General features: G+C 72.9%; 50 protein-coding genes and 1 pseudogene (1 of these 51 cut by a window edge). 25 read left to right on the forward strand and 26 right to left on the reverse strand.

The window, feature by feature from the left end:
- The first annotated feature begins 30 nt into the window (after positions 1-30).
- Complete coding sequence (locus tag OTB16_RS15545; protein WP_267720769.1) at positions 31-1,620, forward strand: amidohydrolase; 1,590 nt, start codon at positions 31-33, stop codon at positions 1,618-1,620.
- Positions 1,621-1,645: 25 nt separating this feature from the next.
- On the opposite strand, the gene OTB16_RS15550 is transcribed toward OTB16_RS15545, so the two are convergent.
- From OTB16_RS15550 to OTB16_RS15560, 3 genes are all read right to left on the reverse strand, one after another.
- Positions 1,646-2,536: a phosphatase PAP2 family protein gene (locus tag OTB16_RS15550; RefSeq protein WP_267720770.1), complete on the reverse strand. Its 891-nt coding sequence runs from the start codon at positions 2,534-2,536 to the stop codon at positions 1,646-1,648.
- A 91-nt stretch (positions 2,537-2,627) separates the two neighbouring features.
- A complete protein-coding gene (locus tag OTB16_RS15555) occupies positions 2,628-3,659 on the reverse strand; it encodes a LacI family DNA-binding transcriptional regulator (RefSeq protein WP_267720771.1) in 1,032 nt (343 codons plus the stop codon).
- Between the two features lie 25 nt (positions 3,660-3,684).
- Positions 3,685-5,364, reverse strand: coding sequence for a glycoside hydrolase family 13 protein (locus OTB16_RS15560; protein ID WP_267720772.1), 1,680 nt, complete (start codon positions 5,362-5,364; stop codon positions 3,685-3,687).
- Between the two features lie 222 nt (positions 5,365-5,586).
- Between OTB16_RS15560 and OTB16_RS15565 the strand changes: the two genes are divergently transcribed.
- The 5 genes from OTB16_RS15565 to OTB16_RS15585 are packed head-to-tail and all read left to right on the forward strand — an operon-like array spanning position 5,587 to position 11,511.
- Complete coding sequence (locus OTB16_RS15565; protein WP_267720773.1) at positions 5,587-6,867, forward strand: extracellular solute-binding protein; 1,281 nt, start codon at positions 5,587-5,589, stop codon at positions 6,865-6,867.
- A 6-nt stretch (positions 6,868-6,873) separates the two neighbouring features.
- The gene (locus OTB16_RS15570) at positions 6,874-7,929 is read left to right on the forward strand and encodes a carbohydrate ABC transporter permease (protein WP_267720774.1); all 1,056 of its coding nucleotides are present in this window, start codon (positions 6,874-6,876) and stop codon (positions 7,927-7,929) included.
- Positions 7,930-7,931: 2 nt separating this feature from the next.
- A complete protein-coding gene (locus tag OTB16_RS15575; protein WP_267720775.1) occupies positions 7,932-8,771 on the forward strand; it encodes a sugar ABC transporter permease in 840 nt (279 codons plus the stop codon).
- A gap of 47 nt (positions 8,772-8,818) precedes the next feature.
- Positions 8,819-10,420, forward strand: a complete 1,602-nt coding sequence (locus OTB16_RS15580) for a glycoside hydrolase family 13 protein (RefSeq protein ID WP_267720776.1) — start codon at positions 8,819-8,821, stop codon at positions 10,418-10,420.
- A complete protein-coding gene (locus OTB16_RS15585; protein ID WP_267720777.1) occupies positions 10,408-11,511 on the forward strand; it encodes a LacI family DNA-binding transcriptional regulator in 1,104 nt (367 codons plus the stop codon). Before OTB16_RS15580 ends, OTB16_RS15585 begins: the two co-directional genes overlap by 13 nt.
- Here the strand turns inward: OTB16_RS15585 and OTB16_RS15590 are convergent.
- Complete coding sequence (locus OTB16_RS15590) at positions 11,460-11,915, reverse strand: VOC family protein (RefSeq protein WP_267720778.1); 456 nt, start codon at positions 11,913-11,915, stop codon at positions 11,460-11,462. The genes OTB16_RS15585 and OTB16_RS15590 overlap by 52 nt on opposite strands.
- Before the next feature lie 194 nt (positions 11,916-12,109).
- Between OTB16_RS15590 and OTB16_RS15595 the strand changes: the two genes are divergently transcribed.
- The gene (locus OTB16_RS15595) at positions 12,110-13,837 is read left to right on the forward strand and encodes a carbohydrate-binding module family 20 domain-containing protein (protein ID WP_267720779.1); all 1,728 of its coding nucleotides are present in this window, start codon (positions 12,110-12,112) and stop codon (positions 13,835-13,837) included.
- Positions 13,838-13,925: 88 nt separating this feature from the next.
- Positions 13,926-19,283, forward strand: a complete 5,358-nt coding sequence (pulA, locus tag OTB16_RS15600; RefSeq protein WP_267720780.1) for a pullulanase-type alpha-1,6-glucosidase — start codon at positions 13,926-13,928, stop codon at positions 19,281-19,283.
- Between the two features lie 40 nt (positions 19,284-19,323).
- On the opposite strand, the gene OTB16_RS15605 is transcribed toward pulA, so the two are convergent.
- From OTB16_RS15605 to OTB16_RS15635, 7 genes are all read right to left on the reverse strand, one after another.
- On the reverse strand, positions 19,324-19,860 hold the full coding sequence (locus tag OTB16_RS15605) for a GNAT family N-acetyltransferase (RefSeq protein WP_267720781.1): 537 nt from the start codon (positions 19,858-19,860) through the stop codon (positions 19,324-19,326).
- A 147-nt stretch (positions 19,861-20,007) separates the two neighbouring features.
- Entirely contained in the window at positions 20,008-20,787 is a 780-nt protein-coding gene (locus OTB16_RS15610; protein ID WP_267720782.1) for a TetR/AcrR family transcriptional regulator, read from the reverse strand.
- Between the two features lie 83 nt (positions 20,788-20,870).
- Positions 20,871-21,917 carry a PDR/VanB family oxidoreductase gene (locus OTB16_RS15615; RefSeq protein WP_267720783.1) on the reverse strand — a complete coding sequence of 349 codons (1,047 nt, stop codon included), beginning with the start codon at positions 21,915-21,917 and terminating at the stop codon, positions 20,871-20,873.
- On the reverse strand, positions 21,914-22,810 hold the full coding sequence (locus OTB16_RS15620; RefSeq protein WP_267720784.1) for a metal-dependent hydrolase: 897 nt from the start codon (positions 22,808-22,810) through the stop codon (positions 21,914-21,916). The genes OTB16_RS15615 and OTB16_RS15620 overlap by 4 nt, the downstream gene beginning before the upstream one ends.
- A 135-nt stretch (positions 22,811-22,945) precedes the next feature.
- The gene (locus tag OTB16_RS15625) at positions 22,946-24,859 is read right to left on the reverse strand and encodes a hypothetical protein (protein ID WP_420717706.1); all 1,914 of its coding nucleotides are present in this window, start codon (positions 24,857-24,859) and stop codon (positions 22,946-22,948) included.
- Between the two features lie 200 nt (positions 24,860-25,059).
- Positions 25,060-25,854 (reverse strand): tyrosine-protein phosphatase, encoded by a 795-nt coding sequence (locus OTB16_RS15630; RefSeq protein WP_267720785.1) that lies wholly within the window; start codon positions 25,852-25,854, stop codon positions 25,060-25,062.
- A gap of 134 nt (positions 25,855-25,988) precedes the next feature.
- Positions 25,989-26,588 carry a rhomboid-like protein gene (locus OTB16_RS15635; RefSeq protein WP_267720786.1) on the reverse strand — a complete coding sequence of 200 codons (600 nt, stop codon included), beginning with the start codon at positions 26,586-26,588 and terminating at the stop codon, positions 25,989-25,991.
- A gap of 65 nt (positions 26,589-26,653) precedes the next feature.
- Between OTB16_RS15635 and OTB16_RS15640 the strand changes: the two genes are divergently transcribed.
- Both OTB16_RS15640 and OTB16_RS15645 read left to right on the forward strand, forming a co-directional pair.
- On the forward strand, positions 26,654-27,490 hold the full coding sequence (locus tag OTB16_RS15640; protein WP_267720787.1) for a hypothetical protein: 837 nt from the start codon (positions 26,654-26,656) through the stop codon (positions 27,488-27,490).
- 84 nt (positions 27,491-27,574) lie between these two features.
- The gene (locus OTB16_RS15645; RefSeq protein WP_267720788.1) at positions 27,575-29,152 is read left to right on the forward strand and encodes a PepSY-associated TM helix domain-containing protein; all 1,578 of its coding nucleotides are present in this window, start codon (positions 27,575-27,577) and stop codon (positions 29,150-29,152) included.
- A gap of 116 nt (positions 29,153-29,268) precedes the next feature.
- On the opposite strand, the gene OTB16_RS15650 is transcribed toward OTB16_RS15645, so the two are convergent.
- Together OTB16_RS15650 and glnII are read right to left on the reverse strand one after the other, a co-directional pair.
- Positions 29,269-29,856: a winged helix-turn-helix domain-containing protein gene (locus tag OTB16_RS15650; RefSeq protein WP_267720789.1), complete on the reverse strand. Its 588-nt coding sequence runs from the start codon at positions 29,854-29,856 to the stop codon at positions 29,269-29,271.
- A gap of 577 nt (positions 29,857-30,433) precedes the next feature.
- Positions 30,434-31,453 (reverse strand): glutamine synthetase, encoded by a 1,020-nt coding sequence (glnII, locus tag OTB16_RS15655; protein WP_267720790.1) that lies wholly within the window; start codon positions 31,451-31,453, stop codon positions 30,434-30,436.
- Between the two features lie 297 nt (positions 31,454-31,750).
- On the opposite strand from glnII, the gene OTB16_RS15660 reads away from it, so the two are divergent.
- The gene (locus OTB16_RS15660; RefSeq protein ID WP_267721008.1) at positions 31,751-32,623 is read left to right on the forward strand and encodes a Gfo/Idh/MocA family protein; all 873 of its coding nucleotides are present in this window, start codon (positions 31,751-31,753) and stop codon (positions 32,621-32,623) included.
- A gap of 73 nt (positions 32,624-32,696) precedes the next feature.
- On the opposite strand, the gene OTB16_RS15665 is transcribed toward OTB16_RS15660, so the two are convergent.
- From OTB16_RS15665 to OTB16_RS15680, 4 genes are all read right to left on the reverse strand, one after another.
- On the reverse strand, positions 32,697-33,230 hold the full coding sequence (locus OTB16_RS15665; RefSeq protein WP_267720791.1) for a hypothetical protein: 534 nt from the start codon (positions 33,228-33,230) through the stop codon (positions 32,697-32,699).
- Positions 33,231-33,341: 111 nt separating this feature from the next.
- Positions 33,342-34,850, reverse strand: coding sequence for a MocR-like pyridoxine biosynthesis transcription factor PdxR (gene pdxR / locus OTB16_RS15670; RefSeq protein WP_267720792.1), 1,509 nt, complete (start codon positions 34,848-34,850; stop codon positions 33,342-33,344).
- Positions 34,847-35,311: a MarR family transcriptional regulator gene (locus tag OTB16_RS15675; RefSeq protein ID WP_267720793.1), complete on the reverse strand. Its 465-nt coding sequence runs from the start codon at positions 35,309-35,311 to the stop codon at positions 34,847-34,849. Before OTB16_RS15675 ends, pdxR begins: the two co-directional genes overlap by 4 nt.
- A gap of 136 nt (positions 35,312-35,447) precedes the next feature.
- Positions 35,448-35,819 carry an ArsC/Spx/MgsR family protein gene (locus OTB16_RS15680; protein WP_267720794.1) on the reverse strand — a complete coding sequence of 124 codons (372 nt, stop codon included), beginning with the start codon at positions 35,817-35,819 and terminating at the stop codon, positions 35,448-35,450.
- Positions 35,820-35,926: 107 nt separating this feature from the next.
- Between OTB16_RS15680 and OTB16_RS15685 the strand changes: the two genes are divergently transcribed.
- Positions 35,927-36,178: a hypothetical protein gene (locus OTB16_RS15685; protein ID WP_267720795.1), complete on the forward strand. Its 252-nt coding sequence runs from the start codon at positions 35,927-35,929 to the stop codon at positions 36,176-36,178.
- A gap of 127 nt (positions 36,179-36,305) precedes the next feature.
- On the opposite strand, the gene OTB16_RS15690 is transcribed toward OTB16_RS15685, so the two are convergent.
- The gene (locus OTB16_RS15690; RefSeq protein WP_267720796.1) at positions 36,306-36,563 is read right to left on the reverse strand and encodes a hypothetical protein; all 258 of its coding nucleotides are present in this window, start codon (positions 36,561-36,563) and stop codon (positions 36,306-36,308) included.
- 228 nt (positions 36,564-36,791) lie between these two features.
- Positions 36,792-37,904, reverse strand: a complete 1,113-nt coding sequence (locus tag OTB16_RS15695) for a PP2C family protein-serine/threonine phosphatase (RefSeq protein WP_267720797.1) — start codon at positions 37,902-37,904, stop codon at positions 36,792-36,794.
- Between the two features lie 124 nt (positions 37,905-38,028).
- On the opposite strand from OTB16_RS15695, the gene OTB16_RS15700 reads away from it, so the two are divergent.
- From OTB16_RS15700 to OTB16_RS15710, 3 genes are all read left to right on the forward strand, one after another.
- Complete coding sequence (locus tag OTB16_RS15700; RefSeq protein WP_420717707.1) at positions 38,029-38,799, forward strand: VIT1/CCC1 transporter family protein; 771 nt, start codon at positions 38,029-38,031, stop codon at positions 38,797-38,799.
- 228 nt (positions 38,800-39,027) lie between these two features.
- Complete coding sequence (locus OTB16_RS15705) at positions 39,028-39,915, forward strand: TIGR01777 family oxidoreductase (protein WP_267720798.1); 888 nt, start codon at positions 39,028-39,030, stop codon at positions 39,913-39,915.
- A 202-nt stretch (positions 39,916-40,117) separates the two neighbouring features.
- The gene (locus tag OTB16_RS15710) at positions 40,118-41,389 is read left to right on the forward strand and encodes an NAD(P)/FAD-dependent oxidoreductase (RefSeq protein ID WP_267720799.1); all 1,272 of its coding nucleotides are present in this window, start codon (positions 40,118-40,120) and stop codon (positions 41,387-41,389) included.
- Positions 41,390-41,452: 63 nt separating this feature from the next.
- Here OTB16_RS15710 and OTB16_RS15715 read toward each other — a convergent pair whose 3' ends face one another.
- Entirely contained in the window at positions 41,453-42,892 is a 1,440-nt protein-coding gene (locus tag OTB16_RS15715) for an NsdA family TPR-like regulatory protein (protein WP_267720800.1), read from the reverse strand.
- A 387-nt stretch (positions 42,893-43,279) separates the two neighbouring features.
- Between OTB16_RS15715 and OTB16_RS15720 the strand changes: the two genes are divergently transcribed.
- The 7 genes and pseudogenes from OTB16_RS15720 (at position 43,280) to OTB16_RS15750 (ending at position 47,779) form a co-directional block, all read left to right on the forward strand.
- Positions 43,280-43,486 (forward strand): hypothetical protein, encoded by a 207-nt coding sequence (locus OTB16_RS15720; protein WP_267720801.1) that lies wholly within the window; start codon positions 43,280-43,282, stop codon positions 43,484-43,486.
- Positions 43,470-43,910, forward strand: a pseudogene (locus OTB16_RS15725) (DUF6879 family protein); the annotation flags it as partial. The gene OTB16_RS15720 and the pseudogene OTB16_RS15725, both read left to right, overlap by 17 nt.
- A 188-nt stretch (positions 43,911-44,098) precedes the next feature.
- Positions 44,099-44,470, forward strand: coding sequence for a tyrosine-type recombinase/integrase (locus tag OTB16_RS15730; RefSeq protein WP_267720802.1), 372 nt, complete (start codon positions 44,099-44,101; stop codon positions 44,468-44,470).
- A 280-nt stretch (positions 44,471-44,750) separates the two neighbouring features.
- Positions 44,751-45,548: a lipoyl(octanoyl) transferase LipB gene (gene lipB, locus OTB16_RS15735; RefSeq protein WP_267720803.1), complete on the forward strand. Its 798-nt coding sequence runs from the start codon at positions 44,751-44,753 to the stop codon at positions 45,546-45,548.
- Positions 45,549-45,659: 111 nt separating this feature from the next.
- The gene (gene lipA / locus OTB16_RS15740) at positions 45,660-46,613 is read left to right on the forward strand and encodes a lipoyl synthase (protein WP_267720804.1); all 954 of its coding nucleotides are present in this window, start codon (positions 45,660-45,662) and stop codon (positions 46,611-46,613) included.
- A 260-nt stretch (positions 46,614-46,873) separates the two neighbouring features.
- On the forward strand, positions 46,874-47,071 hold the full coding sequence (locus OTB16_RS15745; protein ID WP_267721010.1) for an SCO2195 family GlnR-regulated protein: 198 nt from the start codon (positions 46,874-46,876) through the stop codon (positions 47,069-47,071).
- A 9-nt stretch (positions 47,072-47,080) separates the two neighbouring features.
- Positions 47,081-47,779, forward strand: a complete 699-nt coding sequence (locus OTB16_RS15750; RefSeq protein ID WP_267720805.1) for a DUF4191 domain-containing protein — start codon at positions 47,081-47,083, stop codon at positions 47,777-47,779.
- A gap of 57 nt (positions 47,780-47,836) precedes the next feature.
- On the opposite strand, the gene OTB16_RS15755 is transcribed toward OTB16_RS15750, so the two are convergent.
- Positions 47,837-48,304, reverse strand: a complete 468-nt coding sequence (locus OTB16_RS15755; protein WP_267720806.1) for an RDD family protein — start codon at positions 48,302-48,304, stop codon at positions 47,837-47,839.
- Positions 48,305-48,489: 185 nt separating this feature from the next.
- Here OTB16_RS15755 and glnA point away from each other — a divergent pair, with 185 nt between their 5' ends.
- Both glnA and OTB16_RS15765 read left to right on the forward strand, forming a co-directional pair.
- Positions 48,490-49,899: a type I glutamate--ammonia ligase gene (glnA, locus tag OTB16_RS15760; RefSeq protein ID WP_267720807.1), complete on the forward strand. Its 1,410-nt coding sequence runs from the start codon at positions 48,490-48,492 to the stop codon at positions 49,897-49,899.
- Positions 49,900-50,050: 151 nt separating this feature from the next.
- On the forward strand, positions 50,051-50,641 hold the full coding sequence (locus OTB16_RS15765; RefSeq protein ID WP_267720808.1) for a hypothetical protein: 591 nt from the start codon (positions 50,051-50,053) through the stop codon (positions 50,639-50,641).
- Between the two features lie 2 nt (positions 50,642-50,643).
- Here the strand turns inward: OTB16_RS15765 and OTB16_RS15770 are convergent, their stop codons facing one another.
- Positions 50,644-51,297, reverse strand: coding sequence for a TetR/AcrR family transcriptional regulator (locus tag OTB16_RS15770; protein ID WP_267720809.1), 654 nt, complete (start codon positions 51,295-51,297; stop codon positions 50,644-50,646).
- 87 nt (positions 51,298-51,384) lie between these two features.
- Between OTB16_RS15770 and OTB16_RS15775 the strand changes: the two genes are divergently transcribed.
- Complete coding sequence (locus tag OTB16_RS15775; protein WP_267720810.1) at positions 51,385-52,155, forward strand: SDR family NAD(P)-dependent oxidoreductase; 771 nt, start codon at positions 51,385-51,387, stop codon at positions 52,153-52,155.
- Between the two features lie 60 nt (positions 52,156-52,215).
- Here the strand turns inward: OTB16_RS15775 and OTB16_RS15780 are convergent, their stop codons facing one another.
- The 4 genes from OTB16_RS15780 to sucB form a co-directional block, all read right to left on the reverse strand.
- Positions 52,216-52,737, reverse strand: a complete 522-nt coding sequence (locus OTB16_RS15780) for a DUF4240 domain-containing protein (protein ID WP_267720811.1) — start codon at positions 52,735-52,737, stop codon at positions 52,216-52,218.
- Positions 52,738-52,881: 144 nt separating this feature from the next.
- Positions 52,882-55,566, reverse strand: coding sequence for a pyruvate dehydrogenase (acetyl-transferring), homodimeric type (gene aceE / locus OTB16_RS15785; RefSeq protein WP_267720812.1), 2,685 nt, complete (start codon positions 55,564-55,566; stop codon positions 52,882-52,884).
- A gap of 231 nt (positions 55,567-55,797) precedes the next feature.
- The gene (locus OTB16_RS15790) at positions 55,798-56,421 is read right to left on the reverse strand and encodes a GntR family transcriptional regulator (RefSeq protein WP_267721011.1); all 624 of its coding nucleotides are present in this window, start codon (positions 56,419-56,421) and stop codon (positions 55,798-55,800) included.
- A gap of 131 nt (positions 56,422-56,552) precedes the next feature.
- On the reverse strand, positions 56,553-57,526 hold the 3' portion of the coding sequence (sucB, locus tag OTB16_RS15795; RefSeq protein WP_267720813.1) for a 2-oxoglutarate dehydrogenase, E2 component, dihydrolipoamide succinyltransferase. 892 nt of this gene lie beyond the right edge of the window; the window shows 974 of its 1,866 coding nt (coding positions 893-1,866); the start codon falls outside the window, past its right edge; the stop codon is at positions 56,553-56,555.

Raw genomic sequence — 57,526 nt, forward strand, 5'->3', positions numbered from 1 at the left:
CGCCGCCCCCGCCCAAGGAGAAGAAACGCCGTGCCCGCTGCCGACACCGTCCTCACCGGAGCCCGCGTCCGCACCCTCGACCCCGACCGCCCCGAAGCCCGCGCGGTAGCCGTCCGCGGCGGCGAGATCACGGCCGTCGGCGACGAGGCGGACGTACGCGACTGGCTCGGGCCCGCCACCGAGGTGATCGACCTCGGCGGCGCCACTCTCACCCCCGGCCTCACCGACGCCCACAGCCACCCCGTCTGGGGCATCGAGATGGCGGAGGGCACCGATCTCTCCGCCGTCCGCGACCCCGACCAGCTGCGGGCCGCCCTGCGCACCGCCGGCCGGGGCCCCGGCGGCTGGGTCACCGGCCACGGGCTCGACCACAACGCCTTCGGCGGGCTCCCCGTCGACCGGGCGCTGATCGAGGACGCCCTCGCCGGGGCCCCCGCCTTCCTGCGCCTCTACGACGGCCACTCCGCCCTCGTCTCCGGCGCCGCCCTGGCCGCCGCCGGGATCACCGGCCCCCGCACCTTCGCCCAGCGCTCCGAGATCGTCTGCGACGCCGACGGCCGCCCCACCGGCCACCTCGTCGAGCACGCCGCGATGGCCCTCGTCGGCAACCTCGTCCCCAAGCCCTCGTACGGCGAGCGCCGGACCCGGCTCGTCGAGCTGCTCGGCTCCATGGCCGCCACCGGCCTCACCGGCGCGCACGTCATGGACCTCGGCGACGGCGACGTACCGGCCCTCCTCGCCACCGTCGAGTACGAGGGCGACCTGCCGCTCCGCCTCAACCTGGCCCCCTGGTGCATGCCCGGCGCGGACGACGCCGACCTCGCGGAACTCATCGCCCTCCAGGGCACCGCGGGCCGCCACTGGCGCATCGGCGGCGTGAAGTTCTTCATGGACGGCACCGTCGAGGGCGGCACCGCCTGGCTCGATCACGCCGACTGCCACGGCCAGGGCACCGAAGCCTTCTGGCCCGACCCCGAGGCCTACGCCCGCGCCGTACGGGTCCTGGACGCCGCCGGCGTCCGCACCGCGACCCACGCCATCGGCGACGCCGCCGTCCGGCACGTCCTGGACACCGTGGCCGCCCTGGGCGCACCGGCCCGGACGCGGCACCGGATCGAGCACATCGAGACCGTCCCCGACGACCAGTTGGCCCGGTTCGCGGAACTCGGCGTGATCGCCTCCATGCAGCCGCCGCACACCGCGTACACCCGGGCCGACCACACCGACGAGTGGTCGAAGCGGCTGGGGGAGGAGCGGGCCTCGCACGCCTGGCGCTGCCGGGACCTGCGGGACGCCGGGGCGGTCCTCGCGCTCGGCTCGGACTGGCCCATCGCCCACTACGACGCCCGCCAGATCCTGGTGACCGCCCGCAGCCCCCTCGGCGCGGCCGCCGCGGGCCCCGCCCTGACCGGGCTCATGGCGCTGGAGGGACTGACCTCGCACGCCGCGCTCGCGGCGGGGGAACAGCGGGTGGCGGGCCGGATCGCGCCCGGCTACCGGGCCGACCTGACGGCCTTCGCCCTCGACCCGGTCACCGCCGGGGTGGACGAACTGGCCGAGGCCCCCGTACGCCTCACCATGTCCGGGGGCCGGACCACCCACCGCGGAGCGGAGGTGTGACCGGGAAGGGGCCGGCCGGCAGGGCCTAAGCGCGCCCGAACCGGTTCAGCAGCGCCGCCGCCGCCGGGTGCCGGTCGGTGTGCTCGGGGTGGCGGGGCAGCCGGTGCGGCAGGGCGCCGTACCAGGACCGGGAGACGGCGTAGCCGAAGGCCAGGCAGAGCAGGCCGCCCACGGCGTCCAGCCAGAAGTGGTTGGCGGTGGCCACGATCACGACGAGGGTCGCCGTCGGGTAGAGCAGGCCCAGGATCCGGGCCCAGGGGGCGGACGCGACCGCGAAGATCGTCAGCCCGCACCAGAGCGACCACCCTATGTGCATGGACGGCATCGCCGCGTACTGGTTCGACATGTGCTTGAGGTCCCCCGAGGCCATCGAGCCCCAGGTGTGGTGGACCAGCACGGTGTCGATGAAGTCCTGCCCGTTCATCAGCCGGGGAGGCGCGAGCGGGTAGAAGAAGTAGCCGACCAGGGCCACGCCCGTGGTGGCGAAGAGGACCATGCGGGTGGCCGCGTAACGCCCGGGATGGAAGCGGTAGATCCACACCAGCACACCGATGGTCACCACGAAGTGCAGCGTCGCGTAGTAGTAGTTCATGCCCACGATCAGCCACGTCACCGAGTTCACGGCGTGGTTGACGGACTGCTCCACGGCGATGCCGAGATCGCGCTCGACGTTCCAGATCCAGTCGGCGTTGGCCAGGGCCGCCGCCTTCTGCTCGGGAACGGCGTTGCGGATCAGCGAGTAGGTCCAGTAGCTGATCGCGATGAGCAGGATCTCGAACCAGATCCGGGGGTGGCGCGGGCTCCGCAACCGCTCCAGCAGGGTGCGCTCGGGAACCGGAGGAGCCTGGCCCCCGGCAGCGCTGGGCGCCGGGACGTCCGTCCGGGTTTCCAGTGTCGTCACGCTCGCTTCACCCATGGGCCAGAGTCTGCCAGATGCGATCTGGGCTCCGATCATCCCTCGGGACGTTCTTCGCGGTCACCGGTCCGCCCTGGGGACTACGACGACCCTACGGCCTGCGGTGCTGGCCCGGACCCGAGGCCGTGGAACCGCGCACCACCAGTTCCGGAAGGAAGACGAACTCGCTGTGCGGGGCCGGCGTACCGCCGATCTCCTCCAGCAGCGTCCGCACCGCCGCCTGCCCCATCGCCAGCACGGGCTGCCGGATCGTGGTCAGCGGCGGATCGGTGAACGCTATGAGGGGGGAGTCGTCGAACCCGACCACCGAGACGTCCTGCGGCACCCGCAGCCCCTGCTGCCGGGCCGCCCGGATCGCACCGAGCGCCATCATGTCGCTCGCGCACACCACCGCCGTGCAGCCGCGGGAGATCAGCGCGGTCGCGGCGGCCTGGCCGCCCTCCAGCGTGTAGAGGGAGTGCTGCACCAGCTCCTCGACCTCCGCCTCCTCGAGCCCGAGGCGCTCCTTCATCGCGAGCCGGAAGCCCTCGATCTTGCGGAGCACCGGCACGAACCGCTTCGGCCCGACCGCCAGCCCGATCCGGGTGTGCCCCAGAGCGGCCAGGTGCGTCACCGCCAGATGCATCGCCGCCCGGTCGTCCGGCGACACGAAGGGGGCCCGCACCTTGTCGGAGAACCCGTTGATGAGGACGTACGGGACGCCCTGCCCGCGAAGCTGGTCGTACCGGCCCATGTCGGCCGTGGTGTCGGCGTGCAGCCCCGAGACGAAGATGATCCCCGAGACCCCGCGGTCCACCAGCATCTCGGTCAGCTCGTCCTCGGTGGACCCGCCGGGCGTCTGCGTGGCCAGCACCGGCGTGTACCCCTGCCGCGTCAGCGCCTGCCCGATGACCTGGGCGAGCGCCGGAAAGATGGGGTTGTCCAGCTCCGGAGTTATCAGACCGACGAGCCCCGCGCTGCGCTGGCGCAGCCGTACGGGCCGTTCGTAGCCCAGGACGTCGAGCGCGGCCAGCACGGACTCGCGGGTGCCTGCGGCCACACCGGGCTTGCCGTTGAGCACCCGGCTGACTGTGGCTTCGCTGACCCCCGCCTGGGCTGCGATGTCGGCTAGCCGTGCGGTCACGGGATTGGACTGTACCGGTCGCACGTCACATTGCCCACCAAGTGCACGAGTCCGGGGGCAGCACCACCGTACGGCTGTCCGTACACACCGGAGAGCTGGAGAGCACGGGACGCCCCGGCGCCGGGAGCTCGACCGGAACGGGCCGGCTGTTGAGGGTGCAGGCGAAGTCGGGCCGGGTGAAGAGGAGGACCCCCTCGGGCGCGGACAGCCACCGCATCCCGGTGGCCGGACCCTCCCAGTCACCGGAGTCACCGGAGTCACCGGCCGCCCCGGACCGTCCGCCCCCCGGCGCCCCCAGACCCGGCAGCGCCCGGCGCAGCTCCAGCGCGGCGCGGTACAGCTCCAGCGTGGAGTGCGGGTCGCCGGTCTGGGCCGCGACGCTGAGCCCGCCCCAGCCGGCGGGCTGCGGCAGCCAGCTCCCGGCAGGCCCGAAGCCGTACGGGGGCTCCGTACCGGACCACGGGATCGGCACCCGGCAGCCGTCACGGAGCCCGTCCTGCCCGGCACCCCGGTGGAACGCCGGATCCCGGCGGGCCGCGTCGGGCAGGTCGAGGACCTCGGGCAGCCCCAGCTCCTCGCCCTGGTACACGTACGCCGACCCGGGCAGCGCCAGCATCAGCAGAGCGGCCGCCCGCGCCCGCGCCAGACCCCGCTCCCCGCCCCCGTACCGCGTCACGTGCCGCACCACGTCGTGGTTGGACAGCACCCACGTCGTCGGAGCACCCACCGAGGCGGTGGCCGCCAGGGACTCGTCGATGACGGTGCGCATCGCGGTGGTGTCCCACGGACAGTTCAGGAAGCGGAAGTTGAAGGCCTGGTGCAGCTCGTCGGGCCGGACGTACAGCGCGAGCCGCTCGGACGTCGGGGCCCACGCCTCGGCGACCCCGATCCGGTCGCCCCCGTAGGAGTCCAGGAGCCTGCGCCATGAACGGTGGATCTCGTGGACCCCGTCCTGGTCGAAGAAGGGGAGCGGCTCGGTGCCGATCAGGGTGGCCTGGGCGCCGCGGCCGATGTCCGGCAGACCGGGGGCCTTCACCATGCCGTGGGCGACGTCCACGCGGAACCCGTCGACCCCCAGGTCGAGCCAGAACCGCAGGACGGAGGAGAACTCCGCCGGGACCTCCGGATGCGCCCAGTCCAGGTCCGGCTGCTCGGGCGCGAAGAGGTGCAGGTACCACTCCCCGTCCGCGACCCGGGTCCAGGCGGGCCCGCCGAAGACCGACTCCCAGTCGTTCGGGGGCTCCGCACCGTCCGCGCCGCGCCCCGGGCGGAACAGGTACCGGGCGCGGGCGGCCCGGTCCCCGGCGAGGGCGGCCCGGAACCACGGGTGCTCCGCGGAGGTGTGGTTCGGCACCACGTCCACGATGACCCGCAGCCCCAGCGCGTGCGCGCCCCGGACGAGGTCGTCGGCGTCGGCGAGGTCCCCGAAGAGCGGGTCGACGCCCCGGTAGTCGGCGACGTCGTAGCCGCCGTCGGCCTGGGGGGAGACGTAGAAGGGAGTGAGCCACACGGCGTCGACCCCGAGCCGGGCCAGGTGCGGGAGGCGCTCGCGCACCCCGCGCAGGTCCCCGACGCCGTCGCCGCCGCTGTCCGCGAAGGACCGCACGTACACCTGGTAGATGACGGCATCGCGCCACCAGCCGCCCCGCGCGTCGGCATTGCTGGAAGCGCTTGCAAGCTGGACGGCCGTCAACTCGTGGGTCATATCGGGGTCAACGCGTACACGTGCCCCCTGGTTGCGGGCCTGAGGGGTCGAAGGTGACTCGAACTAACAGCAAGCTGCGGCAACCGTACGGACACACGGATGTAACGATCAGCTCGTCTTGCAGAAAATTTCCGCAAGCTCTTTCGGACTTCTTGCGGGCTTGTTACGTTCCTGGCAACTCGGGACCGCGAGGACGCGGCCGGGATCATCGAAGGAGTTCATATGCGGCGTGGCATAGCGGCCACCGCGCTGGTCGCGGCCCTGGCACTCGCGGCGACGGCTTGCGGCGGGGACGCGTCGGACGGCAAGGATGCGGCCGGCGACAACGCGGGCGGGGAGCTCTCCGGCACGGTCACGTGGTGGGACACCTCGAACGACGCCGAGAAGGCCAGCTTCCAGAAGATCGCCGAGGCGTTCACGGCGAAGCACCCCAAGGTCACCGTCAAGTACGTCAACGTCCCTTACGGCGACGCGCAGAACAAGGTCAAGAACGCTTTCAGCAGCGGCTCCGACGCCCCCGACGTGATCCGCGCCGACGTCGGCTGGGTCGCCGACTTCGCCTCCCTCCAGTACCTGGACGAGGTCCCGGCCGAGACCGTCAAGAAGGTCGACGCCGAGTTCCTGCCGGCCGCCGCCGCCAGCGGCAAGTACGAGGGCAAGACCTACGCGGTGCCGCAGGTCATCGACACCCTCGGCCTCTTCTACAACAAGAAGATGCTCGCCGACGCCGGCGTCCAGCCCCCCACCACGCTGGAGGAGGTCAAGACCGCCGCCGCCGCCATCAAGGCCAAGACCGGCAAGGCCGGCCTCTACCTGCGCGGCGACGACTCCTACTGGTTCCTCCCGCTGATCTACGGCGAGGGCGGCGACCTGGTCGACGCCAAGAACAAGACGGTCACCGTCGACAACGCGGCGGGCGTCAAGGCGTTCAAGGCCGCACGCGACCTGGTCTCCTCCGGGGCGGCGCTCACCAACGCCACCGACGGCTGGACGAACATGCAGACCGCCTTCAAGTCCGGGGAGGCCGCGATGATGATCAACGGCCCCTGGGCCGTCGCCGACACCTACGCGGGCGACCAGTTCAAGGACAAGGCCAACCTCGGCGTCGCCCCGGTCCCGGCCGGCTCGGTCAAGGCGGGCTCCCCGCAGGGCGGCCACGACCTCGCGGTCTACGCCGGCTCCAAGAACACCGCCGCCGCGCACGCCTTCGTGGCGTACATGACCTCCCAGGAGGTCCAGGTCCAGTCCGCCAAGGAGCTGAGCCTGCTCCCCACCCGCACGGCTGCCTACGAGCAGCCGGACGTCAAGGGCAGCGAGATGGTCCAGTTCTTCAAGCCGGCCGTCGACAAGGCCGTCGAGCGCGCCTGGATCCCGGAGAACGGCTCCCTCTTCGAGCCGCTGAAGGTCGAGTACACCAAGGCGATCACCGGGGCCTCGACCCCGGAGGAAGCGGCCAAGACGGCCGGCGCCGAGTTCCGCAAGATCCTCAAGGGTTGGAAGTAGCGAAACATGGCTGCTCACACCAGCCAGTCGGTGGCGAAGGCCGCGGGTGACGACGTCGAGCACGGCGACGTCGCCCGCGGCCTGAGCCGCAGGACTGGCAGCGGGAACAGGACCGGCGGGAACAGGACCGGCGGCCGGGGCGGGCTGCGGCGCGCCCTCGCCACCCACTGGTACGCCTGGGCGATGGTCACCCCGGTGGTGCTCGTGCTCGGCGTGATCATCGGCTGGCCGCTGGTCCGCGGTGTCTACCTGTCGCTGACCGACGCCAACGAGCGCAACGTCTCCCGTACGATCGGCGTCCGCCACATCGAGGCCACGTACGAGTTCGTCGGGCTCGACAACTACGCGGCCGTGCTCAGCGACCCGGTGTTCCTGCAGCGGCTGGCGTGGACGGTGGTGTGGACCGTCGCCTGCGTGTCCATCACCTTCACGCTCGGCCTGGCCCTGGCCAACATGCTCAACCGGGACTTCAAGGGCCGCGCCGCCTACCGGATGGCGCTCATCCTGCCCTGGGCCGTTCCCGGTTTCGTCTCCGTCTTCGCCTGGCGGTTCCTCTTCAACCGCGACAACGGCATCCTCAACAAGATCCTCGACGGCGGCGGCATCTCCGCCGTCCCGTGGCTCGACGACCCGACCTGGGCCAAGTTCGCGGTCATCACCGTCAACGTCTGGCTCGGTGTCCCCTTCATGATGGTCGCCCTGCTCGGCGGGCTGCAGTCCATCCCCGGCGAGCTCTACGAGGCCGCCGAGATGGACGGTGCCAGCGCCTGGCAGCGGTTCCGCCACATCACCCTGCCCGGCCTGCGCGCGGTGAGCATGACGGTGATCCTGCTCTCCACCATCTGGACCTTCAACATGTTCCCGGTGATCTTCCTGCTCACCCGGGGCGGACCGGGCGACTCCACCGAGATCCTGGTCACCCAGGCCTTCCGCGAGGCCTTCATCACCAGCCCGCGCGACTTCGCCGCCTCCGCGACGTGGGGCGTGCTGATCCTGGCCCTGCTCATGATCTTCGCGCTGGTCTACCGGCGCTCGCTGCGCAAGCAGGGAGAGGTGTGGTGACCATGACCACCCGCACTCGGGGCCGCCGCGCCCCGCTCGCCTCCGTCGGCCTCCACGCGACGCTGCTCGTCGCGTCCGTCGTCGCCGTGTTCCCGGTGCTGTGGATCCTGCTGACCTCGCTCAAGCCGGCGCAGCACGCGATCACCACGGACTTCGTGAAGGAGCCGACCCTCGGCAACTACACGTACCTGCTGGAGTCGAGCCACTTCCTCAGCTGGTTCGCGAACTCCGTCCTGGTCGCCGGCGTCACCACGGTCCTCGGCGTGTTCATCGCCGCCACGACCGGCTACGCGGTCAGCCGCTTCAAGTTCCCCGGAATGAAGCCGCTGATGTGGACCCTGCTCATCACGCAGATGTTCCCGATGGCCATCCTGATCGTCCCGCTCTACAACCTGATGGGCGACCTCGGGCTGCTCAACCAGCCCGTCGGCCTGATCATCACCTACCTCACCATCGCCGTGCCGTTCTGCGCCTGGATGATGAAGGGCTTCTTCGACACGATCCCGATCGAGATCGACGAGTCCGGGCGCGTCGACGGGCTCAACCCCTTCGGCACCTTCTGGCGGCTGATCCTGCCGCTGGCCAAGCCCGGCCTCGCCGTCACCGGCTTCTACGCCTTCATCACCGCCTGGGGCGAGGTCGCGTACGCCTCCGCCTTCATGGTCGGCGAGGAGAACCTCACCCTGGCCGGCGGACTGCAGACCTTCGTCACGCAGTACACCTCCAACTGGGGTGCGATGAGCGCCGCTTCGGTCCTCATCGCGATCCCCGCGGCGATCTTCTTCGTCTTCGCCCAGCGTCACCTCGTCGCCGGGATGACGGCAGGCGCCACCAAGGGCTGACCACCCGCCTGCCCCCGCATCACCGGCCCGATCTCTTCAAGGACGACATGACCCAGCACCTCGCCGACGCACTTCCCACCTCTTCCGGCACCCTGCCCGGATGGTGGAGAGAAGCGGTGATCTACCAGGTCTATCCGCGCAGCTTCGCCGACTCCAACGGGGACGGCATGGGGGACCTCGAAGGCATCCGCCGCCGCCTGCCCTACCTCAGGGACCTCGGCGTCGACGCCGTGTGGCTCAGCCCGTTCTACGCCTCCCCGCAGGCCGACGCGGGCTACGACGTCGCCGACTACCGGGCCATCGACCCGATGTTCGGCACCCTGCACGACGCCGACGCCGTGATCCGCGAGGCGCACGCACTGGGCCTGCGGATCATCGTCGACCTCGTTCCCAACCACTGCTCCGACCAGCACGAATGGTTCAAGCAGGCGCTGCGCGAGGGCCCCGGCACCCCGCTGCGCGAGCGGTTCCACTTCCGCCCGGGGCAGGGCGCCGACGGCTCCGAGCCCCCCAACGACTGGGAGTCCATCTTCGGCGGGCCCGCCTGGACGCGGGTCGCGGACGGGGAGTGGTACCTGCACCTCTTCGCCCCCGAGCAGCCCGACTTCAACTGGGAACACCCCGCGGTCCAGGACGAGTTCCGGTCCATCCTGCGGTTCTGGCTGGACCTGGGCACCGACGGCTTCCGCATCGACGTCGCCCACGGCCTGGTCAAGGCCCCCGGCCTGCCCGACCTCGGCCGCGACGAGCAGCTCAAGCTGCTCGGCAACCAGGTGCTGCCCTTCTTCGACCAGGACGGCGTCCACGAGATCTACCGCTCCTGGCGGACCGTCCTGGACGAGTACGCCGGTGACCGCATCGGCGTCGCCGAGGCGTGGACGCCCAGTGCCGACCGCACGGCGCTCTACCTGCGCCCCGACGAGCTGCACCAGGCCTTCAACTTCCACTACCTGAACACCGGTTGGGACGCGGAGGCGCTGCGCGCTGCCATCGACGACTCGCTCGACGCGATGCGGCCGGTGGGTGCTCCGACGACGTGGGTGCTGTCCAACCACGACGTGGTGCGGCACGTGACGCGGTACGGGGGCGGGGAGCGGGGTCTGGCGCGGGCGCGGGCGGCCGCTCTGCTGATGCTGGCGCTGCCCGGGTCGGCGTACGTGTATCAGGGCGAGGAGCTGGGGCTGCCCGAGGTCCTCGACCTGCCCGACGAGGTGCGCCAGGACCCGTCGTTCTTCAAGGCGAACGGGCAGGACGGGCTCCGTGACGGCTGCCGGGTGCCGATCCCGTGGTCCGGCACGCAGGCCCCGTACGGCTTCGGCGACGGCGGCAGCTGGCTGCCGCAGCCGGCCGAGTGGGCGGGCCTGAGCGTCGAGGCGCAGACCGGGGACCCGGCGTCCACGCTGGAGCTGTACCGGGCGGCGCTGCGGATCCGCCGGGAGCGGGCCGAGCTGGGCGCGGGCGACGCGGTGGAGTGGCTGGAGGCGCCGGCCGGCGTCCTGGCGTTCCGGCGCGGGGCGTTCGTGTGCGCGGTGAACACGACGGGCGCGCCCGTACGGCTGCCCGCGCCGGGTGCGGTGCTGCTGGCCAGCGCCGCGCCGGGCGACCCGGACGTGCTCCCGGGCGACAGCGCGGTGTGGTGGCTGGGGTGACCTCCCCGCTGAGGCTCACCGACATCGCCGCGCAGGCCGAGGTCAGCGAGGCGACGGTGAGCCGCGTGCTCAACGGCAAGTCGGGCGTGGCGGCCGGTACCCGGCACAAGGTGCTGGCCGCGCTCGACCTGCTGGGCTACGAGCGGCCGGTGCGGCTCAAGCGCCGGAGCAACGGGCTGATCGGGCTGCTCATCCCGGAGCTGACCAACCCGATCTTCCCGGCGTTCGCCCAGGTCATCGAGCAGGCCCTGGCCGGGCACGGGTACACGCCGGTGCTGTGCACGCAGACGCCGGGCGGGGCCACCGAGGACGAACTGGTGGAGCAGCTGGAGGAGCGCGGTGTCACGGGCATCGTGTTCCTGTCGGGGCTCCACGCGGACTCGGCGGCCGACCCCTCGCGCTACCGTCGGCTGGCGGCGCGGGGGGTGCCGTTCGTGCTGGTCAACGGTTTCAACGAGCGGATCAGCGCGCCTTTCGTGTCGCCGGACGACCGGGCGGCGGCCGATATGGCGGTACGGCACCTGGAGGATCTGGGGCACCGGCGGATCGGTCTGGCGATCGGTCCGACGCGGTACGTGCCGTCGGCGCGCAAGGAGCAGGGGTTCCTGGCGGCGCTGCCGGGCGCGGACGCCGAAGGCCTGGTCCAGCGCACGCTGTTCACCGTCGAGGGCGGTCACGCCGCGGGCAACGCCCTGCTGGACCGGGGCTGTACGGGTGTGGTGTGCGCGAGCGACATGATGGCCCTGGGGGTGGTGCGGGCGGCGCGTGAGCGGGGGCTGCGGGTGCCGGAGGACGTGTCGGTGGTCGGCTTCGACGACTCGCCGCTGATCGCGTTCACGGATCCGCCGCTGACGACGGTGCGCCAGCCGGTGCGCGCCATGGCGACGGCGGCCGTGGGCGCGCTGCTGGAGGCGGTGGGCGGTACCCCCGTCGAGCGCACGGAGTACGTGTTCCAGCCGGAGCTGGTGGTCCGCGGCTCGACGGCCCAGGCCCCCGAGCCGGCGGCCGCTCCGGCGGGTGGTTCGGCGGGCGGACCGGCTCAGACGACGCAGAACTCGTTGCCCTCGGGGTCCTGGAGCACGACGGCGTAGTACGGCATGTCCGGCTCGTCCATGATGTGCAGGACGGTCGCGCCGGCCGCGGTGAGGCGGGTCACCTTGCGGGTGACCCGCTCGATCCGGACCCCGATGGCCACGTCGCGCCCGCCGCCGACCTTCAGGTCGAGGTGGAGGCGGTTCTTGCCGTTCTTCGGCTCGGGGACCTGCTGGAACCAGATGCGCGGGTTGCGGCCGTCCGGGTCGACGATCGACTCCGGGGTCTCGCCGGAGCCGTCGGGCAGCTCTTCCGGGGGCACCCCCAGGTCCTGCCAGTAGGCGCGCCAGGTGGTGTGCCCGCCGGGCGCCGGTTCGGGTGTGTAGCCCAGGGCTTCGGCCCAGAAGGCCACCATGCGCCGCGGGTCCGCGCAGTCGACGGTCAGTTGCAGGGTCATCTCCATGTCGGCAGGGTCGCAGGCGCCGCCGACAACTCCCGGCGGCGACGCGGCCGGTCGCGGGCGCGGTGGCGCCGCCTCGCCGCGGCGCGCTACCCGCCGGAAACAATTCTGCAATCTCTTGCGCAAAGTCTTGCAGAGGGTGGGTGTGCGCCCTACGGTCGCTGCCATCCCCACCTCTTTCGCCAGGAGGCACCCGCATGCCCCGCACTCGCGTCCGACGCCGTACGCAAGCCCCCCACCGCAGAGCCGCCCTCGCGGTCCTGGCCGTCGCGGCCGCCACCCTCGTCGCACCCGCCGCCCCGGCCACGGCCGCCGCCCCCGGGGAGCGCGACGTGACCGCCGTCCTCTTCGAGTGGAAGTTCGACTCGGTGGCCGCGGCCTGCACCGACAGCCTCGGTCCGGCCGGCTACGGCTTCGTCCAGGTCTCGCCTCCCCAGGAGCACATCCAGGGCCCCCAGTGGTGGACCTCGTACCAGCCCGTCAGCTACAAGATCGCCGGGCGGCTCGGTGACCGCACCGCCTTCAAGCGGATGGTCGACACCTGCCACGCGGCGGGCGTCAAGGTCGTCGCGGACTCCGTCATCAACCACATGGCCGCCGCCGACGGCACCGGAACGGGCGGGAGTTCGTACACGAAGTACGGCTACCCCGGCATCTACTCCGGCTCCGACATGGACGACTGCCGGGCGACGATCTCGAACTACCAGGACCGCGGCAACGTCCAGAACTGCGAGCTGGTCCAGCTGGCCGACCTCGACACCGGCGAGGCGTACGTACGGGGCCGCATTGCCGGGTACCTGAACGACCTGCTCTCCCTCGGGGTCGACGGCTTCCGCATCGACGCCGCCAAGCACATGCCCGCCGCCGACCTCGCCGACATCAAGTCCCGGCTGACCAACCCGGGGGCCTACTGGAAGCAGGAGGCCATCTTCGGGGCGGGCGAGGCCGTCGGACCGGCCGAGTACCTGGGCAACGGCGATGTGCAGGAGTTCCGCTACGCCCGTGACCTGAAGCGGGTGTTCCAGAACGAGAACCTGGCCTACCTGAAGAACTTCGGCGAGGCCTGGGGGTACATGCCCGGCGGCCAGTCCGGGGTCTTCGTCGACAACCACGACACCGAGCGCGGCGGCGACACCCTCAGCTACAAGAACGGCTCCGCCTACACCCTCGCCAACGTCTTCATGCTGGCCTGGCCCTACGGCTCCCCGGACGTGCACTCCGGCTACGAGTGGACCGACAAGGACGCCGGGCCCCCCAACGGCGGCGCGGTGAGCGCCTGTTACACCGACGGCTGGAAGTGCCAGCACGCCTGGCGGGAGGTCTCCTCCATGGTCGCCTTCCGCAACGCCGCCCGCGGGCAGGCCGTCACCCACTGGTGGGACAACGGCGGCGACCAGATCGCCTTCGGCCGCGGCTCCAAGGCGTACGTGGCGATCAACCACGAGGGCGCGGCCCTGACCCGCACCTTCCAGACCTCCCTGCCGGCCGGCGACTACTGCGACGTGCAGAGCGGCCGCGCCGTCACCGTGGGCGGCTCCGGCCAGTTCACCGCGACCCTCGGCGCCGGCACCGCCGTCGCCCTGCACGTGAACGCCCGCACCTGCTCCGGCACCACCCCGCCGCCCGCCGCCAGCGCCGGGGCCTCCTTCGCCGTCAACGCCACGACCGTGCCCGGCCAGAGCGTGTACGTCACCGGCGACCGCGCCGAGCTCGGCAACTGGAACACCGGCGGCGCTCTGCGGCTCGACCCGGCGGCCTACCCCGTCTGGAAGCTCGACGTGCAGCTCCCGCCCGGGACCGCCCTCGCGTACAAGTACGTCCGCAAGGACGCCGCCGGGAACGTCACCTGGGAGAGCGGGGCCAACCGCACCGCCACCGTCCCCGCGACCGGCAAGGTCGTGCTGAACGACACCTGGCGCGGCTGACCGAAGCCCCACAGACCAGGGCCGCCCGGCACCACCCGACCCCGCCACGGGCCGGGCGGCCCTCATCCCGTACACAAGGAGAAACGCCTTGATACGCCCTGCCGCAGGAGTCCTCGCCGCCGCGCTGGCCGTGACGCTCCTGCCCGCCCTCCCGGCCGCCGCCGCCCCGGCGCGGCCCCCGGCCCCGCCCTCGGACGCGAAACTGGCCGCCGAGCCCGCCCGGCACGACCTGACCCGCGAGCAGTTCTACTTCGTGCTCCCGGACCGCTTCGCCAACGGCGACCCGCGCAACGACCGGGGCGGCCTGACGGGCTCCCGGCTCCAGACCGGCCTGGACCCGACGGACAAGGGCTTCTACCAGGGCGGCGACCTCAAGGGGCTGACGGAGCGGCTCGACTACGTCAAGGACCTCGGCACCACGGCCATCTGGCTCGCGCCGATCTTCAAGAACCAGCCGGTGCAGGGCAAGGGCGACGACGTCTCGGCCGGCTACCACGGCTACTGGATCACCGACTTCACCCAGGTCGATCCGCACTTCGGGACCAACGCCGACCTGGAGCGGCTCATCGACAAGGCGCACGGGAAGGGGATGAAGGTCTTCTTCGACGTCATCACCAACCACACCGCCGACGTCGTCGACTACCGGGAGGCCTCCTACTCCTACCTGTCGAAGGGCGCCTTCCCCTACCTCACCGAGGACGGGGTGCCGTTCGACGACGCCGACTACGCCGACGGGAAGCGCACGTTCCCGAAGACCGGACCCGACTCGTTCCCGCGGACGCCCTTCGTGCCCGACGCGAAGAAGAACCTCAAGGTGCCGTCCTGGCTCAACGACCCGCGGATGTACCACAACCGGGGCGACTCCACCTTCGCCGGTGAGTCCTCCGAGCAGGGCGACTTCTTCGGGCTCGACGACCTGTGGACCGAACGTCCCGAGGTCGTCGAGGGGATGGAGAAGATCTACGAGAAGTGGGTCCGGGACTTCGACATCGACGGCTTCCGCATCGACACGGTCAAGCACGTCAACACCGGCTTCTGGACGCAGTGGGCGACCGCCCTCGACGCCTACGCGGCCAAGCGCGGCCGCGACGACTTCTTCATGTTCGGCGAGGTGTACTCCGCCGACACCGCCGTCACCTCCCCGTACGTGACGCGCGGCCGCCTCGACTCCACCCTCGACTTCCCCCTCCAGGACGCGATCCGCGCGTACGCCTCCCAGGGCGCGGGCGCCGGCCGGCTGGGCTCCGTACTGGCCGACGACTACCGGTACACCACCGACAAGGCCAACGCCTACGAGCAGGTCACCTTCCTCGGCAACCACGACATGGGCCGCTTCGGCACCTTCCTGAAGCAGGACCGGCCGGGGGCGGGGGAGCAGGAGCTCCTGGACCGCTACCGGCTCGCCAACGAGCTGATGTTCCTCTCCCGGGGCAACCCGGTCGTCTACTCCGGCGACGAGCAGGGCTTCACGGGCGCCGGCGGCGACAAGGACGCCCGGCAGCCGCTCTTCGCCTCGCAGGTCGCCGACTACCTCGACGACGACCAGCTGGGCACCGACCGCACCCACGCGAGCGCCGCCTACGATCCGGGACACCCGCTGTACCGGCAGATCAGCGCGCTCTCGAAGCTGACGAAGGCCCACCCGGCGCTGCGTGACGGGATCCAGAGCGAGCGCCTGGCCGACGGCTCCGTGTACGCCTTCGCCCGTACCGACCCCCGCAGCCGGACCGAGTACCTGGTCGCCGCGAACAACGCCGCCGAGCCCCGCACCGTCGAGCTCGACGCCCCGGCCGGGGCCTCGTACCGCACCCTGTACGGCGGCTCCGCCACGGTCCGCGCCTCCGCGGCCGGCAAGCTCGCCGTCACCGTGCCCGCCTACGGCTCGGTCGTCCTCCAGGCCGCCGCGCCCCTGGCCCGGCCCGCCGTCAAGCCCTCCCTCACCCTCAAGGCCCCCGCGCCCGGCGCGACCGGCACCGTCGAGCTGAGCGCCGACGTCACCGGCGGCGGCCTGAACCGGGTCGTGTTCGCCGCGCAGACCGGCACCGGGAAGTGGCAGGTCCTCGGCTCCGCCGACCACGCCCCGTACAAGGTCACCCAGCACGTCGAGGCCGCCCCCGGCACCGCACTGCGCTACAAGGCGGTCGTCACCGACTCCGCCGGCCGCACCGCGAGCGCACTCGCCGCGTCCGTCGCCGGCCAGGTCCCGCCCGTCGAGGTGCCGACCGCGACCCAGCGCGACTACGCCGTCGTCCACTACAACCGGCCCGACGGCGACTACACGAACTGGCGGCTCTACGCCTGGGGCGACGTCGCCGAGGGCGAGACGACCCCCTGGCCCGAGGGCCACCCCTTCACCGGCCGCGACGCCTACGGCGCCTTCGCGTACGTCAAGCTCAAGCCCGGCGCCTCCGCCGTCAACTACCTCGTCATCGACAAGGACGGCAACAAGGACGTCGCCGCCGACCGCACCATCGACGTCACGAAGACCGGGGAGATCTGGCTGGAGCAGGGCAAGGAGCCCGCCCGCACCGAGCGCCCCGCCCAGCCGCCGCAGGACACCACGAAGGCCGTCCTGCACCACCACCGCCCCGACGGCGCCTACGACGGCTGGGGCCTGCACGTCTGGACCGGCGCCGCGACCCCGACCGACTGGTCGAAGCCGCTCCTGCCCGTCCGCACCGACTCCTACGGCGCGGTCTACGAGGTCCCCCTCGCCGCCGGCGCCACCAGCCTGAGCTACATCCTCCACAAGGGCGACGAGAAGGACCTCCCCACCGACCAGTCCCTCGACCTGAAGGCCACCGGCCACGAGGTCTGGATGCTCGGCGGCCGCGAGAAGTACCTGCTGCCGCAGCCCGCCGGCTCCGCCGCCGCCGTCGACCTCACCAAGTCCGAGGCGATCTGGATCGACCGCGACACCCTCGCCTGGAACGCCCCGGCGGCCGCCGCGTCCGTCCAGCTCCTCGCCTCCCGCGAGGGCCGCGTCACCGCGCGGAACGGCACCCTCCAGGAAGCCGGGGCCCGACGGCTGCGCCTGACCCGGTCCGAGCTCACCGCCGCCCAGAAGCAGAAGTTCCCGCACCTGGCCGCGTACGCCGCGTACACCGTCGACCCGCGCGACCGCGACACGGTCCGCGAGGCCCTGCGCGGCCAGCTCGTCGCCAGTGCCCGCGCCGCGAACGGCGCCGTCCTCGCCGCCACCGGCGTCCAGCTCGCCGGCGTCCTGGACGACCTGTACGCGACCGGCGCCGCCCTCGGTCCCGTCTTCAGGGACGGCCGCCCCACCCTCTCCGTCTGGGCCCCGACCGCCCGCGAGGTCGCCCTCGAACTCGACGGCCGCACGGTTCCCATGCGCCGCGACGACGCCACCGGCGTCTGGTCGGTCCGCGGCGAGCGGAACTGGACCGGCAAGCCCTACCGCTACGCCGTCACCGTCTGGGCGCCCAGCGTCCGCCAGGTGGTCCGCAACCTGGTCACCGACCCGTACTCCACCGCCCTGACCGCCGACTCGACGCACAGCCTGGCCGTCGACCTCGCCGACCCGAAGCTCGCCCCGCCCGGCTGGCGGGACCTGCGCAAGCCCGCGCCCGTCCCCTTCACCAACGCCCAGATCCAGGAGCTGCACGTCCGCGACTTCTCCGTCGCGGACCGCACCAGCGCCCACCCCGGCCAGTACCTGGCCTTCACCGACACCGCCTCGGCCGGCATGCGCCACCTGCGCGACCTGGCCGCCTCCGGCACCTCGTACGTCCACCTCCTGCCCGCCTTCGACATCGGCACCATCCCCGAGAAGCCGGCCGACCGCACCGAACCGGCCTGCGACCTGAAGGTCTACGCCCCCGACTCCGACCAGCAGCAGGCCTGTGTGGCCGCCGCGGCCGCCAAGGACGCCTACAACTGGGGCTATGACCCGCTGCACTACACCGTCCCCGAGGGCAGCTACGCCGGCGACCCGAACGGCACCGCCCGCACCACCGAGTTCCGCAGGATGGTCCAGTCCCTGAACGGGGCCGGGCTGCGCACCGTCATGGACGTGGTCTACAACCACACCGTCGCCTCCGGGCAGTCCGACAAGTCGGTCCTGGACCGCGTCGTCCCCGGCTACTACCAGCGGCTGCTGCCCGACGGCAGCGTCGCCAACTCCACCTGCTGCTCCAACACCGCGCCCGAGAACGCCATGATGGGCCGCCTGGTCGTCGACTCGGTCGTCACCTGGGCCAAGGAGTACAAGGTCGACGGCTTCCGCTTCGACCTGATGGCGCACCACCCCAAGGCCAACATCCTGGCCGTCCGCGCCGCCCTGGACGCCCTGACCCCCGCCAAGGACGGGGTCGACGGCAAGAAGATCGTGCTCTACGGGGAGGGCTGGAACTTCGGCGAGGTCGCCGACGACGCCCGCTTCGTCCAGGCCAGCCAGAAGAACATGGCCGGCACCGGCATCGCCACCTTCTCCGACCGGGCCCGCGACGCGGTCCGCGGCGGCGGCCCCTTCGACGAGGACCCGCGCGTGCAGGGCTTCGCCTCGGGCCTGTTCACCGAGCCGAACGGCTCCCCGGCCAACGGCACCCCCGCCGAGCAGAAGGCCCGGCTGCTGCACGCCCAGGACCTGATCAAGGTCGGCCTGTCCGGGAACCTCGCCTCGTACGCCTTCACCGACACCTCCGGCCGCCGCACCAAGGGCTCCGAAGTGGACTACAACGGCTCCCCGGCCGGCTACGCGGCCGCCCCCGGCGACGCCCTCGCCTACGCCGACGCCCACGACAACGAGACCCTCGCGGACGCCCTGACCTACAAGCTCCCGCCCGCCACCAGCCCCGCCGACAAGGCCCGCATGCAGGTCCTGGCCATGGCGACGGCCACCCTCTCGCAGGGACCGTCCCTCTCCCAGGCGGGCTCCGACCTGCTCCGCTCCAAGTCCCTGGACCGCAACTCCTACGACAGCGGCGACTGGTTCAACGCCGTCCACTGGGACTGCCGCGACGGCAACGGCTCCGGCCGCGGCCTGCCCCCGGCCGCCGACAACGCCTCCAAGTGGACCTACGCCAAGCCCCTGCTGACCCTGCCCGCCCCCACCTGCGCCGACATCACCGGAGCCGCCGCGGCCTTCCGCGACCTCCAGCGCATCCGTACGACGGAACGCGCCTTCGCCCTCACCACCCCGGAGGCGGTCCAGGCGCAGCTGGCCTTCCCGCTCTCGGGCAAGGACGAGACCCCCGGCGTGATCACGATGACCCTGGGAGACCTGGTGGTGGTCTTCAACGCCACCCCGGCCGACCAGTCCCCGCGCGTCCCGGACCTCGCGGGCGGCGCGTACGCCCTGCACCCGGTCCAGGCCGCCGGTTTGGACGCCACGGTCCGCCGGGCCTCCTACGACGCGGCGACGGGGGAGTTCAGCACCCCGGCCCGCACGGTCGCCGTCTTCACCCGCGACCTGACACGGCGGTGAGGCGCCCCGGGTGCCTCACGATCCCGAGGCACCCGGGGGCTCACACGACGGTGAGCCGGTCCAGCCGCTTCTCCAGCAGGATCACCCCGTAGACACTGCCGTCCTGCGCCTCCTTGTGGGGGAACTCCCCGACCACGCGGTAGCCCGCGCCGCGGTAGTACGCGAGCAGCCGGGGGTTGGTGGAGACGCAGTCCAGCCGCGCGCGGGCCAGCCCGGACCGGGCGATCCGCCGTTCGGCGTGTTCGAGCATGCGGCGCCCGGCTCCGGCGGGCGCCGCCCGGCGTTCCACCATCAGCCGGTGCACGTAGCCCGCGACGGGCGGCTGGACCCCCCAGGCCTCCTCGTCGGACCACCACAGCTCGTACCCGCCGATGATCCGCCCGTCGCTGTCTCCGGCGAGCCACACCTCGCCCTCGCGCATCTTCGCCACGAAGTGCGCGGCGTCCTTCTCGCCGGGCTTCCACTGCTGGATCCCGTGCTTCTGCATCCACCGGGCAGCCTGGTCGTACAACTGCACCAGGGTGGCGGCGTCCTTCTCCGCGGCCGGCCGGAACAAGATCCCGTCGTCAATGATCACGGGGCATTATCGCCACTGCGGTGATCACCGCGGAACAGGGCACCCGCCGGGCACACCGCCACAAGTCCCGCCGCGCGTACGGTCGGACGTTCGTTCGGGACCGTCGTCCGGGCTGCCCGGGGTACCTGCCGCAGGGGTCCCGCCGGCCTACGCCGCGCCGGGCTGGTCGGACCCCGTGCCGGGCTCCGTGCCGGGTTGTGCGTCAGGTGCCGAACCGGGTTGCGCGTCAGGTGCCGGGCCCGCCATCAGTCCGCCGAGCCGCACGACCAGCTCCCCGAACGTCCCGTCGGCCGGCTCGTCCGCCAGGATCCGTACGAGGATCCCCGCCATCTCCGCGTCGTACGCGGCGCTCACCGCGGCCAGCGCCGCGAAGTCGTGCACCAGCTGCAACTCCAGCTCGCCCCGCGGGATCTTCCGGCCGTCCAGCCAGATCAGCGCGGTGGACTCGGCGAGCGACACCCACGAGCGCACGACCAACTGCAGCCGCGCCGGCGGCTCGGAGACGTTCAGGTGCGCGAGGATCTGCTCGTACGCCGCCTGCCGCACCTCGTCGATCATGGCGTTGGCCCGGCTGCTCCCGGCGGCCGGACCGCCCCGCATCAACGCCGAGAAACCGGGGCCGTGTTCGTCGACGAACGAGAAGAACCGGCCCATGACCCGCAGCAGCCGGGCCCCGAGCGGGCCTTCCCGGGGCTCCACGAACCGCAGCGCCAGCTCGTCGGCCGCGCGCCGCAGCGCGGCCTCGTACAGGCTCAACTTGCCCGGAAAGTAGTGGTAGACGAGCGGCCGCGATATCCCGGCCGCCGCCGCTATCTCGTCGATCGACACATCGTCGGGCGACCGGTTGCTGAACAGCTCCAGGGCAACCCCGATCAGCTGCTGCCGCCGCTCCTCGACACCCATCCTGCGCCGCACCCCGGTTGTCATGCCGCCACCCTAACTTCTCCGGTCGCCGCGGAGCCCCCGCGGTTCCCGGCGAGGGTGGACCGGCCGGGGTCGCGCCGCTGCCGCTACAGGTCCAGCACCAGGCGGTCGCCGCGCGCGCGGGAGACGCACAGCAGCATCGAGTCGCCCCGCTCCTGGTCGGTGAGCAGGGTGTCGCGGTGCTCGACCGCGCCCGCCAGGACCCGGTGCTGGCAGGTGCCACAGAATCCCTGCTCGCAGGAGTACGGGGTGCCGGGCAGCTCCCGGCGGACCGCGGCCAGGGCGCTCTCGTCCGCGCCGACCTCGACCGTGCGCCCCGAGCGGCGCAGCTCGACGGTGAAGGGTCGGGCCGGGCCCGTCGCCGCCGCCGCGCCGAAGCGCTCCAGGCGCACCGCCGCGGGGTCGGCGGCCGCCGCGACGACGGCGTCCATCAGCGGTTGCGGGCCGCAGCAGTAGACGAGGGTGCCGGGCCCGGCCGCGGCGAGCGGGGCCAGGTCGGGGAGGCCCGCCTCGTCCTGCGGGAAGAGGCAGACCCGGTCGCCGTACGCCGCGAGTTCGGCCAGGAAGGGCATCGAGGCGCGCGAGCGGCCCCCGTACAGGAGCGTCCAGTCGGCGCCCGCCGCGGTGGCCGCGCGGAGCATCGGCAGGATCGGCGTGATGCCGATGCCGCCCGCGACGAACACGTACGCACCGGCCGGGACCAGCTCGAACCGGTTGCGCGGCGGCCGCAGTTCCAGCTCGGCGCCCTCGACCAGTTGCGCGTGCGCCTCCCGGGAGCCGCCGCGGCCGTCCTCGACGAGCCGGACCGCGATCGTGTACCGGCCGCTCTCCGCCGGATCCCCGCACAGGGAGTACTGGCGGACCAGCCCGGACGGCAGCGTGACGTCCACGTGCGCGCCCGGCGCCCAGGCGGGCAGCTCCGGTGATTCCAGGACCAGGTGCAGGACCCCCTCGGCCGGCTCCGTACGGGAGACGACCAGCGCGCGCAGCGTCCGGCGCGGGGAGTATCCGGAGACCGGCGTCTCCAGGGCCGGCAGGGGCCACAGCGGCGAGTTCCCGATGCGCCGGCCCAGGGCGCGCCGGGCCGCCCAGGCGGCGCCCGCCGCGACGGTGAGCACCAGGGCGCGCCTCATGCGGCGCTGCCGCCGTTCGCGCCGGGGGAGGTGGCCAGGTAGGCGGTCGCCTGGGCGGTCGAGCCCTCCTGCGAGGGGTGATACGTACGGGAGAGGTAGGTGGGGATCGACCTGAGCATCGCCCCCGTGGAGGGCAGCACGCCCTGCTGCCCGGCGCGGAGGAACTGCCCCAGCGAGGCCCTGCCGTTCACGAGGGAGGGGTCGTTCTCCATGAAGAAGCGGACCCCGCGCTGCCACAGGAAGACCAGGGCGGAGAACGCCGTCGCCCAGGTCCGGGCCCGGCGGCGGTAGTTGCCGTCCACGTGCATGAACAGGTCGAAGGCCACCGAGCGGTGCTCGACCTCCTCCGCGCCGTGCCAGCGCAGCAGGTCCAGCATGGTCGGATCGGCGCCCCGCCGGTCCAGCTCGTCCGCGTTCAGCACCCAGTCGCCCAGGAACGCCGTGTAGTGCTCGATCGCCGCGATCATCGCGACCCGCTCCATCAGCCACCACCGCCGCGCCCGGCCCGGGGGCAGGGTCCGGTCGCCGAGCAGCTTCTCGAAGAGCCAGTCCACCTGGGCCGTGTACGGGGTCGGGTCCAGACCCAGGCGCTTCAGGTGGGGCAGCACGTCGTCGTGGGCGGCGGCGTGCATGGCCTCCTGGCCGATGAAGCCGATGACGTCCGCGCGCAGCCGCTCGTCCTCGATGTACGGCAGCACCTGCTTGTAGACGTGGACGAACCACCGCTCGCCCGCGGGGAGCAGCAGGTGCAGCACGTTGATCATGTGCCCGGCGAAGGGGTCCCGGGGCAGCCAGTGGAGCGGGGTGTCCTCCCAGCCGAAGGACACGTTCCGGGGCTTGAGGTCTATGTGTTCCGACGCCACGGGAGCGGGCGCGGGCGGCGTATTAGACATGGCGTCAATGTACTGATGGGTAGGAGCCAGGAGAACCCCTCTGCACGCACTTCCTGACGCGGCCCCCGCCACGGCGGCGGGGGCCGGGCCGGCCGCCGCAGCCGGGCCGGCCGCCGCGGCGGGGCCGGCCGCGGCTCAGCGCAGCGAACCCGCCTTCGAGCCGTCCGTGAGCCTGCCCGACAGGTCCACCTGCGCCCCGGCCGGTGCCTTGACCGCCAGCCGGTTGCCGTTCGCCGAACCGCTGACCCCGCCGCCCGACGCCGACAGGGAGGCGAACTGCGCGCTGCCCGCGGCGAGTACGTACCACTGCCCCGCCCGCGACTGCCACAGCACGCCCGCCAGCACCCGGGGCTCCCGGGGCCCGCACGCCAGGGTCCCCTCCGCCCGGGCCGCCTGCGCGGCCAGCGGGGCGCCCGGGGCCAGGAACTGCGCCTGGACCCGGTCCGCCGCGCCCTGCCAGGTCTCGGCCCGGGTGCAGAGCCAGGCCGCCGTCCCGCCGCCCTCGGGGAGCGGCTGCTTGGCGTACGTCCAGGCGTTGACCGTACGGACCCCGTGCGAGCGCACGGACGGCAGCAGGCAGGCGATCCGCTGCCAGTCCCCGAGCTCCGCCGCCTCCGTCACGTCGCGCTCGGCGCCCGGAGCGCCCGACGTCAGCCGGGCCGGGGTCAGTTCGCCGAGGTCGGTGATCAGCCGGGTGGCGCCCGCGCCGGTCAGGGCCAGAGCGTTCCAGCCGGTGCAGCTGCCCCCGGGCGCGGGGCCGACGACCGGCGGGGTCACCCCCTCCGGGGTCAGCTTCAGGGCCGTCGGGGCCGCGTCCGCCTTCAGCAGGTCCCGCAGCGCCGCCCCGGTGACCCAGGGAGCGGTGAGATAGCGGACGTTGCCGTCGACCCGGCTCAGCACCAGGGCCGCCGCGGTGTCCGCCGTGGCCCCGTCGGTCCGGGCGAAGTCGAGGGCGGCGCCGGTGGTCCCGGCGCGCGGTTCGGCGTACCGGACCACGCGCAGGCCGTCGTACAGCAGGACCACCACCGCCTGGTCGACGGCGCCCGCGTACAGCAGCTGGGCCGGACCCATCGCGGGTCCGGTGGGGGTGCCGGGGGTGGCCGAGACGACCACCGAGGACCCCGGCCGGGCCCACACGGCCAGGGCCCGGCGCAGCAGCTCCGCGTCGCCGGCGCGGTCGCCGCGCGCCGGCCAGGTGGAGAAGCCCGTACGGGAGGACGTCCGCCACAGCGTCGGCGCGGCCCGGACCAGCTTGCCGGGGTCCAGGGCCTGTTCGGCCGCGGCGTTCAGCGCGTACGGCGGCGCGGCGGGCCCGTCCGACCCCCAGCCCCCGCCGGGCAGCGCGAGCAGCGCCCCGCAGACGGCGAGGGCGGCCCCGGCGGCGAGGGCGGCCCGCGTGAGCCGGCGCCGGCGCAGCAGGTCGGTCGGGCGGGCCTGGAGGACGCACGGGTCGAACTCGGGAGAGGCGAACAGCGCGTCGTCCGCCGGGTCACCGGACTCCGCGACGGCGGCGGCCGGGTCGGCGACCCCCGCGTCGTCCAGCACCTGGAGCACCTCGGGCCCGGACAGCCGCTCCAGGGCGCGCAGCACGCAGGCGGCCCGGCCGGGCCCGCCGAGGGTGGCCAGCCACTGGTCGAGGGCGAGCTCCTCGGCCCCGCCCGAGCGGGGGAACAGCCGCAGCCCCCACACCTGGGGGAGGGCCGGCGGCAGCTGCGCGCGCCGGGGGAGCGCGTGGAAGGTCAGCGGGACCCCGGCCTCCAGGGCGGCGCGCAGCACGCGCAGCCGTACGTAGGCGTAACCGGAGTCCCCCATGCCGCCGCGCTGGCCCGGGACACCGCCGCGGGCGGCGGGCGTCGTCCCCCGTCGGCCCCGCGGCAGCGCCCGCTGAGTGAGCGCATGCGCGGTGAGCACCCGCCGGTTGCGGCCCAGGGCGGGCGGCAGCACCAGGTAGGCGAGCCGCACCAGCCGCGGGTAGTGCTCGACGATGGCGGCCTCGGCCTGTTCGACGTCGGGAGACAGGGGGCGGGTGGCGGTATCCGGCGCAGTCACGTTCAGCAGAACGAGCGAATCGTCGGATGGTCACCCGTCGCCAGCGCACACGTTCGGGCCCTCCGGGTGTTCGCGCACCGCGGCGGCCGCGATGGGCCGGGTGGAGTACGCCGGGGTCGGCGACGGCCGGGTGGCGGACGCCGGGGGGCCGGGCGGGGAGGCGGACGCCGGGGCGCCCGGGCGGGGAGGCGGACCGGCCGTCAGGCCACCAGGCTGGCCCGCAGGGCCTCGACCGTCTCGTCGGAGACGCCGAGGCCCTCGCGCACGTACTTCTCCATGGAGCCGTAGCGCGTCTCGACCTCGTTCATCGCGGCCTCCAGGTACGAGGGGAAGACCCCGATCAGCGCGAGCGCGATGTCCGGGTCGCCGCCCGCCGCAGTGAAGCCCTCGATCATCGGGGCGAAGGCGCGCTTGACCGCCGGGTTCACCGAGAGGTACTCGGCCATCAGGGTGTCGTCGTCCGCGCCGAGCAGCGACAGGATCACCGTCGCGCCCCAGCCGGTGCGGTCCTTGCCCGCCGTGCAGTGGAAGAGGAGCGGGCCGGACGCGGGGTCGGCGGCCTCGGTGAGCAGCATCCGGTACGCGGCCTGCGCGGACCCGGAGAGCACGAAGGACCGGTAGACGTCCCCGAACAGGGCCTGCGCCTTGCCGCCGCCCAGGTGCTCCTCGGCGACCACCGGGTCGGACAGCAGGTCCTTGAGCTGCGCGGCGGCAGGCATCGCGCCGGAGTTCACCTTGTCCGCGAGCACGTCGCCGACCAGCAGCCGGGCACCGGCCGGGAGGCGGTCGGGGTGGTCGGCGCGCTCGGCCTCGGTGCGGAAGTCGATGACCGTGCGCAGGCCCAGCGCGGCCACCACCGGGTCGGCGCCGAGGTCGAGCCGGTCGAGCTGGCCGGAGCGCAGGAGCAGGCCGGGAAGGACCGTGCGGCCGCCGGACAGCGGGGTGCCGCCGAGGTCGCGGAAGTTGGCGACGGTGGTGGAGGGGGTGGCGGTCATCGTGTCGGCTCCAGCGGTCTGCGAGGGATGCGAGCGGTGCGGGCGGTGCGCGGTGTGAGCGGTGCGCGGTATGGGCGGTGCGAAGACGGAGCGACGAGACCGGAAGGTCACGGTTACTCGTGTCATTCGACGGTTCAGGCAATTTTCCGACGACTCGGCGCGGAAAGGCAATCGATGGCCAGGGAGATCCCGATCCCCACCCCGAGCGCCGCCAAGTGCCCGGCGTCGGTGAAGGTCCGCCCGCGCTTGACCACCGGGGCCGCGCCGAGTATCAGGAGCCCCGCCCGGGCCGCCGTGCGCACCGCCCCGCGCGGCAGGGCCGAGGTCAGTGCCCCGAGGACGGCGTTGAAGCCGTAGCTGGTCCCCACGTCCAGGGCCCGCCGGGTCGGCGGTCCGGCCGTCCTGCGCAGGACGCCGTACACGAGCAGCGTCGCGGAGGCGTGCCCGAGCAGGAACACCCCGGCGGTCCACCAGGCCCCGTACGCGTACTCGGCGTACCCCAGGACAGCGACGAGCAGCAGCGCGTACGGCAGGGGCATCGGCTCCTCGACCACGAAGGCGCTGGTCAGCAGCGTTTCCCAGCGGCCGGCGTCGAGGTTGTCGACGTTGGTCGAGCAGCCGCGCAGCAGCTGCTCCCGCTCGGCCGGCCCCCTCCGCTCCAAGGCGTACGCCCCGAGCTGGACGCCGGCCGCGTACACCGTGCTCAGGGGCGACGGCCATGGCAATGGATTCACCCTGCCATGATCGGATACCGCCCTCGCGCGGGCATCACCGGGCCCCGTGGGAATATGGCCCGGCCATGTCAGAGAACCCCGCGCCGATGCGCGCCACCCGAGCCGCGCTGTTCGCGGCGGTGTGCGTGGCCCTCGGCGCGGTGGGGCACGCCCACATGTCCGGTACGGACGTGCCGCTCGCGGGGCTCCTCGGGGCCTTCGGAGCGACCGCCGGACTCGCCTGGCTCGGGGCCGGGCGGCGGCGGGGGCCGGTGGGGATCACCGCCGCGCTGCTGGCCGTGCAGGGGGTCCTGCACCTCGTCTTCACCGGCAGCCAGGCCGTGCGGACGGCCGCCGCGGCGGCGCCGGGCCACGGCCACCACACCGCGGCCACGGACCCGGCGGCCGGCGCGGCCGGAGCCGGCTCCGGCGACGGCATGGCGGGCATGGCCGACATGGCAGGGATGGCGCACGGGGGCTCCGCCGCCGGCCCGGGCGCGATGGACGGCCTGGCCGACATGGCAGGCGTGGCCGACCTGGGCTCCACGGTCGGCGCCGGCGCGATGGACGGCCTGGCCGGCATGGTCGCGATGGCCGGGCACGGCGGGGTCGGGATGCTGGCCGCGCACGTGCTCGCCGGGCTGTTCTGCGCCCTCTGGCTGGCCCGGGGCGAGGCAGCCGTGTTCCGGCTGGCCCGCGTCCTGGGCTCCGCCGCGCTGCACACCGCCCGGCCGCTCGCCCGCGCGGTCGCGCTGGTGCGGGCACGGGTGGTGCCCGCAACGGCTCCGCCCGCCCCGCGCCCCGCGCACGTACGACCGCGCCGCCTGCGCGGTGCCGTACACGCCCACGCCGTGGTCCGGCGCGGGCCGCCGGAGACCCGAGCCTTCCGCACCACGGCCCCCGGCCGTCCTGCCCGCGCCTGACCGGCGCACCTCCCGGCCCCGCGCCGGCGGGGGGCGAGACCTGGGGCCGCTATCCCCATGTCTCCGCCAACACCTAGGACCCCCATGTCCCTTGAAGAGGTTCAGGACGTCCGCACCCCGGACGCCGACACCGCCGCAGACAGAACCACCGGCAGCACCAGCGCCGACACCGGCACCGAGGCCGACAGCGCCACCACCGGCGCCGCGCGCAAGCGCCCCGGCGGCGGCTGGGCCGCCCTGCGCCCGCTGCTCCTGCGCACGCACTTCTACGCGGGCCTGCTCATCGCCCCGCTGCTGTTCGTGGCCGCCGCCACCGGGCTGCTCTACGCCGTCTCCTGGCAGGCCGAGGCGATCGTCTACTCCGACGAGCTGACCGTCGACCGCGTCGGCGACAGCCCGCTGGCCCTCAGCGCCCAGGTCGCCGCGGCCCGCGACGCCGCGCCCCGGGGCGAGATCGTGTCCGTCTGGCCCGCGCCCGACGCCGAGGCGACCACCCGCGTGATCATGGAGAGCCCGGGTCTGCCCGAGGGCGAGACCCTGACCGTCTTCATCGACCCGTATACGGCCGAGGTGCGCGGGCAGCTCGCCACCGTGGGCGACGCGCTGCCGCTGCGGGCCTGGCTGAGCGAGTTCCACTCCAGCCTCCACCTCGGTGAGTTCGGCCGGAACTACAGCGAACTCGCGGCCAGCTGGCTGTGGGTGGTCGCCCTCGGCGGCCTCGCCCTGTGGATCGGCCGCCGCCGCAAGCGGGCGTCCGAACTGGTCGTACCCGACCGCAAGGCCACCGGCCGCCGTCGCACCCTGTCCTGGCACGGAACCGTCGGGCTCTGGGCCGTCGCCGGCCTCGTGGTGCTCTCCGCCACCGGCCTGACCTGGTCGCGGTACGCGGGCGAGAACATCGGGCAGCTCCAGGACCGCCTCGGCGGCGCCACCCCCGCCGTCTCCGCCTCGGTGAACGGCGGGCAGGACGGCGGCGCCGACGAGCACGCCGGGCACGTCATGCCCGACGGCACGCAGATGGCGCCGTCCGCTCCCACCGCGGACCTCGGCATCGACCGCGCGGTGGAGGCCGCCCGGGCCGCCGGGGTCACCGAGTCCCTCCAGGTGACGCTCCCGTCCCAGGGCAAGGGGTACGTGGTCAAGGAGAAGGACAAGCTGGTGCCGGTGCACCTGGACGCCGTCTCCGTCGACCCCGCCGACGCCCGCGTCATGGACGAACTCCGCTTCGCCGACTACCCGCTGCTCGCCCAGCTGACCCGCTTCGGCATCGACCTGCACATGGGCATGACCTTCGGCCTCGCCAACCAGCTCGCGCTGGCCGCGCTCGCCGTCGCGGTGATGTTCCTCGTCTTCTGGGGCTACCGGATGTGGTGGCTGCGCCGGCCGACGAAGGACCGCGCGCTCTCCGTGGGCCGCGCCCAGCCGCGCGGGGCCTGGCGGAAGCTGCCGGTGACCCTGCTGCTGCCGCTGGCCGCGGTGACCGCCGTCGTCGGGTGGTTCGTGCCGATGCTCGGGATCAGCCTGGTGGTCTTCCTGGTGCTCGACGCGGCCCTCGGCTTCGTGGCCGGACGCCGGGCGAGGACCGCGGCGGACACCGACGCCGAGACCGACGCCGAGACCGACGCCGAGACCGGCGCGGAGGCCGCCCCGATCGCGGTCTAGCGGACCGGGACCCGGCCCGGACGCGCGGGCCCGGAGCGGCCGAAGGGCCCGTACCCCTCGCGGGTACGGGCCCTTCCGCGCGTGTCGACGGGCCGCTCAGGGCGCGTACTCACCCGTCACGGCGCGTACTTGTAGCCCACCCGGCGCACGGTCTGGATCGCCCCGCGGTGGTCCGCGCCCAGCTTGCGGCGCAGCCGGGCGATGTGCACGTCCACGGTCCGGCCGTCACCGACGTGGCCGTAGCCCCAGACCGTGGTCACCAGCTGGTCCCGGCTGTGCACCCGGTGCGGGTGCTTGACCAGGTGGGCCAGGAGCTCGAACTCCAGGTACGTCAGGTCGAGCACCTCGCCCTCGACCTCGGCGGTGCGCTGCGCCGTGTCGATCCGTACGAGCGCGTCGCCGGTCGTCCCGGCGGCGCCCTCGTGGGCCTGCGGGGCGGGGGCGGCGACGGCGTGCGGGGCGAAGGCGATCTGCGGCTGCTGGTCGGCGGGCACGAGGACCAGGTAACCGACCATCGGGGGCTGGCCCGGCAAGGTGGGCAGGGTGTGCTGGGGCGCGGGCAGCCAGGTGGCGCCCGGCGGAAGCAGGTCCACGACCCGCGCGACCTCGTCCCGGTCCACGGCGCGCAGCCGGTGGCGCGGACTGGGGGGGAAGGTCAGGGGAGAGGTGGTCGCGGCAGACGTGAGCGTTCGGGTGTTCGCCATGAGTGGTCAGCTCTTTCACGCGGAGTAGTCGGCAGGAGACGCACGTACGTCATCGATGTCGGTACCGCACAGACCGAAGGCCTCGGGGGAGTTCTGGTGGGGGATCCCGGAGGCTTTAGAGGGCCGGCGCGTTCTTCGCGCGGCAACACACCCGGTCGAAATCGTCATGCTGACGAGACGGCCAGAACGGCTCGAGGTCGCTGCGACCTGACGAGGTGTACGAGTGGCTGGCCATGCGCCCATTCAAGCAGATGCCGGCCCGCCGGGGCAGAGCCCGTCTCACACCATGGAGCGGAATCTCATATTCAGCGTTCATCGCGCCGTCACACCCTTACATACCCGACATGAACTCTGGCTTCCGCGTCGCTTTCGCCCGTCCGGCCGGGCTGCTCGTATCGCATCGTGGGCACGGTGGTGGGCACGGTGGTGGGCACGGTGGTGGGCATGGTGGTGGGCACGGTGCCGGGTGCGGCCGTGGGTGCGGCGGTGCGCCAACGCCGAACGCCCGCCGGTCCTCGCGGACTCGGCGGGCGTTCGGGGGCCGGCCCGCCCACCCGTGGCGGGCCGGTCGGCGGGATCAGACCAGGCCGTCCTTCTCCAGGCCCGTGCAGCAGGTGTCCGTGATCAGTCGGGTCACCACGTACGGGTCCACGTTCGCGTTCGGGCGGCGGTCCTCGATGTAGCCCTTGCCGTCCTTCTCCACCTGCCACGGGATGCGGACCGACGCGCCGCGGTCGGAGACGCCGTAGCTGAACTCGTTCCACGGGGCCGTCTCGTGGAGACCCGTCAGGCGCTCGTCGATGCCCGCGCCGTAGTTCTTCACGTGGTCCAGCGGCTTGCTGCCCTCGCCCAGCGACTCGCACGCGGTGATGATCGCGCGGTAGTCCTCGCGCATCGCCTTCGTGGAGAAGTTGGTGTGCGCGCCGGCGCCGTTCCAGTCGCCCTTCACCGGCTTCGGGTTCAGCGTCGCGGAGACGTTGAAGTCCTCGGCGGTGCGGTAGAGGAGCCAGCGCGCGATCCACAGCTGGTCGGAGACCTCCAGAGGGCCGACCGGGCCGACCTGGAACTCCCACTGGCCGGGCATGACTTCGGCGTTGATGCCGGAGATGGCCAGGCCCGCCGCGAGGCAGTGGTCGAGGTGCTTCTCGACGATGTCGCGGCCGAAGATCTCGTCCGAGCCGACACCGCAGTAGTAGCCGCCCTGCGCGGCCGGGAAGCCGTTGGCGGGGAAGCCGAGCGGGCGGGCACCGTCGAAGAAGGTGTACTCCTGCTCGATGCCGAAGATCGGCTCCTGGCCGGCGAACTTCTCCGCGACCGGGCGCAGCAGGGCCCGGGTGTTCGACTCGTGCGGGGTCATGTCGATGTTGAGGACCTCGCACATGACGAGGACGTTGTCACCGCCGCGGATCGGGTCCGGGCAGGAGGACACCGGGTTGAGGACGCGGTCGGAGGCGTGGCCCTCGGCCTGGTTCGTGCTCGATCCGTCGAAGCCCCAGATCGGCAGCGCGTCTCCGTCGCCGAGGATCCTCGTCTTGGAGCGAAGCTTCGCCGTCGGCTCGGTGCCGTCGATCCAGATGTACTCAGCCTTGTAGCTCACGGGCCCCATCCTCAGACTCTGCGGGTGCTGCTGGTCGCTGCTTCATCGCTGCGGTGATGACCGCAGCGTGCCCGCCCGCGATTTCCCTTCCGTTGCCCGTGTGTGAACCCCGTGTTACCGACGTTTACCCCGCAGGTCGGGCGGGTTGTGCGGGTTGGTGGCAGCGCGCCCGCCGACGTGGGGCAGACTGGTCGGGTGAGCATTTTGTCTGATGTGAACCCTGCCGGAGACCCCGCCGAGGGTCCTGCCGAACGTGCCGCCGATCAGGCCCCCGCAGGCCGCCGACCCCGGGTCGGACTGCTGGGCACCGGTCCCTGGGCGCACCGTACCCATGCCCCCGCGCTCGCCGCGCACCCCGGATCCGAGTTCGCCGGAGTGTGGGGGCGACGGCCGGAGGCCGTCGCCGAGCTGGCGCACGCGTACGGCGTGAAGGTGTACGAAGACCCCGACGCGCTGTTCGCCGACTGTGACGCCGTCGCCTTCGCCCTGCCGCCGGACGTGCAGGCCCCGCTCGCCGTGCGCGCGGCCGCCGCCGGCTGTCACCTGCTGCTCGACAAACCCGTCGCGACGACCCTCCGGGACGCCCGGGCGGTCGCGGACGCCGTACGCCTCCACGGTGTCGCCTCCGTCGTCTTCCTCACCCTCCGCTTCGCCGAGCCCACCGCCGGCTGGGTCGGGGAACAGGCAGCCCGGCCGGGCTGGTTCACCGCCGCAGCCCACTGGCTCGGCGCCGTCTTCCCGCCCGACGGAGCGCCCAGCGCGTACGCCGACTCGCCCTGGCGCAAGTCCAAGGGCGGGCTGTGGGACGTCGGCCCGCACGCCCTGTCCGTACTGATCCCGATCCTGGGCGACGTCACCGCCGTCAGCGCCACCCGCGGCCCCTCCGACGTGGTCCAGCTGGCGCTGCGGCACACCTCCGGCGCCGCCAGCACCGCCGTGCTCAGCCTGGGCGCGCCGCAGGCCGCCGCCGGGGTGGGGCTGCAACTGCGCGGGACCGAGGGCGTGTACGAACTGCCCGACTGGAGGGACGTGCCGGGCGCCTACGGGCGGGCCCTCGACGCGCTGCTCACCGCCGCCCGCACCGGCGTGCCGGACGCGCGCGGAGCGGAGTTCGGGGCCCGGCTGACGGAGATCCTCGCCGAGGCGGAGGACCAGCTCCCGGCGGAGTGACGGCCACCGGCGCCGGCCGTCGGGTGCGGGCTGCCGGTTGCGGGCCGCTCCGGGTGGCGGTGTCCCGCGCGGGCTACTTGATCAGGGCGTTCGCCACGATGACGGCCAGGCCGATCGTGGCGTCCGCCAGCCCGATGAGCAGGGCGGAGCGGAGCCGGTAGCCGACCCGGACGGCCACGAAGGCGCCCCAGCCGAACAGCAGCGCCGTGTTCAGGCCGAGCCCGACGGCGGTCACCCCGTACGACTCCCAGTCGGCGAGCCCGGCGCCGACCAGCAGCAGGACGGTGGGGAGGGTGGCCGCGACCATCGGCCACTCGTTCCACAGCGCCACCGCGAGCAGCCGCCACCGGCGACCCGGGCCGCCGTCCCGGTGGGTGGCCATGTGGTGCGCGTAGCCGTGCGCGGCTCCGGCCGTGACGGCGGTCACGAGCACCCAGCTGGCGTCGTACAGCGGCGTGTACTCCCCGCCCTTCTGGTCCAGGGCCGCGAGCAGGGCGCTGGCCAGGACCGTTCCGTAGACCCCGCCGAACATCCAGTCGGCGCCCCGCCGGGGCGGCGGGAGCGGCGCCCCGCTGGGCAGGGGCTGGGGGTGCTGATGCTCGTTCACGCCGGGTCCTTTGGTGCGGTATGCGGGGGTTTGGGGATGTGATCAGCCTATAGAGATCCCGCGTGAGGGCGCTGTGAGTGCGGGCCGGTCAGGACGCCGTGCCGCCCGCGCTCACCGGCCCGGCACGCTGCCTGTGCTGCCCGTGCCGCCTGGCGGCCCCGTCGGTGCCCCCGCCGCCATCGCCCCCGTCAGTACCTCCGCGAGTACGTCCGCCAGCGCCGTCAGCGCCCGCGCGAAGGCCGCGTCCGGCGGGGCCGCGTAGCCGACCACCAGGCCCTCGCGGGCCGGGGACGGATCCGCCGGGTGCCGGTAGGAGGAGAGGCCGTCCAGCGCCAGTCCCGCCGCGCGGGCCGCCGCCAGGGCCGGGGCCTCGCAGCCCGGCGGGAGTTCCACCACGGCGTGCAGCCCCGCCGAGATGCCGGTCACCCGGGCCTGCGGGACCCGGTCCGCCAGGACGGAGACGAGCCGGTCGCGCCGGTCCCGGTAGCGCCCGCGCATCCGGCGGACGTGGCGGTCGTACGCACCGCATTCGATGAAGTCGGCCAGCGCCAGCTGGTCCAGCGCGCTCGCCCAGGACTCCCGCAGGCCCTTCGCGGCCAGGACCCTCTCGACCAGGTGGTCCGGCAGGACCAGCCAGCCGAGGCGGAGCGCGGGGGAGAGGCTCTTGCTGAGCGAGCCCGCGTACACCACGTGCCCGGGAGCCAGCCCCTGGACGGCGCCGACCGGCTTGCGGTCGTAGCGGAACTCCCCGTCGTAGTCGTCCTCCACGATCACCCCGCCGGTGCTCCGCGCCCACTCCACCGCCGCCGCGCGCCGGGCGGGCAGCAGCCGGCCGCCGGTCGGGAACTGGTGCGCCGGGGTGAGCAGCACCGTACGGGCCCGGTCCGGGAGTTCACCGGTCCGGGCCCCGTCCCCGTCGACCGGGACGGGGTGCGGGCGGACCCCGGCGGCTTCGAGGATGCCGTGGTGGAAGGGGAGCCCGTACGCCTCCACGGCCCAGTCCCGGGGCCGTACGGCGGTGAGGAGCCGCAGCCCGTTCGCGAAGCCGGAGCAGACCACGACGTTCTCGGGGCCGGTCCGCACGCCCCGCGCCCGGGACAGGTACGCGGCCAGCGCGCGCCGCAGTTCCGGGCGCCCCCGCGGATCGCCGGGGCCGAAGGCCTCGGTCGGGGCCCCGGCCAGGGCCCGGCGGGCGCTCGCGGCCCAGGGGCCCCGGGGGAAGGACGCGGGGTCGGGCTTGCCCTGGAGCAGGTCGTGGAGCGGCGGCCCGGGCGCGGGCACGGCCGGCCCGGCCCGTACGGCGGCGGCCGCCGCCCCCTCCGCGACCCGGGTGCCGGAGCCCTGGCGGGCGGTGAACCAGCCCTCGGCGACCAGCTCCGCGTAGGCGTCGGCGACGGCGTTGCGGGCGAGCCCCAGGTCGGCGGCGAGGGCCCGGTACGGCGGCAGCAGGGTCCCGCCGGCCAGCCGTCCGCCGCGCACGGCGTCGCGCAGCGCCCGGGCGAGCGCGGTCCGCCGGGCGCCCCCGGCGGGGAGCTCCAGGTGCAGGTCGGCGCCGGAGGCGGGGCGGTCGGCGGCGGGTTCCGGGAGTCGCTCCCCGGAGGCGGCGCGGGCGGCGGTCATGCGCCGGGCTTCGGGGAGAACCCGGCGAGGGCGGCCGTCAGGAAGCGGCGTACGGCGTCCCGTTCGGCGGGGCCGAAGGCGTCCAGTACGTCGAGCACCGCGTCGATCGGCGGCCCGGAGAACTCCCGGCCCAGCCGGAACGCCCCCGGCTCCACGCGCAGCAGGATCCGGCGCCGGTCGCGGGCATCGCGGACGCGCGCCACGTGGCCGAGCCGTTCCAGCCGGTCGATGACGGCGGTCGTGCCCGCCGAGTTGAGGCCCAGCCGGGCGCCCAGCCGGCCCGCCGTGGCCGGCTCGTCCGCGCGGGCCGCGTCCAGCAGGCTGATCAGGGCGCGCACGTCGGTGGCGTGCATGCCGTTGCGGGCGGCGAACTCCGCCTGGCGCAGGCCGTACTCCACGGTCACCGCCCGCAGCAGGTGCACGAGTTTCGCGTGGCCAGGTTCCCCGTCGTCGTCGTTCACTTCGCCTCCGCCGCGCTCTCTCGCTGAGCGAGATTATCGCTCGTCGAGGCAATGCGGCCAAGGCCGTCGTGCCGAAGCCGCCCGCGCCGCGGCCCGGCGCCCCGGCCGGCGCCGCGCCGTTGCGGGCGACGCGGTTTCAGGCCTTGCGGGACAGGGCCTCGCGGACGGCCTCGTCGGAGCGGGCGACCAGGGCCGTGCCGTCCTCCGCGGTGATGATCGGGCGCTGGATCAGCTTCGGGTGGGCCGCCAGGTGGGCGATCCAGCGGCCCCGCGCGGCGTCGGTCCCCTCGCGCGGCAGGTCCCGTACGCCGGTCTCCCGGGCCAGCGGGTCGGAGGTGCGCGTGATGTCCCACGGCTCCAGCCCGAGCCGGCCGAGCACCTCGCGGATCTCGTCCTCGGAGGGCACGTCCTCCAGATAGCGGCGCACGGTGTAGTCGGCGCCCTCCGCGTCCAGCAGCGTCAGCGCGCCACGGCACTTGGAACAGGCGGGATTGATCCAGATCTCCATGTCGCGAACCCTAACCAGAGCAGGTCTGGCCAGGGGCTTTTGTCAGTGGTCCCCGGTAAAATCGAAGGAGAACGACAGGAAGCCAACTACCGTTTGGGAGGCTGTAGATGGCCACTGCCACAACCATTCAGCACGTCAAGAAGAAGCCGCTGCCGGCGGGCCTGCCCCGCGAGTGGTACGAGAGCCACAACCGCCGTCTGAAGGCGATGCGGTTGGCGATATCCCTGCTCGACTCGGGGACCTACGACGCCCGGCGCGCCACCAACCGGAAGATCCGGACGATGGCCGTCCGGACGGGCATACACCGGCCCTCCAACGTCACCTGCAAGCTGGTGCGCGCCTTCATCAAGGAGGCGTAGGGGGTCGTGAAGGAGGCGTAGGGGGTCGCGCGGTCCGTTTCCGGGGGGAAGCGAGGTCCCCGGTCCCCGTACTGCGGACCTCCGGGCCCGGAGAGGCCGCTGCCGTGGCGCGGCGCCCAGCGCCGGGTTACGGCAGCGGCATCCCGAAGGTCTCGCCCCGGCCGGTACCGGCCGGGGAGCCCGGACCGGAGACGCCGTCCACCGTCAGCCGTGCGGGCGCCTCGACCGCGACGCGCCCGCCTGTCCCGGCACCGGCACCGGCACCGGTGACGTCGAGCGGCGTGCCGAGGAAGACGGCGGCCGAGACCAGGCTGAGGGCGGCCGTCGCGGCCGCCGCCGTCGTGATCGCCGCTATCCGCCTGCGGTGCTTGCGCGGTGCGTGCACGGGGGGCTCCTCTCCGTCGGGTGTGCCCGGGGGTGGGGTCGGGGTCGAGCCGGGGCGATCGGTACGACACGGCCGAGCACACCATGGAAACCGGGCAAATGGGGCCCTTGTCGCCGTTCGGTCACATGATCAGGACGGCACGGTCATGTCGGGCCCGGGTCCGGGTCGGGCGCCCGGGCCCGGGTGCCGGTCCGGCGCTCCCGGGACTACGGTCCGGCGGTCCCGGGACTACGATCCCGGCTCCGGGCCGGACCCGTCCAGGGAGAGCAGCAGCAGGGCCACGTCGTCGCGCGGGCCGCCGCCCGTGAAGGCCGCCAGGTCCCGCCACACCGCCCGGACCAGGCCCGCCGGGTCCCGTGCGAGCACGGGCACCCGTACGGCCAGCGGGTAGAAGTGCCCGGTCCGGTCCCGGGCCTCCGTCACCCCGTCGGTGTAGAGCAGCAGCCGGTCCCCGGGCAGCACTCGCAGCTCGACCGCCGCCACCGGCACGACCGGCCCGGCGAGGCCCAGCCCCAGCGGCGGCCCCGGCTCCACGGCCACCTCCCGCACCGCGGACCCGCGTAGGAGCAGGGGCGGCGGATGCCCGCACGACACGATCCGTACGAGGTCCAGGCCGGGCGGGAACTCCAGCAGCATCGCCGTCGCGAACAGCTCCGGAGGCTCGGCGGAGGCGCCCATCGCGTGCGCGGTGTCCGCGAGCAGCCGCCGGTCCAGCCTGGCCGCCACCGCCGTCGGCTCCGCGTCGTCCAGCACCGCTTCGCGGAAGGCGCCGAGCAGCGCCCCCACGGTGCCGACCGCCGCCAGCCCGTGGCCCTGCACGTCCCCGATCAGCGCCCGTACCCCGTACGGCCCCGCCCGTACGTCGTAGAGGTCGCCGCCGACCAGGGTGCCGCGCTGGGCCGCCCGGTAGAGCGCGGAACAGCGCACCGGGCCGACCCGTTCCGGAAGCGGCGGAAGGACGGCGAGCTGCGCCGCCTCCGCCACCGTCCGCACGGTCACCAGCTGGGCGTCGCGGCGCCGCCGGACCCAGGCGATGACCACGCCCAGCAGTCCGACCGCGGCCACGGTGGCCAGGTCCGAGCCGCGGGCCTGCGCGACGCCGAGGCTCGGCGCGCCGAGCAGGACCAGCACCACCGCGGCGAAGCACGCGGTTCCGGCCGGACCGTAGGCGAAGGCCGCCACCGGGGGCAGGGCGGCGAGGAAGTACCCCAGCTCCACGTCGCCCGGGGTGAGCGCCTGGGCGAGGACGAGCACGACCAAGGCCACCGCGGGGGCGATCCGGGTCCAGACCGGCGGCGGCTTCCCCCGCAGCCAGCCGGACTGTTCGCTTTGGCCTCTCACCCCTCCACCCTGGTACCGGCACCCGGCCCGCGCACCCCGGACCCGGCCGGGTGGCGGCTTCCCGCCCCCCGCGGGCGGCGGTGTGCGGTGGCCGGGTGCGGCCCGGAGCGGGGACAGTGGGGGCGTGACGGAAGACGAAGCCCCGGGCAGGCCGCCGACGCGGGCGCACATCGAGGCGCACGGCAGCGGCAGCGGGGGCGCGGGCGGCGGCTCCCAGAGCGCGGAGATCAGTACGCGCCTGAACTGGCTGCGCGCGGGGGTGCTCGGCGCCAACGACGGGATCATCTCCACCGCGGGTCTGGTGGTCGGCGTCGCCGGAGCGACCACCTCGCGGTCCGTGATCTTCGCGGCGGGCATCGCCGGGCTGCTGGCGGGCGCGCTGTCGATGGCGGCGGGGGAGTACGTCTCCGTCAGCTCCCAGCGGGACTCCGAGCGGGCCGCGCTCGACCTGGAGCGCCGAGAGCTGGCCGAGGAGCCGGAGGCGGAACTCGACGAGCTCACCGACATGCTCGCGGCCCGGGGGCTGAGCCGCGACCTGGCCCGGGAGGCCGCCGAACAGCTGACGGAACGGGACGCGCTGCGGGCGCACGCCCGGGTGGAGCTGGGCATCAACCCCGACGAGCTCGCCAACCCCTGGCACGCGGCCCTGGCCAGCCTCGTCGCCTTCACCGTGGGCGCGCTGCTGCCGCTGCTCGCGATCATCCTGCCGGGGCCGTCCGCGCGGGTGCCGGTCACGGTGGTGGCGGTGCTGGTGGCGCTCACGCTGTGCGGGGTGGTGAGCGCGCGGCTCGGCCGGGCGCCGGCGGGGCGGGCGGTCCTGCGGAACGTGGGGGGCGGGGCGCTGGCCATGGCGGTCACGTACGCGGTGGGCACCTGGCTCGGCGCCGCCGGCTGACCCCCCGGGGGCGCGCCGGCCCCGCCCTCGCCCCCGGCCAGGTCCGGTCGCCCCGTGCCGCGGGGCTCCGCCCCGGACCCCGCGCCTCAATCGCCGGCGGGGCTGGATGTGGTCCGGTTGGTCCGGTCGGTCCGGTCGGGCGGGTTTGTCGGCGGGGGGATTCGGGAGGTGGGGAGTTGTCCGGCCGGGTTCGGGCGGGGCGGCGGGGGGACCCGGCAGGATGGGGGCATGCGTATCGCGGTCACCGGTTCCACCGGGCTCATCGGCAAGGCCCTCGTACAGTCCCTCCGGGCGGACGGCCACGAGGTGGTCCGCTTCGTACGGCGCGCGCCCGCCGCCGCCGACGAGGCGCGGTGGGATCCGGCCCGGGGCGACGTGGACCCCGCCGGGCTGGCCGGGTGCTCCGCCGTCGTGCACCTGGCCGGGGCCGGAGTCGGCGAGCACCGCTGGACCGACGCCTACAAGCGGGAGATCCGCGACAGCCGGGTCCTCGGCACCGCCGCTATCGCCCGGGCCGCGGCCGCCCTCGACGGACCGCCCGCCGTGCTGGTCAGCGGCTCCGCCATCGGCTACTACGGGGACACCGGCGACTGCGCCGTCGACGAGGACGCCCCCGCCGGCCGGGGTTTCCTGCCCTCCGTGTGCGTGGAGTGGGAGGCGGCCGCCGAACCCGCCGCCGCGGCGGGCATCCGTACCGTCCACGCCCGTACCGGCCTGGTCGTCGCCCGCGACGGCGGGGCCTGGGGGCGGCTGTTCCCGATCTTCCGGGCCGGGGTCGGCGGCCGCCTCGGCAACGGGCGCCAGTACTGGTCGTACCTCTCCCTCCGGGACGAGGTGGCGGCCCTGCGCCACATCATCGACACCCCGGCCCTCTCCGGCCCGGTCAACCTCACCGCCCCCGAGCCGGTGACCAACCGGCAGGTGACCGAGGCCATGGGCCGGGTGCTGCGCAGGCCCGCGGTGCTGCCCGTGCCGGCCGTCGCCCTGCGCGTCGCGCTCGGGGAGTTCGCCGAGGACGTGCTCGGCAGCCAGCGGGTACGGCCCGCCCGGCTGCTGGAGTCCGGCTTCGTCTTCCGCGACCCGAGCATCGAGCAGGCGATCCGCGCCGCCCTCTGAGCCCCTGCCCGGCCCACGCCGCCTCCCCGCCCGCGCGACCGGTACGTGAACGCCGTGCGACCGTTCGTGACCCGCATGCGACCGCCGTGCGACCGCCGTGCGACCGGAGTTGACCGTAATACCCCAACCAACTTGGGTTCCACTGGAGCCGGTTGGGGGAAGGACGGTGAGACACAGCCGCGCCGACCTCGGGGAGGGGCACGTGCTCAGCAGCTCACACCATGCCGCACACCATGCGGACGTCGTCATCGTAGGAGCCGGAGTCTCAGGACTCGCGGCCGCGCAGCACCTGATCGCAGCGGGGGTCACGGTCACCGTCCTGGAGGCCGCGGGCGACCCCGGCGGGCGGATGGCCACCGCGTCGGCCGACGGGTTCCGGCTGGACCGGATCGGCCAGCTGCTCAACACCTCGTACACCGAACTGGCCCGCACCCCGGGCCTGGAGGCCCTGACCCTGCGCCCCTTCGCGCCCGGCGTCCTGGTCCACGCCGACGGCAAACAGCTGCGGGCCGGGGCCCTCACCCCGGCCCGCGCCCTGGCCAGCGGCTCCCTCGACCAGGCCCGGCTCAGCGCCGCCCTCGGCCGGCTCGCCGCCCTGCCCGAGGAGAAGCTGCTCGCCCGGCCCGAACGCACCGCGCACACCGCCCTGCGCTCCCGCGGCCTGCCGCCCCGCACGGTCAACGCCGTCCTGCGGCCGCTGCTCGCCGCCCTGCTCCGCGATCCGGACCTCACCACGTCCAGCCGCGTCGCCGACCTGGCCCTGCGCACCTTCGCCCGCGGCCGGCTCGCCGTGCCCGAGGGCGGCGCCGCGACCCTGCCCGGCCTGCTCGCCGCGGCCCTGCCGCCCGGCACCGTGCACACCGGGGTCCGGGTCCGGTCGGTGGCGACGAACCTGGTCACCACCGAGGAGCACGGCGAGTTCGGCTGCCGCTCCGTCATCCTGGCCACCGGCGCCCGCGCCGCCGCCGGGCTCCTGCCCGGGCTGCGCGTGCCCGCCTTCCACGAGGTCACCGTCCTGCACCACGCCACCGCCGGACCGCTGCCCTGGGACGGCTCGCTGCTCCTCGACGCCGCCCGCGAGTGGCCCGTCTCCCACACCGCCGTGATGAGCGCGGTCGACCCGACCCGGGCCCCGGCCGGCCGGAGCCTGGTCACCACCACCGTGCTCGGCCCGCCGCCGCCCCCGCGCACGGTCGCCTCGCGCCTGGCCCGGCTCTACGAGACCCCGACCCGCGAGTGGGAGCTGCTCGCCGTCCACCACACCCCGGAGGCCGTCCCCGCCATGCCCGCGCCGTACGACGCGCGCCGCCCCGTCCGCGTGCTGGCCGGGCTGTACGTGTGCGGGGACCACCGCGACACCAACACCGTCCAGGGCGCCCTGCACTCGGCCCGCCGCGCCGCCACCGCCGTCCTGCGGGACTTCGGCATCCCGCTGCCGGCCGCCCAGGAGCCCGCGCTCCCGGCGGCCGCCTGAGGAACCGCCCCTCCGGGGTCCGGGCCCGGTCCGGGTCCCGGACCCCGGAGGGGCGCCGCCGGGTCAGGACAGCGCCGCCACCCGGTCCCGGTACGTCCGCACCGCCGACGCGTCCCGGAACGGCTCCAGGCGCCGCTCGAAGTCCCGTACGTACTCCACCGCGCGCACCGACCGCATCTCGCTCGCCTGCTGCGCCGCCTCCGCCCCCAGCGCGCACGCCTGGTCCAGCTCGCCCAGCCCCAGCCGCGCCGTGGCCAGCACCACCCGGCAGAACAGCCGCGACCGGGCGTACGCCGGTGCCCGCAGCTGCAGGGACCGCTCCGCGTGCTGGGCCGCGGCCCGGTACTGCTGGAGGTCCCGGTGGCAGTGCCCGAACTCGTCCGCCAGCTGCGCCTCGTCGTAGTACCGCGCCCAGTGCGGTACGTCGTCCCCCGGTCGCGCCGCGCCCAGCGCCCGCTCGGCCCGCACCAGCGCAGCCGTCGCCGCCCGGACCTCGCCGAGGACCGCGTGCCCGCGCGCCTCCGCCGAATGCAGCAGCGCCTGCACCACCGGCGGCGGCCCCGAGCCGACGCCCTGCTGGGCCACCCGGGCCAGCTGCACCGCCTCCCGGCCGTGGCCGAGGTAGACCGCCTGTCGGCTCATCGTGACCAGCACGTACGCGCCGTACGGCCGGTCCCCGGCGGCCTGGGCCAGCCGCAGCGCCTGCACGAAGTACCGCTGGCCCAGCCCGTGCGCGGCGATGTCGTACGAGGTCCAGCCCGCGAGCCGGGTCAGGTCGGCGGCGGCGGAGAACAGCCGCCGCCCGGTGGTCTCCCCGTACGTCCCGCGGAGCATCGGCTCGGCCTCGTGCTCCAGGTAGCGCACCAGCGCCTGCCGGGCGTGGCCGCCGCCGTACGCGTCGTCCAGGCTGCGGAACAGCTCGCTCACCGATCTCAGCGCCGCGATGTCGCCGCCGGTCACCCGCTGCCCGGGCGCGCGGTCGATCTGCCGCTGCCGGGGCACCGAAGCCCGCCCCTGGACGGGGACGCGGGCCGCCGCCGGGTCCGCGCCGCGGCCCACCCGCTCGTCCGCCCTCCCGATGAGCCAGTCCCGGCTGGGCACCACCAGCCCGGCCGGGGTGAAGGCGATCTTCCGGAGCTCGGCGTGCGAGCCGGAGTCCTTGCGCCACAGGCCGGCGGCGATGTCCACGGCCTCCTCGGGGGTGGCGGCGAACTCCAGCCCCGCGTACACGGGCGCGCAGGCGTCCAGCCCCGTGTCCTGGGCGGACAGCCGCCGTCCGAGCCGCCGGGTGAAGACCTCGGCGATCAGCGCGGGGGTGGTGCCGCGGGGCTGCTGCCCGCGCAGCCACCGCGTCACGGAGGTCTTGTCGTACCGCAGATCGAGACCGTGCTCCAGACCGAGCTGGTCCACGCGGCGGGCGAGCCCGGCGTTGGAGAACCCGGCCTCCTCGATCAGCGCCGCGAGCTGCCGGTTGGGGACGCGCTGGGCAGGTCGTTCCGTCATCGGCTCCACGGTCTCCTGACGTGACGGACCGGGGTCCCGGCCCTGTGAACGGCGTGAATGTAGCGGCGAACTCCCCCCAGACCGTCCTGTCTGTCCCACATTCATCCGATCGTGTGCAGTCCAGAGCCCGGGGTGGACAGCCACCCGTGGCCAGGAAGGATCGTTGGCCGATAACTGGCACATCTAGACAGGTCAATGCTGGATAGCTGTAGCGGTGCTGGCACCGTGCTGGAATCCAGCGCACGCAGACCCCTGGCCCTTGGTGGCCGGGGGTCTCTTTATGCAAAGACGTGCATAGTCGCGTTCGTGCATAGACGGCCTCACCCGTGGCTCCGTACGGTCATGGTCATCAGGCCCAGCGGGGGCCTGGCGCCGAGGGGGCTTCACATGGCACGTGAGGAACTGACCCGGCTCACAGGCAACGGAAACGGCGAGTGCGGGCAGGGGGACTGCCCGAACGTCTACCAGACCGCGTCCGGCTCGTTCATCGTCCAGGGCGACGTATCCGCAGCCTTCACCCCGCCCGCCGGCGAGGGACTCGTAGAGATCCCCGAAGCAGTGCTCAGGGAGGCGTTCCGTGCTCTTGGATGGTGAAGACTGGGCGTCGAAGTTCAAGACGTTCCAGACGGAAGCCTGGCGGCTTGAGACGTTGCCGCAGTACCTCGTACCGCAGGAAGCGGAAGAGTTCGCAGCCTTCAAGGCAGGGGCCCGTTTCCCCGGCCCGTACCAGGACTCGTGGACGGACATGGTGCGCACTCGGAACGTCGGACGCGTGCACGTCCTGACTCAGCCGCTGAGCGACTACCTACGGTTCGAGTTCGATCGGTACTACCAGCACCAGGCCCCGGTAGGGGAAGACATTCGCATCCTCGACGTGACCGACCGGCCGAACCCGTTGCCGGAGGTCGAAGACTTCTGGATGTTCGACCGCTCCACTGTGATGCTCATGCATTACGAACCGGACGGCAAGCAGATCAGCCGCGAACTGTACGAGGGTGACCCTGCCCCGTTGCTCCAGTCAGGCATTCAGGCGGCGGCGGGACGTACTCGTAGTCACGCATGGAGATCCTTCGCACGGCCTCAGGGTCCGACAGGTTGTATCCGGCAGACCGCGCACACGCCGGACAGCCGTCGCACGTACACGAGGTCGCTGCTGCCGTTCGGCGGGCACGGGCCCGTACCGCGTTCTTCCTGCTGTCGCCGCTCATGCTCATCACCTCTCCGGCGCGGGCTTCGATCCGCTGGTGCACGCCTCGCTCTTGCCTCCGGCGAGCGGGCACTCGCGCTTGTACTGCTCGACTCTTCAAGAACCAGCGGGGGAGCCTCGCCGCCCGGGACGACTTCGGGTACGCGTGGCGGCAGGTGCCTGCCACTGTGAAGCACGCTTGGAGCGCCCACGACCTCCGGCACTACTTCGCCTCTACCTGCCTTCTGAACGGCCTGCCCATCCTGGCCGTGTCCAGGTGGCTGGGGCACGCCTCCATCATGATCACTGCCGATACGTACGGGCACATGACGCCGGACTCCATGGACCGTGCAGTCACGGTCCTGGACGGGATCATGGGTCTCGCCGTGTAACGGCGACTCAGCACCCGTGATGACCCCGTGCTGAGATGTGCTGGCATTAGCACGTGGAGTACCTCATCCGTACAGGTCAAAGCCACACTCACTCGTCTGTGTGCAGAATCGGTGGGGCGGACCGGCCCTTCTCCCGGAACCCCGCGCGAGGCGCCCGCACCGGCCCGCGCGCGGGCCGGAGCGGGCCGGGGGCCGGGGCCCTGGAGGCGCCCGCACGGTCCGCCGTACCCTTGGCTGGTGCGATACGTGCACACAGCAGGTTCAACGAGGAGGCGCCGCGGTGGCTGAGCTTGGGTTTGTCCATCTGGGCTTCGGGCCGGAAGCCGTCGAGTACACCGCGGCCTGGGAGGAACAGCGCCGGGTGCACGCCGCCCGCTTCGCGGACGAGACCGGCGACACCTGCCTGCTGCTGGAGCACCCGCCGGTCTACACCGCCGGCCGGCGCACCGACCCCGGCGAGCGCCCGCTCGACGGCACCCCCGTCGTCGACGTGGACCGCGGCGGCAAGATCACCTGGCACGGCCCCGGCCAGCTCGTCGGCTACCCGATCATGAAGCTGCCCCGCCCGGTGGACGTGGTCGCCCACGTCCGGCGCCTGGAGGACGCGCTGATCCGCACCGCCGCCGACTTCGGGCTGGAGACCACCCGTATCGAGGGCCGCTCCGGTGTGTGGGTGCTCGGCGACCCGGTGGAGGACCGTCCGCTGATCGGCGGGCTCTCGCTCGACTTCGACCCGCGCCTGAAGGACGATGAGTTCGACGCCCGGCTGAACGGCCCCGAGTACGCCCCGTCCAACGCCGGCCAGCGCCGCGAGGACCGCAAACTCGCCGCGATCGGCATCCGGGTCGCCAAGGGCGTCACGATGCACGGGTTCGCCATCAACGTGAACCCCGACAACACCTGGTTCGACCGGATCGTGCCCTGCGGCATCCGGGACGCCGGTGTGACCTCGCTCTCGTACGAACTGGGCCGCGAGATCACCATCGCCGAGGTGCTGCCGGTCATCGAGCGGCACCTGAAGGACGTGCTGGAGCACGCCGAGCCGCGGCCCCGCGAGATCGAGCCGGCGGCGGGCTGACCGCCCGCGGGAATGCGTCCGGCAGCCCCCAGGTTGGCGGAGTGAAGAGCGTACGAAATTACGGGCGTACCCTGGTGGGCGCCGAAGAATCGAAGTCACAGGGAGCCGGTCGTGTCCGCAGTCGCACCCGACGGACGCAAGATGCTGCGCCTGGAAGTCCGCAACGCCCAGACGCCCATCGAGCGCAAGCCCGAGTGGATCAAGACCCGGGCGAAGATGGGCCCCGAGTACACCAAGATGCAGGCCCTGGTGAAGGGCGAAGGACTGCACACGGTGTGCCAGGAGGCGGGCTGTCCGAACATCTACGAATGCTGGGAGGACCGCGAGGCCACCTTCCTCATCGGCGGCGACCAGTGCACCCGGCGCTGTGACTTCTGCCAGATCGACACGGGCAAGCCCGAGGCCCTGGACCGGGACGAGCCGCGCCGTGTCGGCGAGTCCGTGGTCACGATGGACCTGAACTACGCCACCATCACCGGCGTGGCCCGCGACGACCTGGCCGACGGCGGCGCCTGGCTGTATGCGGAGACCGTGCGCCAGATCCACGAGCAGACGGCGGGCCGCGAGAGCGGCCACACCAAGGTCGAGCTGCTCGCCCCCGACTTCAACGCGGTCCCGGAGCTGCTGGAGGAGGTCTTCGCCTCCCGCCCCGAGGTCTTCGCGCACAACGTCGAGACCGTGCCGCGCATCTTCAAGCGGATCCGTCCCGGCTTCCGCTACGAGCGCTCGCTCGACGTGATCACCCGGGCCCGCGCCTACGGCCTGATCACCAAGTCGAACCTGATCCTCGGCATGGGCGAGGAGCGCGAAGAGGTCACGCAGGCCCTGAAGGACCTGCACGAGGCCGGCTGCGAGCTCATCACCATCACCCAGTACCTGCGGCCCTCGCCGCGGCACCACCCCGTCGAGCGCTGGGTGAAGCCCGCCGAGTTCGTGGAGCTGGCCAAGGAGGCCGAGGAGATCGGCTTCTCCGGCGTGATGTCCGGGCCGCTGGTCCGGTCCTCGTACCGGGCGGGCCGCCTCTACCAGCAGGCGATGGAGAAGCGCAGCCGCGCCGAGGTGTAGGCGACGGCCCGCGGGTGTGACGCGCACTACCCCACGGACCGTGTGAACTCGCGCACAAAGACATACCAACGAGTAACACCGCGTCGACGCGGCCCCTAGGCTCTTTTCAGGGAAGAGTGCCCGGCGGGCCGCGTCTGCGTGTTTGCAACGTGTCCATCACATTTGACGGGCCGGTCATGCCCTGGTAACACCAGTCAGTGACGCTGGACCCACGCACCGCAATCGCTCTGCCGAGTGTTTCCGTGAAAGGGATCGCCATCATGCAGGCCGCGCCCGTACGCGCCATCGCCATTCCCTCCTTCACCGACGCCTTCCGGGGCGTCGAGTCCCTGCTCATGAGCGGTGCCCGCCGCAACGCCTGGACGGCCGTCCTGGAGGACCGCCGCAGGGCCAAGGACCGGGTCGAAACCGAACACGTACTTGAGGCCGCGGCTACCCGTACCCCTCGGGCCACGTAAACTCGCCCTATGGCGAGGAAGTCAAACGCAGAGACTGCTGCGAACCCCGGGCGACTGAAGCAGATCGCCCTGACGTACAAGATGACGCGCAAGGCCGACCCGAAGGTCGGTCTGATCGTCGCGGGCGTGGGAATCGTCACCTTCGGTGTCTTTCTCGCGATCGGCTTCCTGATCGGCCACCCGGTCTACCTGGGCATCCTGGGCTTCCTGGTGGCGTTCCTCGGAATGGCGATCATCTTCGGACGACGGGCCGAGCGCGCTGCCTTCGGGCAGATGGAAGGACAGCCGGGCGCGGCCGCGGCCGTACTGGACAACGTGGGACGGGGCTGGACGACCACCCCGGCCATCGCGATGAACAAGAGCCAGGACATCGTCCACCGGGCCGTCGGCAAGGCCGGCGTGGTGCTGATCGGTGAGGGCAACCCCAACCGGGTCAAGCTTCTGCTCGCGAACGAGAAGAAGAAGATGGCCCGGATCATGCCGGACGTGCCGGTGCACGACTTCATCGTGGGCACGGGCGAGAACGAGGTGCCGCTCAAGAAGGTGCGCACCACGCTGCTCAAGCTGCCGCGCGTGCTGGCCGGCCCCCAGATCACCCAGGTCAACGACAAGCTGCGGGCCATGGGTGACCTCATGAGCAACATGCCGCTGCCGAAGGGCCCGATGCCCAAGGGCATGAAGATGCCGCGCGGCGGAAAGATGCGCTGACCGGATCAGCCGCTCACCCGCTTTTCGTATACGACACAGGGGCGGACCCGGCGGGCGTCAGAGGCGGACCTGCACGGCGCGCGCCAGCCGGTCGTGCAGGCCGCGGCCGTCGCGGTCCCAGATGAGCGCCGGGACGACCAGGGCCAGCAGCAGAGTGCGGATCACGACCCGGCCGAAGCCGAGGCGGCCGCCGTCCTCCGCGATCACCCGGAGCCCCACGATCCGCTTGCCGGGGGTGAAGCCGACGGTGCCGACGGTCAGGACGGCCAGGGCCACGAAGAGCCCCAGGGTCCAGTTGCCCGACGCGGCCAGGTCACCGCCCGTGATCAGCCCGTACGCGATCAGCTGGCAGCCGGTCCAGTCGATGGCCACGGCGCCCAGCCGGCGTCCGAACCGGGCGACGGAGCCGGGCCCCGCCTGGGGGAGGCCGAGCCGCTGGCCCGGGTAGCCGAAGTCGACACCCATGTCCTCGGCGGCCGCGCGGGGGCCGGAGAGCCACGATCCGATTGCTTGCCTGTTGTCCACCCGAACACGGTACCCGTGCGGCTCCACGGCACTCCCGCGGGACCCTGGTTAACTTGTGCGAAACAAATGGGTCATGCTTGAGAAATCCCGTCTGCTTATGGTCGGGTCAGCGTGCGACACCGCACTGACGCACCACGAGCTATAAAACCCGTCCCTGCCCCGGGGCCGGGAGTAGGAGGAGTTGGATGTTCCAGAACGCCGACGAAGTGAAGCAGTACATCGAGGAGAACGACGTCAAGTTCGTTGACGTCCGCTTCTGCGACCTGCCTGGTGTGATGCAGCACTTCACCATCCCGGGGCGCGCGTTCGACCCGAACGAGGAGCTGGCCTTCGACGGCTCCTCGATCCGCGGCTTCCAGGCGATCCACGAGTCCGACATGGCGCTGCGCGCCGACATCTCCACCGCGCGCCTGGACCCGTTCCGCAAGGACAAGACGCTCAACATCAACTTCTTCATCCACGACCCGATCACGGGCGAGGCCTACAGCCGCGACCCGCGCAACATCGCGAAGAAGGCCGAGGCGTACCTCGCCTCCACCGGCATCGCCGACACCGCGTACTTCGGTCCCGAGGCCGAGTTCTACGTGTTCGACAGCGTGCGCTTCGCGACCACCGCGAACGAGAGCTTCTACCACATCGACTCCGAGGCCGGCGCCTGGAACACCGGGTCCGAGGAGAACAACCGCGGCTACAAGGTCCGCTACAAGGGCGGCTACTTCCCCGTCGCCCCGGTCGACCACTTCGCCGACCTGCGCGCCGAGATCTCCCTCGAGCTGGACGCCCAGGGCCTCCAGGTCGAGCGCCAGCACCACGAGGTCGGCACCGGCGGCCAGGCGGAGATCAACTACAAGTTCAACACGCTGCTCGCCGCGGCCGACGACCTGATGCTCTTCAAGTACATCGTGAAGAACGTCGCCTGGCGCAACGGCAAGACCGCGACGTTCATGCCGAAGCCGATCTTCGGCGACAACGGCTCGGGCATGCACGTGCACCAGTCGCTGTGGGCCAACGGCGACCCCCTGTTCTACGACGAGACCGGCTACGCGGGCCTCTCGGACACCGCCCGTTACTACATCGGCGGCATCCTCAAGCACGCCCCGTCGCTGCTGGCGTTCACCAACCCGACGGTGAACTCCTACCACCGCCTGGTGCCGGGCTTCGAGGCGCCGGTCAACATGGTGTACTCGCAGCGCAACCGCTCCGCCGCCATGCGCATCCCGATCACGGGCTCGAACCCGAAGGCCAAGCGCGTCGAGTTCCGCGCCCCGGACCCGTCGTCCAACCCGTACCTCGCCTTCGCGGCGCTGCTGCTCGCGGGCCTCGACGGCGTCAAGAACAAGATCGAGCCGATGGAGCCGATCGACAAGGACCTCTACGAGCTCTCGCCCGACGAGCACGCGAGCGTCCCGCAGGTCCCGACCAGCCTCGAGGACGTCCTCAAGGCCCTGGAGGCCGACCACGAGTACCTCCTGGCCGGCGGTGTCTTCACCCCGGACCTGATCGAGACGTGGATCGACTACAAGCGCACGCACGAGATCGCCCCGATCGCGCAGCGCCCGCACCCGCACGAGTTCGAGCTGTACTTCGACCTCTAGAAAATCCGGGTCGTGCCTGGTGAAAGGCCCCCCGCCGCTCTCTTCGGAGAGCGGCGGGGGGCCTTTCCGCTTTGACACGGGGCGGGGACCGGGTGAGGGTAGAAATGACCTAAAAGCCGGATAAGCGAGACATGTGCGGAGGTGCATGAAGATGCGCCGTAAGATCGTTGCGGCAGCCATGGCAGGGGCCGCGGGAATCGCGATGGGTGTGCTGCCCCTCGCCAGCGCCTCGGCTTCGACCGTCACCGGAGGTGGTGGCGGCGGCGGGAACGGCGGCTACGACTGCTACCGGTACCCCTCGCACCGCTCGGACGCCCGGTGGGACGCCTGTTGCAACCACGACTGGCACGACCGGCCCAGCTGGTGCTGGGACCAGGGCGGCGTCGGCGGGTACAACGACAACTGGCGCGACGGCAACTGGAACGACTCCAACTGGCGCGACGACGCGAACTGGAACTCGGGTCGGTACGACTCCGGCTGGCATGACGGCGGTAACTGGAACCACGACGGCGGTAACTGGAACCACGACCGCGGCGACTGGAACCACGACCGCGGCGACTGGAACAACGACCGCGGCGACTGGAACAACAACGACGGCGGCGGTAACTGGAACGGCGGCGGTGGCGGCGGCGACTGGAACGGCGGCGGTGGCGGCGGCGACTGGAACGGCGGCGGCGGCGACGGCGGCGGTGGGGGCGGCAACTGGGGCGGCGGAGAAGGAGGCGGTGGCGGCGGGCGCTGACCTCAGCGCAGCAGCGGCATCGCGCCCGTGAGGTCGCGCAGGCAGCGGACGGCGAGTTCGGCCGGGGAGCCGGGTCCCGAGACCGGGGCGTCGGTGGTCGACCACAGCTCCAGGGAGATGCGGATCGCGTCCGTTGCCGCCGCGGCGAGAAGCCGTACCCCCAGGGCGTCCGCGCCCGGGCCTGCCAGCCGGGCCACCACGGGGACCAGCTGCTCCTCGGAGTCCTGGTTCACCCGGTACCACACCGCCCGCAGCGCCTCGTCGGACTCCGCCGCGCGGAGCAGGCCGCGGGTGACCTCCAGGCCCTCCCCGACGGCTTGCGGGTCGTTCAGCGACCGGGTGACGGCCCGTTCCAGGGCCTCCCCGAGCGGAGTGCCGGGGTCCTCCTCGGAGAGCAGGGCGCGCCAGGCGTCGCCGCCGCCCGCGAGCAGGGGGGCCACCGCCTCCTGCTTGTTGCGGAAGTACCGGTAGAACGTGCGCAGGGCCACCCCGGCGCGGTGCGCGATGTCCTCGGCGGTGGTGCCGTCCGGGCCGTGCTCGGCGAAGAGTTCGCAGGCGGCGCGGGCGATGTCGAGCTGGGTGGCGGCCTTGCGGCGCTCGGTCAGCGACTGGGCTCCGGGGCCGGCCTGGGGAGAGTACGGACGAGGGGATCTCACGGGGTGAAGCGTACCTTCCGCAGGCCACGGTGATTGCATTCCTTGTCACTCTGGCAAAGCGTGTCATCAACTCGTACGCTCACCCCCATGAACCGTTACGAAGGACGTCGCGTCCTCATCACGGGCGGTGGCTCCGGCATCGGCCGGGCCACCGTCCACCGCATCCTCTCCGAGGGCGGCAGGGTCCACACGGTGGACGTCAACGAGGCCGGCCTGACGGCCACCGCCGACCGCGCCGCGGCCGACGGCCACACGGACCGCCTCACCACGGCCGTCCTCGACATATCCGACGAGAACGCGGTCGGGCGGGGCGTGGCCGCGGCGGCCGACGCCCTCGGCGGGATCGACGTACTCGTGAACGCCGCCGGCATCCTGCGCTCCGCGCACACCCACCGCACCACGCTCGAAATGTGGAACACGGTCATCGGGATCAACCTGACCGGCACGTTCCTGATGATCCGCGCGTCCCTTCCGGCCCTGCTCGAGGGCGACCAGCCGGTCGTGGTCAACTTCAGCTCCACCTCCGCGTCCTTCGCCCACCCCTACATGTCCGCCTACGCGGCCAGCAAGGGCGGCATCCAGTCCATGACCCACGCGCTGGCCGCCGAATACAGCAAGCAGGGCCTGCGCTTCGTCTCCGTCGCGCCCGGGTCCATCGAGAGCGGCATGACCACCGGCACCGGCCCCGGCCTGCCCGAGGACACCGACTGGTCCCTCTTCACCAAGCTCGCCCCGGCTCTCGGCCAGGGCTTCGCCGGCCCGCAGACCGTGGCCGGCGTCGTCGCCATGCTCGGCTCGGAGGACGGCGCCTTCATCACCGGTACGGAGATCCGCATCGACGGCGGCACCCACTACTGACCCCCTGATACCCCTGCTGACCACCCCCGCCGACCAGCCACCCTGATCAGCGTCCGCCGATCAGCCCCTGAAGCGGTCCCAGAGCCGGGGGAAGCGCTCCGCGAGCACGGCTTCGTCCTCGAAGTCCAGCGGGGTGCCCTCCGGCTCTGCCGGCTGGAGCGGGACCCCCAGTTCCGGAGTGACCGCTCCGGTCAGCTGCTCGTACGCCTCGTCGGCCGCGTACCCCAGCTCCTCGCCGTCCCCGTCGATCTCCTCGTCGAACTCGCCCAGCAGCTCCGCCAGCTGGTCCGGGTCGTGCACCCCGCCCTCGAAGACCTCCCGGCCCTGCCCGATGAGCCAGCAGCGGAAGTAGTCGAAGGCGTCGTCGCTGGCCCCGTCGAGCAGGACCCAGGCGGCGCCCCACAGGTCCCAGGTATAGGCCCGGTTGTAGCGCGACTCGAAGTGCCGCGCGAAGTCCACGACGGAGTCGGGATCGAGTTGCGCCAGCCGCTCCACGAGCAGCTCGGCGTGCTCCTCAGGGTCGCCCTCGGCGGCCTCGCGGGTACGGTCGACGATCTCCCAGAACTCCGTCTCGTCCATCACGGCTCAAGCATCACGGCTCCGCCCCCGCGCCGCCACCGCGCACGGCGCGAAAAGGCCGGTGTCCGACCCCCGGGAGGGTCGGACACCGGCCTTTTCACGACACGGTGTTCCTACGGCGCGCCACCTGGCCGGTCGCGCGCGGCCTCAGAGGCCGTAGCGCTCCCGGGCCTCCTTGATGGCGGACACGGGCACCTCGCCGCGGCGGGCGAGCTGGGCCAGCGCGGCCACCACGATCGACTGGGCGTCGACACCGAAGTGCCGGCGGGCGGCCTCACGGGTGTCGGAGAGGCCGAAGCCGTCCGTGCCCAGCGAGGTGTAGTCCTGCTCCACCCACTGGCTGATCTGGTCCGGAACCTGGCGCATCCAGTCGGAGACGGCCAGCACCGGGCTGGTCACGCCCTCCAGCGCACGGGTGACGTACGGGGTGCGCACCTCGCCGCGCAGCAGCGCCTCGTCGCACTCCAGCGCGTCGCGGCGCAGCTCGCCCCACGAGGTGGCGGACCAGACGTCGGCGGCCACGTTCCAGTCGGCGGCGAGGAGCCGCTGCGCCTCCAGCACCCAGTGGATCGCCGTACCGGAGGCCATCAGCTGGACCTTCGGGGAGCCGGCGGCCGGAGCCGCCTCCGCCAGGTCGGCCGCCGTGTTGAAGCGGTACAGGCCGCGCAGGATGCCTTCCTCGACGCCCTCGGGCATCGCGGGCTGCACCTTCGGCTCGTTGTAGACCGTCAGGTAGTAGAAGACGTCCTCCGGCTGCTCGCCGTACATCCGGCGCAGACCGTCCTTGACGATCACCGCGATCTCGTACGCGAAGGCTGGGTCGTAGTTGAGCGACGCCGGGTTCGTGGACGCGATCAGGTGCGAGTGGCCGTCGGCGTGCTGGAGGCCCTCGCCGGTGAGCGTGGTGCGGCCGGCGGTGGCGCCGACGATGAAGCCCTTGCCGAGCTGGTCGGCGAGCTGCCACATCTGGTCGGCGGTGCGCTGCCAGCCGAACATCGAGTAGAAGATGTAGAACGGGATCATCGGCTCGCCGTGCGTCGCGTACGACGTGCAGGCGGCGATGAAGTCGGCCATGGCGCCGGCCTCGGTGATCCCCTCGTTGAGGATCTGGCCGTCCTTGGCTTCCTTGTAGTACATGAGCTGGTCGCGGTCGACCGGCTCGTACGTCTGGCCCAGCGGCGAGTAGATGCCGGCCGACGGGAAGAGGGACTCCATGCCGAAGGTGCGGGCCTCGTCGGGGACGATCGGCACCCAGCGCTTGCCGGTCTCCTTGTCCCGCATCAGGTCCTTGACGAGCCGGACGAAGGCCATGGTGGTGGCCATCTCCTGCTTGCCGGAGCCCTTGAGCAGCGGGGCGAAGGAGCGGTCCGCCGGAGCCGGCAGGGCGACCTGCTTGACCTTCCGGGCCGGGGCCGGGCCGCCGAGCGCGGCGCGGCGCTCGTTCAGGTACCGGACCTCGGGGCTGTCCGCGCCCGGGTGGCCGTACGGGACCTGGCCGTCGACGAAGGCGCTGTCCGGGATCGGGAGGCCGAGCTTGTCGCGCATGCTCTTGAACTCGTCGACCGTCAGCTTCTTCATCTGGTGGTTCGCGTTCTTCGACTCGAACCCGGCACCCAGCGTGTAGCCCTTGACGGTCTGCGCGAGGATGACCGTCGGCGCGCCCTTGTGCTCCAGGGCGGCCTTGTACGCGGCGTACACCTTGCGGGGCTCGTGGCCGCCGCGGGAGGTGTGGAAGCACTCGGCGATCTTCGCGTCGGAGAGCAGGCCGCCCAGCTGCGTCAGCTCGGCGTCGGCGCCGAAGAAGTGCTGCCGGATGTAGGCCACGTCGCGGGTCGCGTACGTCTGGAACTGCGCGTCCGGTACCTCGCGCAGGCGGCGTACGAGCGCGCCCGTGGTGTCCAGCTGGAACAGCTCGTCCCAGGCGGAGCCCCACAGGGACTTGATGACGTTCCAGCCGGCGCCGCGGAACTGGGCTTCCAGCTCCTGGACGACGCGGAAGTTCGCGCGGACCGGACCGTCGAGGCGCTGCAGGTTGCAGTTGATGACGAAGGTCAGGTTGTCGAGCTGCTCGCGGGAGGCGAGGGCCAGGGCGGCGGTCGACTCGGGCTCGTCCATCTCGCCGTCGCCCAGGAAGGCCCAGACGTGCGAGTTGGCGGTGTCCTTGATGCTGCGGTTCTGCAGGTAGCGGTTGAACCGCGCCTGGTAGATCGCGGACAGCGGGCCGAGGCCCATGGACACCGTCGGGAACTCCCACAGCCACGGCAGGCGCCGCGGGTGCGGGTAGGACGGCAGGCCGTTGCCGCCGGACTCCTGGCGGAAGTTGTCGAGCTGCTGCTCGGAGATCCGGCCGTCGAGGAAGGCACGGGCGTAGATGCCGGGGGAGGCGTGGCCCTGGATGTAGAGCTGGTCGCCCGATCCGTCGGCCTCCTTCCCGCGGAAGAAGTGCTGGAAGCCGGTCTCGTAGAGCCACGCGGCGGAGGCGAAGGTGGCGATGTGGCCGCCGACGCCGTACTTGGAGCCGCGGGTCACCATGGCGGCCGCGTTCCAGCGGTTCCACGCGGTGATCCTGGCTTCCATCGCCTCGTCACCGGGGAACTCCGGCTCCGCGGCGGTGGGGATGGTGTTGACGTAGTCCGTCTCCAGCAGCTTCGGCAGGGCGAGGCCGGCGGCCTCGGCGTGATGGAGCGTGCGGCGGAGCAGGTATTCGGCGCGGCGCGTACCGGCGGCCTTGGCGACGGCGTCGAGGGAGGCCGCCCATTCGGCGGTCTCCTCGGTGTCGCGGTCCGGGAGCTGGTCGAGCTCGCTCGGAAGCTTTCCTACGGGGTCGGACATCGGTGTGCGCCGCCTTCCGGACAAAGGAGAGGTGGTGAAGAAATCCCTGACGGGCAGGACAGGGCTGGCGGACCTGGTTGAGGTCCGCGATGACTGTAAATCGCTGATCGATGATCGATCAAATGAAAGTGGCGAAGAAATGTCCATCCGACGAAAGTCGGCACCGCGTGCCATTAAATAAGGCACGCAGTGCCGGTCAAATGGGGGCGATCCGGGCGGCTGGCGATCCGGTCAGGCGCGCGGCGCGCACCCCAGGACGTGCCGCTTCACGAGCAGACCGATGTCGGGGTCCTGGCTGCGGAAGGCCGCGACGAGCGCCTCGTGCTCCTCGGCGTAGGACTTCTGGACCGTTCCCAGCCACCGGATGGACAGGGCTGTGAACACCTCGATGCCCAGGCTCTCCCAGGTGTGCAGCAGGACGCTGTTCCCGGCCGCCCGCACCATCTCCCGGTGGAACCCCACCGTGTGCCGCACCTGCGCGGTGCCGTCGTCGGCGCGGTCGGCCTCCCAGAGGGCCGCCACGTGCGGCTCCAGCGCCGAGCAGTCCGCCGCCAGCCGGGGCGCGGCCAGCTCGGCCGCGATCTGCTCCAGGCCGGCCCGGACCGGGTAGATCTCCTCCAGGTCCGCCGCCGAGAGGTTCCGTACGCGCACGCCCTTGTTCGGCGCCGACTCGATCAGCCGCAGGGTCTCCAGCTCGCGCAGGGCCTCCCGTACGGGCGTCTGGCTGACCTCCAGCTCCACCGCGATGCGGCGCTCGACGATCCGCTCGCCGGGCTTCCAGCGCCCGCTGACGATCCCCTCCACGATGTGCTCGCGGATCTGCTCGCGCAGCGAGTGCACGACGGGTGGGGTGATCATCGGGACTTCATCTCCTGGTGGCTGGCAGGGTCACGCGGGGCCTGATGCGTAGACAATACGGCGGCGCCCCCCTCCGGAAGTATTCCGGACGGGGGCGCCGACGGTGAGGCTGGTTACAAGCCGCCCGGTTACAGGCCGAGCTCGACCTCGAACTCCCCGGCCTCGAGGATCGCCTTGACGGCCGAGAGGTACCGGGCCGCGTCCGCGCCGTCCACCAGACGGTGGTCGTAGGACAGGGTCAGGTACGTCATGTCGCGGATGCCGATGTTGGTGCCCTCGGCGGTCTCGATGACCACCGGGCGCTTCACCGTGGCACCGATGCCCAGGATGGCGACCTGGTTCGGCGGCACGATGACCGTGTCGAACAGCGCACCGCGCGAGCCGGTGTTGCTGATGGTGAAGGTCGCGCCCGACAGCTCGTCCGGCGTGATCTTGTTGCCGCGGACCTTGGAGGCCAGGTCGGCGGTCGCCTTGGAGATGCCCGCCAGGTTGAGGTCGCCCGCACCCTTGATGACCGGGGTCATCAGGCCCTTCTCGGAGTCGACGGCGATGCCGATGTTCTCCGAGTCGAAGTAGGTGATGGTGCCCTCGGCCTCGTTGATCCGGGCGTTGACGACCGCGTGGGCCTTCAGCGCCTGGGCGGCGGCCTTGACGAAGAACGGCATCGGGGACAGCTTGACGCCCTCACGGGCGAGGAAGCCGGCCTTGGCCTTCTCGCGCAGCTTCATGATCTTGGTGATGTCCACCTCGACCACGGAGCTGAGCTGCGCCTGCGAGTGCAGGGCCTTCATCATGTTCTCGCCGATGACCTTGCGCATGCGGGTCATCTTGACCGTCTGACCGCGCAGCTCGGACACCGCGGCGGCCGGGGCCTTCGCGGCGGGAGCGGCGGCGGCCGGAGCCGGTGCGGCGGCGGCGGCCTTGGCGGCCTCGGCGGCGGCCAGGACGTCCTGCTTGCGGATGCGGCCACCGACACCGGTGCCCGAGACCGCGGACAGGTCGACGCCGGACTCCGTGGCGAGCTTGCGCACCAGCGGGGTCACGTACGCGCCCTCGTCACCGGCGGAGGCCGGAGCGGCGGGGGCGGCGGGCGCGACCGGAG

It is taken from the genome of Streptomyces antarcticus (genome assembly GCF_026627255.1).
Taxonomy (GTDB): Bacteria; Actinomycetota; Actinomycetes; order Streptomycetales; family Streptomycetaceae; genus Streptomyces; species Streptomyces antarcticus.

Bases quoted from the DNA above. Each gene is read 5' to 3' on its own strand.
- OTB16_RS15550 (WP_267720770.1), bottom strand. From the start codon at position 2,536: ATGGGTGAAGCGAGCGTGACGACACTGGAAACCCGGACGGACGTCCCG.
- OTB16_RS15560 (WP_267720772.1), bottom strand. From the start codon at position 5,364: ATGACCCACGAGTTGACGGCCGTCCAGCTTGCAAGCGCTTCCAGCAAT.
- OTB16_RS15565 (WP_267720773.1), top strand. From the start codon at position 5,587: ATGCGGCGTGGCATAGCGGCCACCGCGCTGGTCGCGGCCCTGGCACTC.
- OTB16_RS15570 (WP_267720774.1), top strand. From the start codon at position 6,874: ATGGCTGCTCACACCAGCCAGTCGGTGGCGAAGGCCGCGGGTGACGAC.
- OTB16_RS15575 (WP_267720775.1), top strand. From the start codon at position 7,932: ATGACCACCCGCACTCGGGGCCGCCGCGCCCCGCTCGCCTCCGTCGGC.
- OTB16_RS15580 (WP_267720776.1), top strand. From the start codon at position 8,819: ATGACCCAGCACCTCGCCGACGCACTTCCCACCTCTTCCGGCACCCTG.
- OTB16_RS15590 (WP_267720778.1), bottom strand. From the start codon at position 11,915: ATGGAGATGACCCTGCAACTGACCGTCGACTGCGCGGACCCGCGGCGC.
- OTB16_RS15595 (WP_267720779.1), top strand. From the start codon at position 12,110: ATGCCCCGCACTCGCGTCCGACGCCGTACGCAAGCCCCCCACCGCAGA.
- OTB16_RS15610 (WP_267720782.1), bottom strand. From the start codon at position 20,787: ATGACAACCGGGGTGCGGCGCAGGATGGGTGTCGAGGAGCGGCGGCAG.
- OTB16_RS15615 (WP_267720783.1), bottom strand. From the start codon at position 21,917: ATGAGGCGCGCCCTGGTGCTCACCGTCGCGGCGGGCGCCGCCTGGGCG.
- OTB16_RS15620 (WP_267720784.1), bottom strand. From the start codon at position 22,810: ATGTCTAATACGCCGCCCGCGCCCGCTCCCGTGGCGTCGGAACACATA.
- OTB16_RS15630 (WP_267720785.1), bottom strand. From the start codon at position 25,854: ATGACCGCCACCCCCTCCACCACCGTCGCCAACTTCCGCGACCTCGGC.
- OTB16_RS15640 (WP_267720787.1), top strand. From the start codon at position 26,654: ATGTCAGAGAACCCCGCGCCGATGCGCGCCACCCGAGCCGCGCTGTTC.
- OTB16_RS15645 (WP_267720788.1), top strand. From the start codon at position 27,575: ATGTCCCTTGAAGAGGTTCAGGACGTCCGCACCCCGGACGCCGACACC.
- OTB16_RS15650 (WP_267720789.1), bottom strand. From the start codon at position 29,856: ATGGCGAACACCCGAACGCTCACGTCTGCCGCGACCACCTCTCCCCTG.
- pdxR (WP_267720792.1), bottom strand. From the start codon at position 34,850: ATGACCGCCGCCCGCGCCGCCTCCGGGGAGCGACTCCCGGAACCCGCC.
- OTB16_RS15680 (WP_267720794.1), bottom strand. From the start codon at position 35,819: ATGGAGATCTGGATCAATCCCGCCTGTTCCAAGTGCCGTGGCGCGCTG.
- OTB16_RS15685 (WP_267720795.1), top strand. From the start codon at position 35,927: ATGGCCACTGCCACAACCATTCAGCACGTCAAGAAGAAGCCGCTGCCG.
- OTB16_RS15705 (WP_267720798.1), top strand. From the start codon at position 39,028: ATGCGTATCGCGGTCACCGGTTCCACCGGGCTCATCGGCAAGGCCCTC.
- OTB16_RS15715 (WP_267720800.1), bottom strand. From the start codon at position 42,892: ATGACGGAACGACCTGCCCAGCGCGTCCCCAACCGGCAGCTCGCGGCG.
- OTB16_RS15720 (WP_267720801.1), top strand. From the start codon at position 43,280: ATGGCACGTGAGGAACTGACCCGGCTCACAGGCAACGGAAACGGCGAG.
- OTB16_RS15730 (WP_267720802.1), top strand. From the start codon at position 44,099: ATGCTCATCACCTCTCCGGCGCGGGCTTCGATCCGCTGGTGCACGCCT.
- OTB16_RS15745 (WP_267721010.1), top strand. From the start codon at position 46,874: ATGCAGGCCGCGCCCGTACGCGCCATCGCCATTCCCTCCTTCACCGAC.
- OTB16_RS15750 (WP_267720805.1), top strand. From the start codon at position 47,081: ATGGCGAGGAAGTCAAACGCAGAGACTGCTGCGAACCCCGGGCGACTG.
- glnA (WP_267720807.1), top strand. From the start codon at position 48,490: ATGTTCCAGAACGCCGACGAAGTGAAGCAGTACATCGAGGAGAACGAC.
- OTB16_RS15765 (WP_267720808.1), top strand. From the start codon at position 50,051: ATGCGCCGTAAGATCGTTGCGGCAGCCATGGCAGGGGCCGCGGGAATC.
- OTB16_RS15775 (WP_267720810.1), top strand. From the start codon at position 51,385: ATGAACCGTTACGAAGGACGTCGCGTCCTCATCACGGGCGGTGGCTCC.
- aceE (WP_267720812.1), bottom strand. From the start codon at position 55,566: ATGTCCGACCCCGTAGGAAAGCTTCCGAGCGAGCTCGACCAGCTCCCG.